The following is a 47941-nucleotide window of genomic DNA, read 5'->3' as shown; positions in this document are numbered from 1 at the left end:
ATGCGGGCATCGGGATTGAGCGAGCGGATGACCTTGCGCGCCAGATCACGCTCCTCTTTTGAAGCGGTCGATATCTTGTTCAGCACGACGACATCGGCGAACTCAATCTGTTCAACCAGAAGATCGACAAGCGTGCGCTCGTCATCTTCACCAAGGGATTCGCCGCGATCACGCAGAAAATCGCTCGATGCATAATCCTTCAGCAGATTGGCGGCATCAACAACTGTCACCATCGTATCGAGCCGGGCGACGTCCGAAAGACTGTTGCCCTTCTCGTCGCGAAACTCGAACGTGGCGGCAACCGGCAGTGGCTCGGCTATGCCGGTCGATTCGATCAGCAGATAATCGAAGCGTCCCTGAGCTGCCAGTTGTGAAACCTCCTTCAGGAGATCATCGCGCAATGTGCAGCAGATGCAGCCATTGGTCATTTCGACCAGCTGTTCATCCGTGCGGGAGAGATTGGCGCCGCCCTCACGAACGAGGGCGGCATCTATATTCACTTCACTCATATCATTGACGATCACCGCGACGCGGCGGTTCTCGCGATTATTGAGCACGTGATTGAGCAGTGTCGTCTTTCCGGCCCCGAGAAAACCGGACAAGACCGTAACGGGCAGTCTCTTTCTCATGACTCCGTTCCTCATCAAACTGGGTAGAATCAATCGTGATGGTGGTGATCGAGGTTGAAGGTCAGCGTGGTGAAATAGCTGAGCTTGTCCGCTTCCTTTGAATCAGACAGCGGCCTGGAATAGCCCGCCCCAACGACATTGAGACCCGCGTTGCGGATATTGATCCTGGCGATGCCTTCCGCGTCGGTTTTCACCGGCGCTGCGTGACTGTCATTGACATAATCCGCCGTGACCTCGACGCCTTCCACTGGCTTTCCGTCAAACAGAACCTGCACGGGAAGCTCGTTGCCCGCCTTCAATATTGTCGGGTCCATCAACGGAACGATTTCGAAAGGCAAACCTTGGGCTTCTGGCTTTTTGCGCAGATGATCCAGAATGGCGACAGCAAATTTCTGACTCTGACTGGACTGTTTTGCGCCCGGCACTTCCGATTTCGGCTTGTTGACCCACTTGCCGTCCGGACCTTCGGCCCAGAAGCCATTGTCGAATGTGCCGCTGACCACGACTGCATCCTTGGGCACGCTCAGCAGGGCATGATCTTCCTGTCGTTTGATCTCGACGGCGACATCCTTGCCCTCTCCATTCTTGGCCGTAACCGTCTTGAGCTTCTGCGGGTCATAGGCCTCATCGCTTGCGCCGTGACCGTAAACAACCGCCTGCGTTCCGTGACGTTCTGCAATCCAGATTCCATGAGCACCCGCGATTGCGGGAGCAAGAAAAGTCAAAACGGCACCAGCCTGAAGCGCCTTCACAAAGCTACGCATTCTCTTCTCCTTAATGTTATATCATAACAGATTTAGTGGTGAAAATAGGCGGCCTGAGCCGCCTTTGAGTGTCGAAATGCAAGTTTCGATCCGCTTCAATCAGGTCGACGCGCACTCATTAGAGCATGTCTCCCGAAAGTGGGCACCGGTTTCGGGATAAAGACATGCTTAAAAACAAACAGATAGAGCATTTCCAATGATTCAATTAAAACAGGAGATGCTCTAGTGCCGGGCTGCCCGTAAGTTAAAGCAGGGTCCAGCCCGGCACCGTTGCGACCGCCGCCAAGTTATGGGCGTGCACCTGGCGAGGGCGCGGTCGCAGCTGTTGGCCCTATTTCGACAGACAGTTCTTCAACGAATCCGCCAGATTGCGAATGAGCTGCGGATAGAGATCCGGACCATCCTTCAGTTCTGCCCCCAGCGGATCGAGAACGCCTGTCCTGGCATCCGTTCCTTCGATAACAGTATTCACCAGCTTCGGTTCGAACTGCGGTTCCGAGAACACGCAGGTTGCGCCAAGTGATTTGATCTTCTCGTGAATTTCCTTGATGCGCGCGGCACCCGGCGCCTTTTCCGGGCTGACCGTTATCGATCCAGCCGCCTTCACACCGAAACGATTTTCGAAATACTGGTAGGCATCATGGAAGACGATAAACGGCTTGTCCTTTACCGGCTCCAGTTCGCTGGCGACTTCCTTGGTTAGCGCGTCAATCTTCTCGCCATAGTCCTTGGCGTTCTTTTCATATTGCGCAGCGTGTTCGGGGTCGCTTTCGCCGAGCGTCTTGGCGATATCCGCCGCCAGAACCTTTCCGTTTTGCGGGTCGAGCCAGAAATGCAGATCATATTCACCGTGACCATGGTGATGGTCATGCCCGCTTTCCGATGCTTCGGCGGCATGATTGTGCCCCTTGTCGGCATCGGCGGCATCCTTCTTGTCATCGTGAGCATGGTCATGACCTTCGGCACCATGGTTGTGACCCTCATGGCCATGGTCATGCGCTTCGAACGGACCACCTTCACGGAACTTCAGCTTGGTCAGGCCGTCCGCTTCACCAAGAGCGACAACCTTTGCGCCATCGCCAAGTGTATCGATGGGCTTGTCGAGGAAGGTTTCCATCGACGGCCCGGCCCAGAAAATCACCTTGGCGTGCTCGATTGCTTCGGCATCGGAGGGTTTCAGGCTGTAGACATGTTCGGAACCCGCACCCTGAACGATCAGTTTCGGCTCGCCCACCCCCTGCATGACTGCGGAAACAATGGAATGGAGCGGTTTGATCGAGACCACGACGCCGTCGCGTTCTGCGGCAAGTGAGACATTTGCCGTACCAGCCAGAAATGCCGAGGCTAGGAGGAGGGAGCGGAGATGTTTCATAGTCTCTCTCTTGTACGATAGGGGAGGGGCACCACATTCTTGTGATATGTTATTTTATTACGTTAGTTGCGTTATGCTATAACGTCTGTCATAAGGTGAGGCAACCCCCATTTTGGAAAAATCACAGCGGCGGTTGCGCAATAGAGCGGCAACGGAAAAAGACGCTGGGAAAAATTTCGAATCGGCGGATGATCCGTGCGTGGGACACGAACATACAGGCATTGAAAGCCCGGAATAAATGAGCAGGAAGACCGCCCTCCCCGCCGAAAAAGCGCGGGAAACATTGATTGAACTGAAAGATGCCGGCGTCTATCGCGACGGGCGCTGGCTCGTGCGCAATGTCGACCTGAGTGTTGAGCGCGGGGAGATCGTCACCCTGATCGGTCCGAATGGCGCGGGCAAGAGCACCGCCGCCAAGATGGCGCTGCGCATCCTGAAGCCAGACGAAGGCAGCGTGATCCACGCGCCGGGCCTGCGCATCGGCTATGTGCCGCAAAAGATCAATATCGACCGCACGTTGCCGCTTTCGGTCGAGCGCCTGATGACCCTGACGGGGCCTCTCGCGCGCAAGGATACCGAGACGGCCTTGGAAGTGGTGGGCATTCCGCATCTGGCCAAGGCGGAAATCGCTAATCTGTCAGGCGGCGAGTTCCAGCGGGCGCTGATGGCGCGCGCACTTGCGCGCAAACCGGACCTCATGGTGCTGGACGAACCGGTGCAGGGCGTCGACTTTTCCGGCGAGGCTGCATTGTACGAACTGATTGCGAAACTGCGCGACGACACAGGCTGCGGCGTGCTGCTGATTTCGCACGACCTGCATCTGGTCATGGCGGCGACCGACCGCGTCATCTGCCTCAACGGGCATGTATGCTGCAGCGGGACGCCGCGCGATGTGACGGCGAGCCCTGAATATATGCGGCTGTTTGGCAGCCGGGCCGTCGGACCGCTTGCCGTTTATGAGCATCATCACGATCACACGCATCTGCCGGACGGGCGCGTGCTTCATGCCGACGGTTCCGTGACGGATCACTGCCACGCCGATGACGGCCATCATCATGACCATGAACACGGGCATGATCATGAACATCATCATCACGAAGGGAGCGCGCCGCGTGCTTGACGATTTCTTCACCCGCGCCATCATCGCCGGTGTCGGGCTTGCGCTCACGACCGGACCGCTCGGCTGCTTCATCGTCTGGCGGCGCATGGCCTATTTCGGCGATACCATGGCGCATTCCGCCCTGCTCGGCGTGGCGCTGGCGCTCATTTTCGACATCAATATGATGATCGGCGTGTTCGCCGTTGCCGTGGCGATTTCAGCCATTCTGCTGCTCTTGCAGCGCCGACACACATTGTCGGCGGATTCGCTGCTCGGCATCCTGTCCCATGCCACGCTGTCGCTTGGCCTCGTCCTCGTTGCCTTCATGACATGGGTGCGCGTCGACCTGCTGTCGTTCCTGTTCGGCGATATTCTGGCTGTCTCGCGAATGGATATCGCCTTCATCTATGGCGGCGGGGTGTTTGTGCTGGCGGTTCTGGCCTGGTTGTGGCGTCCTTTCCTTGCCGCCACCGTCAGCGAGGATATTGCCCGCGCCGAAGGCATGAACCCTGCCCTGTCGCGCATTGTTTTCATGCTGCTTCTGGCCATCGTCATCGCCATTGCGATGAAGATCGTCGGAATTCTATTGATAACCTCGCTGCTGATCATTCCGGCAGCGACGGCACGCCGCTTTTCCTCCACACCCGAACAGATGGCCATTCTGGCCTCACTGATCGGTGCTGCGGGGGTTATCGGCGGACTTTATGGTTCCATTCATTTCGACACGCCATCCGGCCCTTCAATCGTGGTCGCGGCGCTTGCCATTTTCATTTTGAGCCTGCTACCCCTACATAAGAGGGAACAGGCATCACCGAAACGGATCGCTGGACAATGAGCACGCATCACCATCATCACGCCCCGCAGGACCTCACCCGCAATCAGACACTGGTTTTCGACGTTTTGTCCAAAGCGGAAGGCCCACTCAGCGCCTATACGATCCTCGACCAGTTGCGTGACGACGGTTTCCGCGCGCCGTTGCAGGTCTATCGCGCACTGGAAAAGCTGCTCGATTACGGGATGATTCATCGCCTTGAAAGCCTCAACGCCTTCGTTGCCTGCGCGCATCCGCAATGCCATCAGCAGGGTCTGGTGGCTTTCGCGATTTGCGAGAAATGCGGTCAGGTGACGGAATTCTCCGACGCGGCGATCGAGAACCTTGTCAGCGCCTGGAGCCTTCAGAACGGTTTCAAGTCGCGCAAGACGACGCTGGAGCTGCGCGGCCTCTGCGAAGCCTGTGGCGAGCACTGACAAACAGGAACCTGTTCAAGGTAACCATGTCCGCAAAATCCCGGTTTAAAAAGTAACGCATCGGCAATCGAAACCTGCTAGATTAGTCTCAGGGGAATAGCAGGTAAGATTTTGATATGGCACGGGTTAAGCCATCCCATGAACGTCGTAGGGAAGAGAGACAGCGTACAAGGCTGCGCTCCGGAAAGATCGTGGGGCTCGATGGGCGTTTCATCATCGAATGCCAGTTCAGCGATATCGCGCCCCATGGCGCCAAGCTGAGAACTGTCGAAGTCCCGACCCTGCCCGAACGCTTCTGGCTGTTTGACGATTATTACGGACGCGCGCTTCTGGCCCGCGTGGCCTGGCGGGATGGTCGTGAAATGGGTGTGGAGCTTGTATCCGACCCGGCCGTCGCACCGCTCGACGACGAGCGCCTCGCTCAGCTTGCAGGAAAATACTATTCGCTGTGACTGACAGGCTCTGCGTTGGCCTGCTTCTCTGACTGCTTGGCCGGTGCCGTCGGTGTCGGCGTGCCGCGCATGTTCATGGCACGGATTTCTTCCGCTGAAATATAGTTGAACTGCTCGACCAGAAGGTCCTTGATGACCGGCTCGGGGAACCGCGCATTGAGATCGGTGATGATCGAGGCACGAACGTCCTCGAAACTCACCTTCTCAACCTCTTTCGTATCCGAATAGCTGCCATAGAATTTACGGAATATCTCATCGTTGATGAAGAATTCGAGCGGCACGGTCAGCTTCTTGCGAATGTTCGAATCGACCGTGTAGACAAGCTGCGTCACCACATAACCGGCGACGCCGCCGTTCGAGATGATCGGCACGCTCATCACATCTGTCTTGACGTAATCCACGCCGCCAAATCCACTGGTCGCCGCCTGCGCCTCACCCGAAGATGAGACGTTCTGGCGAACCGCCAGGAAAAGCGAGCCGAAAGCGACGGCACAAATCCACAGACCGATGGCAATGATGCGGATCATCGTGCGTGACCGAGCCTCACACTCTGCATGCTGTAGGTGCCGTCCGCTTCCTGCGTTTCCAGCGCACCGCGAATGAGATCAGCCAACTCACCGACGGCCCGCAGATGCAGCTGCAGCGCTTCGCAATTCTTCTCGAGCTTCTGCTTCAGGCTGTCGAGCAGCGGCTGAAGCCGCTTCATCGTCGCCGGTTCGGCAGCACTGGCCGCTTTCTTGATCGCCTTGTTGAAATCATAAAGCCCACGGCTCTTGCGGGAGTTGATTTCCGCCAGATCCGGATTGCCGCCCTCCAGAAGAAGACGCGTTTCAGTATCGATGACATCTTCCAGACGTTGGATTGCCCGCACGACCGGCTTCAATGTGGGGTTCTCGGCCGGTTCCTCTGCCAGCGCCTGACCCGGTTCGCTCGTGACAGTGACGATTTGCGAATCCTCTGGCGGCAGGCTGTTTTCAGAGCTTGTCTCGGTCATTTAGGGGTCCTCAATTATGAAGCATGGCGGACGCTATGGTTGCGGGCCAATCAGCCGCGCGCGCTGTCCGTATCGCTGTTGTTGTCGAGTTGCTTTTGAATGAGCTTGCGTTCGAAGCCATGCACAATGTCCTTCGATACGCCGTTCTGGCCCACACTTTCTCCCAGATTATTGATCACGTCTCCTAACGCTATCGTCGTCGGCGCGTCTGCCCGCCCGTTGCGCGCCGCCTGTTCCTCAAGCAACTTGGCAATGCCGACACCGCCGCCATCCGCCATCTTGTTTGCCATGGCTTCCGCCATCATGGACTTCCAGTATTCACCGGCAATCCCCTTCCCGAAGGTCGCCGTCGTGTCACTGGTGAACATCGACTGCACGAAGGATTGCAGCATGAAGGCCTCGAACTTGCGATAAGCCGGACTGGCCGCATTCTGCGCATCCGGTCGCACGCTGACCCCACCCGCAAGGCTGTCGGAAAAGCTGGCGAAATTATCCCGCGTCAGTCCACCACCGGCGGCGGGTGCCGCCATTGTGGCTGCCCCAGTGGATGCCACCATGGTCCCGGATGCGGACGGCGCTCTCAGCCGTTCCGCCGCCATGCGATAGGCTTGCGGATCGGCGGCACGCGCCACGTCCATCACCAAATCTGACGGCGGGTTGATCGCCATGCATCTCTTCCTTCTTTTAGAGCGCGTTTCGATCTGATTGCATCAGATCGACGCTCTAAGGGCTAATTCTGCCGCGCATCTTGTCCAAAAACCGCTTCGCACTTTTTGGGACGCGTTCTGATCGTCCTTGCGCGCATCTTGTCCAAAAATCGCTTCGCACTTTTTGGGATGCGCTTTGTTACTTGCACCATAATGGGTCAAACTTGACTGAAACTTGTGCGTGCGTTCAGCCTCGATTTTGCGCTCAATCAGGGTTTTGCGAGCGATTTGTCGTTTTCCGGCTAATAAATTCCTCGATCAGGCTGGAAAGTTCGCGCCGTTCGCGATCATTTTCAGCATCCGTCAGCCGCTCTTCCAGCAACCCGACACGTCTTTGTTCCTGCAGAAGTGCTTTGCGCTGTGATTCGAGACGCTGCCCGAGCTGCTGCGATTCGGCGGCATTGGTTCCAAGACGCTTGATGAGCAGCGATGGATCGATATCGAGCGTATCGCCATCATAGCGGCGATTCTGCATGGCGATGAGCGCCTCCCGCTCCTCATCCAGCGCGTCCTTGCGTGCATTGGCTGCGGCAAGAGCCTGTTCCAGCCGGGCGCTTCTGAGTTTTTGCAGTTCAATCAGCTTTTTCAGATTGCGTGGATTCGTCATGGCCACCCCTAAAACAGCTCGCGAAGCTGCGTCGCAGTTTCGTTGGTGAAGAAGCGCAGGAGTTCCGGCAGGATGAAATAGACCACCAGCAGCCCTCCCCCCAGCACGAATGGCATCGATACGAAGTAAACCGGTATGGTCGGCGTCAGCTTGTTCACCAGACCGATGGCGAAGTTGACGAGAATCGCAAAAACGATGAACGGCGCTGCAATACGCAGTGTTGCCAGAAAAGCCGCCGAAAGCGCATCGGTGAAATCGATCATCGCCGCATCGGGGCGGAACTGCCCGTCAACCGGAATGGCCACATAGGAATTGAGCAGCGCCCGGAAGATTTCCAGATGCATATCGGTAATGAAGAACAGGAACAGTGCGCTGAAGGTGACGATGGTGGCAAGTGTCGCCTGCGGTTCGCTTTCGGTGATGGCATCGGCAGGCGAGCCGGAATATCCGACTGAAACCGCCATCGTGCTGGCCATGAATTGCAGCGCCCAGAAATAGATATGCGCCAGAATGCCGATCACCGCGCCGACGAACATTTCGCTCGCCATCAGGCGGAACAGGGTCCACGGCTGCCCGGCATCGACAACGGTAACGATACGCTGCAACACCAGCGGCAGGACCGCGAATGAGCAGGCCAGTGCGATGTAGAGCCTGACCTGCAACGGAATGCGCGCACTCGAAAGCCCCGGCATCAGCATCAGGCACGCGCCAATGCGGCAGAACGCCAGAACGGCGGCCAGAATGATTTCGTTGAGCGGCAGTTGCGCGACAGGCACTCAAGGCCCTTTCATTATATGAAGCAATAACTAATCCCCTCGCCCTTCGAGACGCCAAGCCTCGACAAGCTCGGCATGGCTCCTCAGGATGAGGGGTGTGGACGCTAGAACTCTTTCCTCATCCTGAGGAAGTGCCCTGAGCGCGGGCAGGGCGTCTCCAACCCTCGCTCCCCTCATCCTGAGGAGGTGTCCTGAGCAAAGCGAAGGGAACCGTCTCGAAGGATCAGAGGATCGACGAACGCTGTCCTCTTACGAAATCGCGCCGAGTGACTTCACCTCCACGCCACGTGCGATTTCGACATGGGACAAGACAGGCAGGGTGGCGAACAAGCGCTCGATAATCATGCGAATGTATGGCCGCGCTTCCGGTGACGAAACCAGCACGAAACGTTCGCCATTGTCGAAATGCTTACGAATGACGGTGGAGGCCTCGGTGCCGAACTGTTCCAGCAGGCGCGGATCGATGTCGAATTCGACGATTTCACCTTTGGCGTCACGCTTGAGGCTCTGGTGGAAGACCAGATCCCAGCGATTGCCGAGACGCAGAACATTCAGCACGCCATTGTCGGAAAGATCGCCGCAAATCTGCTGCGCCATGCGCATGCGAACATGTTCCACGATCATTTCCGGGCGGCGAACGAGCGGTGCGATTTCCGCAATGGCTTCAAGGATCAGATGCAGGTTGCGGATGGAAATGCGTTCGGCGAGCAGCAGCTTCAGCACCGCCTGCAGGCCCGAATAGGAAATATGCGTCGGGCAGATATCTTCCAGAAGCTTGCGATATTCAGAGCCGAGACGGTCCAGCAGAATGCGCATATCCTTGTAGGAAAGAAGCTGGGCCAGATTGTTGCGGACGATTTCGCTCAAATGTGTCAGCAGGACTGAGAGATTGTCCACGGTCATATAGCCATCGCGGCGGAGATCGGACGCAAAGGTTTCCGGCACGGAATAGGCGCGCATACCGAAGGCCGGTTCGCGCACTTCCTCACCCGGAATGGATGGGATCGGGCGGTCGCCAAGCACGACAAGCGTTTCACCGACGCGCAGCTCGTGGCTGGCGACTGCCGTGCCGTGAATCTTAATGCGATAGCTTTTCGGCAGAAGCGCGATATCGTCCGTGACCTTGATTTCAGGGATGACGAAACCGTATTCCTGCGCGAACTTGCGGCGCATCTTGTTGACGCGATGCGCCAGCTCCTGCTGCGATGCGATCAGGCGGGCGGAAAGCTGCTTGCCGAGGCAAAGCTCGATCTGGTTGGTTTCGAGCGACGCCTTGACGGAATTGCGCTCCTGCTCTTCCGCTTCGCGCTGCTTCTTGCCGGCCTCGTTGGCTTCCGCCTCGCGCTGGTGCGCTTGTCGACGGGGTACGGCAATACCGATGAAAGCCATTGCGCCACCGAGCATAAAGAACGGGAAGGCTGGCAGGCCCGGCATGATGCCGAGGACGAAGAGCAGCATCGCCGCAACCAGAAGCGCCTTCGGATAGGCACCCAGCTGACCGAAGATCGCCTGATCGGCGGAGCCGCGTGTGCCGCCCTTCGACACCAGAAGACCGGCGGCAAGCGAGACGATCAGGGCCGGAATCTGCGTTACCAGACCATCGCCGACCGACAGCTTGGTGAAGACATCGGCTGCGTGCGCAATATCCATATCGTGGCGCGTAGCGCCGATGATGATACCGCCGAAAATATTGACGGCGGTGATGATGAGACCGGCAATCGCATCGCCACGCACGAATTTCGAAGCACCGTCCATGGAGCCGAAGAAGGAGCTTTCCTCTTCCAGCTCGCGACGGCGGCGCTGCGCTTCCTTTTCATCGATCAGGCCGGACGACAGGTCGGCATCGATGGCCATCTGCTTGCCGGGAATGGCATCGAGGGTGAAGCGCGCACCCACTTCCGCGATACGCGTCGCGCCCTTGGTGATGACGAGGAAGTTGACGATGATGAGAATGCAGAAAACGACCAGACCGATGACGAAGTCGCCGCCCATCACGAATTGCGAGAAACCGTGAATCACGTGTCCTGCGGCGAGATAGCCTTCATTGCCGTGGGTGAGAATCACACGTGTCGTCGCGATATTCAGCGACAATCGCATCATGGTGGCGATCAGCAGCACCGTTGGAAAGGCGGAAAAGTCTAGCGGGCGCTGAATCCAGAGCGCAACCATCAGGATCAGGACCGAGAAGGCGATCGAAAATGCCAGGCCGATATCCAGCACGACAGCCGGAACAGGCAGGAAAAGCACGGTCAGGATGATGATGATGCCAACCGCCAGCCCCATATCGCTGCCGGTCAGAAGTCCGCTTTTCATCAAGGGTTTAGCCGCTGCCTGCTGCACATCCATCTCCTGTTTCGGGACGGACCTTAGCTCGCGAAGCTTGCGCGAAGGCTACGTGCTAGAACCCCTTCTCGATACGAGAATAGGCCAGCAGCGTGAAGGAGTTGATCTGCGCACCGACGAACGGCGCGGTGAGGGCCAGCACGACGAAAATGACGATGATCTTCGGCACGAAGGTCAGCGTCATTTCCTGAATCTGCGTCAGCGCCTGGAAAAGTGCGATGCCGATGCCTGCAAGCATGGCGGCAAGCACCGCCGGACCGCTTGCCATAAGCACGGTCCAGATCGCAGAATTGACGATATCAAGCGCGTCGGCTTCGTTCACCGCATCGGTCCTAGCTGATCTTGACGCCTGCACCGATCATCAGCGTCTTGCCGTCTTCCAGTTCGGCCAACATGCCGTTTGACTGGATGGTAACGGATTTCACGACGCCCGATATGCTGCCATCGGCATTGGTCAGCGTGCGACCGATCCAGCCTTCGGCCTGTGTCAGAGACGTATTGGCGATCAGCGTTTCAAGCTTGCTGTTCATCTGCACGGCCTGCTCGACATTGGAGAAGGTCGCAAGCTGCGAAACATATTGCGTCGCGTCCATGGGCTGCGTCGGATCCTGATTTTGCATCTGGGTCACCAGAAGTTTCAGGAATGAATTGTAATCGACGCTCGCCTTGTTGGCCGCGGAATTGCTGTTGTTCGTCGTGTTGTTATTCGTCGTATTTGTGCCAATCGGCGGTGTCGTGGTCATGGGTTTGCCTCCGCAGATTTCCGGGTCGCAGCCACGGGCAAAACAGGGCTCTCAAGGCCCATTAGTTCGGCCTCGCGTGGATATTGCGCGCGAATTGTCTTGAGCGCCTCGAAAATGCGCCCGTTATGCACCAGCTCGTCGACCAGCTTCAGCGCATTCAGGATTTCCGCATCCTTGAACGTCGAGAACATGCCTTTCAGCATCTGCGCGAAAGTGGAGTGGGCCTGTTCGCGCATGGCCGGTTCGATCAGCATCATCTGCGCGGCGAAATAGAGCTGGCGCAGCGGCGTGGTCGTGTCTTCCGGCTGGAGAACATGGTTTTCCAGAAGAAAGGTCGCATCGTTCAGGAGTTCGAGCGAGACCTTGCGGTCGGCTCTCAGTACGGCACCGTTGATGAAGATTCGTTCGCCCGCGCGCAGCGAAAGGCGAATGGCCGGTTTTCCGTTTGGGGTCATTTCAAAGCCCATCCCGGATCGATTGTGTGATCTCGATCAGCGTGGCGTAATCATTGCTTTCGCCCTGACGGATGCGCTCGATTTCCTTCAGCACGAAAATACCGACGGAAATGATCGCAGCCTTCAGTTCCTTCGGCAGCACATTTTCCTCGGACCCCAGATCATCGATGATCGTGGTCCAGAGCTTTGTCGTGAAATAGGTCGCGTCAATTGCCTCACGCGAGCCGCTGCCATTTGCCTTCGCCGCCTCGAGCATTGCGATGGAACGGTCGAACAATGCCCGCTCCCGTTCCTTGGCGCTCGCCATATCGTCATTCATGACATCTTCGTAGCGCATCTGATACATGGTTTCTCCGTCTATCAGTTCGGACGGGCTCGCATCATGCTGCGTCCGTCCTCATTTCATCTCAACTATCTGAGATAGTTGAGCAGGCTCATATTCTGCAGCTGAACCGTCAGCGAATAGGACGTTTCGATCTGTGTCTTCAGAGCGTTGACGCGTGTCGCCGCTTCATAAGGATCGACTTCTTCCAGATTGAGAACGGACTGGTTCAGGATCTTTTGCTGCGCCACGATGCGCGTGGTTGCAGCTTCGGTGCGCGACTGGGCGAGACCAAGCGTCGTCTGTTCCGAGGTGGTTTCGGTGATCGCCGTCGTCGTCGTCTGCATGGCCTGATGCGTCAGGGCTTCAAAAGCCGAGTTATTGAGGCCGATGGTTGCGAATTCGGCCACCATGACCGCCGACATGATGGTCTTGCGGAAACCGTCAGCATTGGCCGAGATCGATGTATCCGCCGTTTCTGTCGGCGAAATACGGCTCTTGATCACCGTGTCCGATGCATCCGACCAGTTTGCGGCCCAGTTGGCATCGTTGAACTCGTCAGCGAAATCACCTTCCAGAAAGGCCTTCATTTCGTCGCCGGTGATGTTCGCCACCTGCGGATCGTCGATGGCAAAACCGAAATGCGTCTGAAACGCCTGGCGCACCGCTGTCTGCGCGGCGCTGCCTTCGGTATAGTCGGCAACCGGCTTCACATCAGTGTTTACACCGGCAAAGATATATTCGCCGTTATAGCTGGTGTTGAGCAGACCGGTGACGGAGTTGAGAATAGACTTTGCCGACTTCGCAATCGTGGAGGCACTTTCGGCGGTATTGTTGGCGCCCGTCAGGTCGCCCAGAAAGTTCTGCGTGTTCTCGATGATCGTGCCGGCAGCGGTCTGCGTCGCATTCATGCGCTGCTGCACCAGCTTGTTCATGTCTGTAAGCACGCTCAGGCGATCATATTCCTTGCGCAACGATACGGTCTGGCCAGACTTGGAGCCAAGCGACAGACCAACATCGAACACGGTTCCCGTGGTCGCTTCCTGCTGCGCCTTCAACATTTCGGCCTTGTTCTTCGCCACAAGGGCTCGCAGGGCTGACGTTGCGCCATAGGTGGAAATCGATTGCGCTTTCATTGGCCTCACACCGCGTTGAGAAGATCGTCGAGCATTGCGCTGATCGTGGTCAGCACCCGGCTCGATGCCTGATAGGAATGTTCAAGATCGAGAAGCAGCGCCATTTCAGTATCCATATCGACACCATTGGCGTTGGAAAGGGCTGCGTCTGCCTGGCTGGCAATCGTCGCATTATAGGAGAATTCGCTGTTGGCCTTCTGGCGCTTGCCTTCAAGCCAGCTGATCGATGATGAGCTGTAGTCCGTCAGGCTGGAGTTTGTCGCCAGACCCGCCACCGAATTGAAAGTCATCGGCTCGGAGAATGCTTCGTTGAGCGCACGCAGGCGATCGCTGAAACCTGCCCCACCTTCAGTATTGTATTTGTAGTCAGGTCCGTTGGCCCCACCGTCGCGCAGAAGAAGTGAGCTCCCGCCTTCCGACGTAACGAAGGCCGACGACACCTTGATAGTGCCTGCAATGCCTGCCGAGACGCCCGCACCGGGAACATCCGGCGAACCGGCCCAGCTGAACAGGCCCGTCTTGTCCGCGCCAACGCCGGTCTGGTCGCTTTCGGCGAACATCGTCACCAGATTGCGCGCAATCTCATCAAGCTGCATCTGATATTGCGGGGCGATCTGGTCACGCAGCTGCAGCAAGCCGCTCAGGCGACCCGTTCCATAAGGCTGGTCGAATGTCTCGTGGTTGAGCGGAACGCCATCCACCAGTACCGCCTTGCCGGCAATACCCGGCGCCAGCACAGTCGATTGCTCGAAGCTCACCTTGCGCGCCGTGGTCTCAAAGAGTGTCACGCCGTTCTCGGCAAAAATGACCATGTCATTATCGCCGCGCATCATGGTGGTGATGCCGATCTCGCCGGAAAGCTGCTTCAGGATCGAGTCGCGCTGATCCATATAGTCGGAGACATCGCGATTGGCGCGCGTACCGCCGACGATCTCCTGATTGATCTTTTCGAACTTGGCGAGAAGATCATTGATGTTGGCGACGGAATCCGCGATTTCACGGTCCGCATCATTGCGCAGCGACTGAACCTGCTTGGTTCCGGCATTGAGCGCATTGGCAAGCGATTGCGCCGTGGAGACAACACTGTCGCCAAGCGCGCTGTTGGACGGAGAAGCGGCAAAGGTCTGGAGTGCATCACGCAAATCGCCGATCAGTGCCGATGGCGAACCGGAATAATTATCTGCCGAATAAAGCGACGAAAGGCGGTCAAGCCCGCCTGCGAGAATGGAAGAGGAAGAAGCCGTACTGTTGGACTGGATGAACTTGTTGAACAAGGCTTCATCCGCCGACCGGCTGATGCCCACGTAAAGAGAACCGTAGGGCCCCGATACGAGAGAAGCCGTGCGCCGGGAATAATCCGGATCGTTGGCGCCCGCAATATTGCGAGAGACAACGGAGGTCTGCTTGGACGTTGCCGCAAGCGAACTTTTGGCCGTCAGAAGAGCAGAACTAAGCGACATCTTACCCCATCCTACAAGTGCATCCCCGAAAAGCGCGAAGCGGTCTCGCGTCCGGAAATGCGGCTAAAACAAACACCTGGAAAGCCCCTGATAATTCCGCTGATATCGGAACTGCCCCATGTGCGGACCGTGTCTGTTGCCTGAACGGTCCGTATTCTCAATGCTGCAATTCCGGGGAAGACTTTTTCGCCATCCCCGGAATCGTCTCGATTTATCTCTTCAGATTGACCAGCACGTCCATCAGTTCGGAACCGGTCTGGAATACTTTCGAATTGGCCGTATAACTGCGCTGCGCCTCGATCATGTCGGTCAGTTCCTGCGCAATATCGGCGTTGGATTCCTCCAATGTGCCCGACATGACCTTGCCCATGCCGTCGCTCTGCGGGAAACCGAGGCGGACATCGCCCGAGTCCGCGCTCGGCAGGAACACGTTGCCGCTCACAACCGTCATGCGATCAGGGCTTGCCACATTGGCCAGCGGAATACGCGCCAGAACCTTCTGTGTGCCGTTTTCGTAGATGGCGACGACCGAACCGTCATTGGCCACATCCACGCCCTTGACCGCAGATGGTGCCTGACCGTTAATCTGCGCCTGCGAAATGGTGTAGTCACCTGCGCGCTGCGTGGATGCACCCAGATTGAGATTGAGATTCTGACCGCCATAGGGTCCAAGATCAACCGCAACACCACCGGCAGACGTCATGTCGCCTGTTGTCGGATCGAATGTCAGCGTCGTCGGACCACCGACCACTGCATCGTCGGCAGCATTCTTGACCGTGACGCTCCATTCATCCGCACCGGTCTTGGTGAAATAAACGTCGAGCGTGATCTTCTCGCCCTTGTCATTATAGGAAATCAGCGACGTCTTGTGATTGAACTCACCCGCCGCCGGGATCTGATCGGTAGACGGCAAATTGACCGTGAAATTGCCAGACGTGCTGGCCTCCGGCGGAAGTGCTGCACTGTTGACATTGATGATGTTCAAACCGGCCATTGTCAGCGCGCCAGCCGGGTCGTTCGGGCCCGCGCCCAACAGATAATAGCCGGCTGAGTTGACCAGATTACCGTTCTTGTCGGGAACGAAGGAGCCAGCACGGGTCAGGAAGGTCGAGCCGTCCGCCCCCTGCACCACAAAATAGCCGTTGCCGTCGATGGCAAGGTCTGTCGTGGACGATGTGGAGCGGATGCCGCCCTGGTCGGAAATGCCGTAACGAACATCAGTCAGAACGCTGCCGGAATTATACTGTCCGCCAGTGCTGGGCAGAACGAGCGACGAAAACTGGGTTTCCGCACGCTTGTAACCGACGGTGCTCGCATTCGCGATGTTGTCAGCGACCGCCGACAGGCGGTTCGCCTGCGCGTTCATTCCCGAAACACCGGTCCGCATCATACCGTAGAGGCTCATTGGCAGCTCCTGATTAGTTGTAGCAACCAGCTCAAAGTCCGAAACCATCGGGCTGGAATTCGTGAAACCGAGCGACTGAATCGGCACACCGATCCAATCATCCGCGGTAAAGCTAATGGACCACGCTTGCGTGAAACTGTAGCCTCGGGATTTTCTACGCTTTTACTGAGGGGACCGGCACGATTTCAGAAATCCGCAAATGCGCTCGAAATCGCGATACTGGGGATTATGGAGATGCAGCAATATCATTCGATATTGATGCAGTAGCCGAGGAAGCGCTTGGAATCGATCGGATCGAAACCCATCTGCTCACGCAGCTTCTTCCGCAACTTGCTGATATGGCTTTCAACGACGTTTTCTTCGACTTCACTGTCGAAGATGCCGTAGATCGCGCTGAAAATCTGCGCCTTGTTGAGGCGACGACCGCGATTGGCGATCAAATATTCCAGGATGCGGCGCTCGCGACGCGGCAGTGGAAAATCGATGCCATTGATCTGCGGATCACGACCATCGGAGAAAACACGGATCGGGCCGAGCTCAGTGCCGCTGTCGTTGGAAGCAGCTGATGCACCTGCACGGCGGCGGATCGCATTGATGCGCGCAAGGATTTCACGCACATGCACCGGTTTGCGAACAACATCGTCAACCCCGGATTGAAACAGCTCAAGTGTATGTTCAAGCGAGGGGCGATCGTTGACGGCGATGACGGGCGCCTTGCAGCGTTCACGAATCCGGGCTGGAAGGCGATGCTGATCTGCACATTCGCCGATCAGAAAAGCTTCGACAGCCATAATATCCTGTTGTGGAACGCTCTCGACCCATTCGTCGAAATCGGTAGGGGTAAAACCTGTTGTCGTGATGCCTTCGCGACCGAACCAGGAAGAGTATCCTTCAGTCACTATGTCTCTGTCGTCTACGACAACAATCATCGGCCCGCCTTCCGAATCAATATGTTAGCCCAAGCACGATAGGAATAACTGGCAGGAGGAATCAGCAACAATGGCAATTAGTTGCCCGCAATATATTGGGAGGCAATTTAGTACATTCTAATTTAATGGGAATCGCACTGATTGCAATGCGCCTACCTCTTTAGACGTAAGAACCTTAACCAGATGTTAACGGCTCACGAACTTTTACGATTCTTTACAAGGGCTTAAAAATCCGCGTGCTAATTTAGCTTCCACCGGACCCGGCAATCACAGGTTGAATATAGACAAACCGAGTGTATCTGACGTTCTGTTACAACCTGTAAAATTCCAAGGGATCCGTGTTCAGCCAAAGCAGAAGCTTCGCGCCTGTGGCGTCCAGTTTCCGAAGCCGGTGGCGACCATATTCGTCATCACGCGACAGACATAACGCTTCTGGGCGGGGTCGTTGTTCGGGCCTGCGTGATAGCGCGCAACCGCCATCGTCCAGTTGCCTTCGCGCTGTCGAAGCTGCCGCAGAAAACGCGCCGCATAATCAACATTGAGGCTCGGCATCAGCATCGCGGCGACCGACGGAAATTCCTTGCCGTGATAATAATAGTTGATCTGCATGCAACCGAGGTCGACCAGCTTCGCACCTTCGGCCCGCACTTCCTCGAAGCGTCTCACCGCCGCCATTTGCGATGGCATAAATTCGGCACGGCCTTCAATATTCATCGCATAAGGTTGCAGCGAGTTCTTGCGACCGGTTTCCGTGAGGCCGACCGCGTAGAGTATGCCAAGCGGCACATCGTAGCGGGCGGATGCCCGGTGCATTTCACGCTCGCAGATATTTTCGGCGCGGGCCGGGCTGCTATCAGACAACCAGACCGCGGCCGCGGCCATCATTGCGAGAAATGCCGCTCCCGCTGTCCTGAGCGGTTTGCATGTCCGAACGCTCGCGTCCTGCCTGACCGGATTCGCCATTCTGCCTGCCCTCGCCGCCCATAAAACCCGCCTGTGCCTCAGCGCCGTTTCGCCCGTCGAAGCCCTGCTGCATGTTGAAAGCTTGCTGCTGACCCGGTTGCTGGCCCGGTTGCTGGCCACTGGCCTGTTGCTGGCCCGCATTCTGCGATGCCTGTGCCTGCTGCACGGCACCCGCCGCGTTGCGGTCGGCGACAGTCACTGAAATTTTCGCATCGTCTGCAATGCCCGCCGCTTTCAGTGCTTTCTCAATCATCAAGCGGTCAGCGGCGAGCGCTTCCGCCGCATGGGTCTTTTCAGCGACGAGATGCACCTCGATACCTTCCGACGCCACACGGATACGCGCCGTCACCGCTCCAAGCTCAACCGGATCGAGCCTGATCTGCAAGGTCTTGACCGTTCCGAAGCTGCGCTCGGAAACCACCTGAATGTCAGCTATCCGGGCTGCTGCCTGCGATGGCGTGGTGGCTGCCTTGATGTATGCAGGCGCGTTACCCTTTGCGGGTGGCTGCTGCTGGATATCGGTTCTGTCAGGCATTTGACCCGACTGCTGCTGTGCCGACCCCTTATCCGTTTTCAGAAGGCTGGCGAGATCGTCTGGAGCGTTTTCGGCCTGATTGTCGCCGGTAGCCTTCGGTGCGTCCTGATTGATTGCCTGATCCGGTTTGGTGCTGGCCGTCAGGATTGCTGCAGCCTTCGAAGGCACTGTTTCAGGCGTGCGCTTCTTCAGATCGGCCTGCAGCTCGCCCCCCTGCCCCTCGACCTGTTTCGGATCGATGTCTTTAATTAAGGCAGAAAGCGGATCGGGGGCATTTGTGTCGTTTTTTGCAGTATTCGGCGTGGAAAAACTGTGATTTGCCCCTTTCAATTCAGGCGAAGAAGCGTCCAAAGAAAGGAGATTTTGTGGCAGGGCAAACAGAGCGACCGGCTTTGAACCTTCCTCATCCTTCGTATCTGTCTCATCCGAACCCGCATTGGCTTCGCTGTCGCTCTTCTTTTCGACCTTGCCCTGAGGCTTTTCGAGAAGCGAACTGAACAATTTTGCCGGGTCAGCATTATCCTGCGCCTCACCCTCGGCTTTTGCCTGGGAAGGACCTGAATTTCGGGCGAGCGAAGCAAGTCGGCTGGTGGAATTCAGCAAAATATCAATGCTCATTGAACGGTCTTTCCTAGCAAGGCATCGATCTCGGCGAGCTTGCGCCGCGCATCTTCCATCGTTTTCTGCAAGTCGTCTTCCGGCTGGTTCTTGACCGGCTTCATGCTAACCGCCGCCGGGGTCGGCTCAGGTTTTACGACCTCATGCTCCTGCGAATCCGCCACTGCCATTGGCGGCACATCCCGTTCGGTGAGAGCGGGTTTTGCAGGCGGCAAAGCATCTGGAGTGCGTGTAACCACCGTGCCGACCGCTTCAGCGGCCTTCAACAATTTCCGGTCACGCTCCTGCAATTTGTCGGGTGAAATCTGCGACAGTTCACGCAGCGCGCTGCCCGCCGAATCCGAAGCCACATCGCTTGCAGCAGCATAAAGATTGGCGCGGGTAGGGTCGGCCTTCAGCCTGTCAGCAAGTTTCTTCGCCTCTGCCGACATGAAACGCGCCCGCTCCGTCTGGCCATCTACAAGCGCACCGCGCGCGATTTGCAGATAAAGCGAATATTGCATCACCGGATCGGCAGAGCCGATCAGTTTTGCCAGCTCCGCATTGCCGATACGGTCGTTGAGTTTCACCGCAGCATCGACAAATTGCGCCATGAAATCACGCATATAGGGCGAACGCGGAAAGCGCTGGAGATAGTTTCGCGACAGGAGCCTGATCTTGTCGGCATCGCCGAGCTTGGCCGCAATCGGCATCGAACGGCGGATTGCCGCCTCCTCAAACAAGGTGCCCGGCGCATCGAGTCGCACCTGATCAAGCCGCATCAAGGCCGTCGCTGGGTCGAAGGCGGTCATCTGGCTAGCGGTGACAAGCACGATGGATGCCTTCAGTTCCGCTGGAACATCAGGCGAAAGCGGGACCGAGAAAAGTTTCACCACCTCAATCGTCTGGCCGGAAGCATAGGCCAATGCGCCCTTGACCAGCTCCGGCGGCACCGCATCGGTCTTGAGGTCGGCAAGAACCTTGCGCACCGCTTCCGGATTGCCGCCGTTGAAGAGATAGATGATCGCCGCATAGACATTTTCCGGATTGCTCCAGACGTCATTCGACGCTCGGCCCATATCCGCGCTGACAAAGCCCAGAAGCTTGTTCAGCATCACCACCGCCTCCGGTTTTCCGGCGACGACCTGATCCTGCAACATGCGCAGCGAACGCACGAGCTTGTAAGGCTCCAGCACCGGCAGCGCGCGGGTCTCAGCCAGTGTTTGCATTTGCGAAAAAGCCGGGTACGCCGCTCCCATCAGGGACAAGCCTGCAACACATGCCAGCAAGGAGCGCTTGGCGAGCCGCATCATGGGGCAGACTTGAGAAAGATATCAATGCGGCGGTTTTCAGCCGCATTCGGATCGCTGGCGTTCTTGGGCTGGCGGTCAGCATAGCCTTCAACGCGCAGCACACGCTTTTCATCGAGCCCGCCGCGAACCAGCATGTAATAAGCCATCTGCGCCCGCGCCGAAGACAGACGCCAGTTATCATAGGTCGCGCTCTTGAACGGGCGCGCATCCGTATGCCCACTGATGATGACTTCACCCGGCTGGCGGGAAATCACCTGCGCTATACGCTCCAGCATCTGCACCACGCGGGCATCCGGCTTGGCCGAGCCGATGGTGAACATGCCATAATCGATCTTGTCGGTGAGCTGGATCATCACACCGCCATCGACCGGGACGACCGTCACATCCGGCATCGGCTCGGCCTTCTTCGCCTCAACGCCGTCTTTCGCGGCTTCGCCCTCAGCTGCCTTCTTCAGGTCGGCAATAAGCTGCTCCTGCGTTTCTGCAGGCTTTACAGTCTCCTCCGGCTTCGGCTGTGCTGTTTCCAGCTTAGGTGGTGCGGCAGGCGCAGCATCAGGCGGGGTCAGGTCATCGACAGCCTTGCTCGACCAGTAATCCGGGCTGAACGGATCGCGATAGGCTTCACCGCCTTCGGCACCCGTTGCCGGACCGGATTGCGACGTGCCGCCATCGCCCTTGGCCGACTGGTTCTGCAGAACACCGGTTTCATGAGCCAGTTCCGAGAGGACTGCATAGGGTTCGCGGAAAAGCTGGCGCTCTTCCTGGTCGCTTGGCGGCGCAACCGTCGTATCGTTGATGACCTTCGTGCTGTTTTCGATCTTCTGGTCGCTCTCATAGCGAACCTTGCCGTCTTTTTCCTCGACGTCCTGCACGCCTTTGGAGCTTGAATGCCGGTCCATCAGCTTGACGGGGTTGAAATAGCTGGCAACCGCTGCCTTGGTTTCCTCATTGGCGGCATTGATGAGCCACATGACGAGGAAGAAGGCCATCATTGCAGTCATGAAGTCGGCATAGGCAATCTTCCACACGCCACCATGATGGCTGTCATGATCGTCGTGCCCGCCCCGGCGAACAATGATGATCTCACGTTTGGTTTCGGGATCGATGCTCATTGAACCGCAGCCTTCAATTCTTCAAGAAGCGGCGCGATGCGCGTTTCAAGCTTCCGGTCGCCAAAGGAAAAGGAAAGTTCTTCCGCCCCGGTTTCTGAAAACCGGCAACCTGACGGCAGCAGAGCCGCATGATCGCGAAGCGGCACAATCAGTCGCGCCGGACCGGAGATTTCCGGTGCTTCGCCATCGAGCGCCAGCGCCGCAATGCGCCGCGCAAATTCCGCGACCGCCTCACGCTCCATCTTTTCCGCCAGCAAAGGCATCAGGATTTCGGCGATCTGACCGGAAAAGTTTCGTTCAAGCGCGGTCAGCGCTTCGGTCAGACTACCCGCCAAGAGCAAGGCCTGCTCACGCGAAAATGCAGCGCGCAATGTCTCGATCTCGGCCTCATGCTCGCGCAAAAGCCGCGTCTTTTCAGCGTCGTAAAGCGCCTGGGCTTCCCGGTGGCCGTCCTCGCGCCCTGCTTCGAATGCCAGGCGCTTTTCTTCCTCGATGGCGATGATGGCGGCGACTTCGGCCTGCTCGGCAGCGGCGGCTTTCTCAGCCGAGACGGGGCGCTTCGCTCCATCGCCGCCTGCCTGTGGCGGGGGTGTGTCTTTCAGCGGCATCTGCGGCGCAGGCGCAGCAATGATCTCGATCGCCTCATCCTCAATATGATGGGTCGAAAAATCGGGAAGATAACGGCTGAGGGAAAGCGCGCTCATCGTCAGGCCGCCTCAAGCTCCGGCATGGCCGAAGCCTTTACGGCCGATTCCCTCAATGGCTGGGCTTCGCGGCTCGCGGCGGTTTCGTGAATCCACTGCTTGAGAATGGAGGCGACGCGTTCCTCATCCATGTCGATCATCTGCTCCAGACGTAGCTTGGCAGGCATGCGCATGCGCTGGCGAAGATCGCTGAGGCTGGTCTTCATCTGATCGGCATAGGCCTCCGGTCCACCGATGACAGCCTGCACGCCTTCACCAGCCGCCTGACCGCCGACGAAATTCGGCATTGCCACTTCACTCGTCTCGCGGACTGCCACTTCCGTACCGGTTGGCTTGGCATTCTGGTCACGCAGCAGCGGACGCAGACCGAACCAGATCAGGAGACCAACGGCGGCAAGGATTGCAAGCGCATTGACATAAGAGCCGCTCTGGCGAAGCACAGTATCGGTCCACGGCGTGGAGACCGGCTCCATATCGGCACCGGCAGGGTCGAGGAAGTTCACCGCCGTCACATTAATGACGTCACCGCGATCCGCATTGAGACCGGCAGCCGTTGCAACGAGGTCGCGGATCTTGGTGATCTGCTGATCGACGAAATTGGCAGGCGGCGGTGTGGTACCCGCAGTTTCCAGAAGGCGCGCCTGATCGATGACCACGGCAATGGACAGCCGCTTGACGGTATAACCGTCGCTGACGGTGGAGACAGTCTTGCTGTTCATTTCGTAATTGGTCAGTTCCTCGCGGCGGTCGGTCTTTTCCGTCGAGCTTTCGCCGTTGCGGTTCTGGATTTCTTCCTGCGGAATGTTCTGTTCCACACCGGTTGCATTGTCGTTACGATTGTTGCGGGAATCGCCGCTTTCACGGACAACACGTACGGAACGCTCGACGCGGGATTCAGGATCGTAAGTCGTCTCGTTGATCTGGCGGCGGTCCGTATCGAGCACGGCCTGAACGCTCGTCTGGAAATGGCCAATGCCGAGATAGGGCGCAAGCGCCTTGCGGATGCTGTCATCCACATTGCCTGCAACCTGCTGTTCCAGCGAGGCGGTCATGAGGGCTGCGCCATTGGCAGCTTCGCCTGCCGATGCCAGCAGACGGCCGTTGGTGTCGAGAACAGTGACGGCGGAAGCATCAAGCGACGGGACGGCAGCGGCGACCAGTTGGCGGATGGACTGTGCGGATTCGGCAGCAAAGCCGCCTTCGGCGCGGATGACGACCGAGGCGGACGGCTTCTGGTCGCCACGACGGAACGAGCCTTTTTCTGCCATGACTATGTGAACGCGCGCGGCTTTCACACCACGAATGGCCTGGATGGTGCGGGCGATTTCGCCTTCAAGCGCACGCACGCGGGTGATTTCCTGCATGAACGAGGTGAGGCCGAGCGAACCCATATTGTCGAACAGCTCGTAACCGGCATTGTTCGAGGTCGGCAAGCCCTTTTCAGCCAGATACATGCGGGCATTTTCAGCCTTGCCGATGGGCACGAGGATGGACGAGCCGTCAGCCTTCACGTCGAAAGGAATGCCTGCTTCACCGAGCGCAAGGCCCATGCGGTTCACGTCGTCACGCGAAAGGCCGACATAGAGCGTCTCGTAGGATGGGCGGCTCAGATAGATGCTCGTATAGAGGATCGCGCCCATGAGTGCCGCGCCCACCAGTCCGAGCGCGATGAGTTTTCGCGCGCCGAGCTTGCCGAGCGTACCCTTGAGCTGTTCGATCAATTGCTGGAAATTCTGCTGCATCCACACCACCGCCATAATGATGCATGCAAACTAGCCCGCGAAGCTTGCGCGAAAGTGGCGGCTGATGAAGCAAGTGCTTCCGGAAACTGGTATTGAGCGCAAAGAATTGGGGCGCGGAATAAATCCCGCGCCCCGTTTTCCGCCCAAAGACATCCGATCCGATCAGGTCGGTTCGGATGCGAACCCCTGATTTACCTGAGAACTCGCGAGCGCCGGCAACCTGGCGCCCTTGCTGTCTACTCAGATTAGCCGCGGAACAGCGACAGGATGTTCTGGTTCGACGAGTTGGCAATCGACAGAGCCTGAACGCCGAGCTGCTGCTGAACCTGAAGAGCCGACAGACGTGCCGATTCCTTGTTCATGTCAGCGTCAACGAGCTGGCCAACGCCCTTTTCGATCGAGTCCGAAAGGCTCGAAACGAAATCCTTCTGCATGTCGATGCGTGCCTTTGCGGCACCCAATTCAGCAGCAGAAGTTGCCATCGAGCCGAGAGCGGCTTCAATGTCGGTCAGGAGGTTGTCGAATGCCGCGCCTTCGGTCCCAGTCACGTCCGTAGCGTCATAATCCGTAACGCCGGTCAGATCAGCGACATTGATGTCGAGGATCGACTTGGCAGATGCACCGCCGTTCTTGTCGAGAACGCCGGCAGCCGTGCCGGTGCCGGAATCGATAAGGCGCGTCGTGGAGTAATTCACCGAAATCGTGCCGGTCGTTACCTTGCCCGAAGCATCACGGTTGTAAGAGGTGATGACGTTGAGCGAATTGCTTTCAGCTACTGCCGGGGTGGCAGCAGGATCAGCGGTGTCCTTCGACGAATCCGAGGTCAGCAGGTTGGAACCGGCATAGTTGGCGCCGGAAACATTGTCCTTGAGCTGAGCAACATAGGTTGCGATTTCGCTCTGAATCTTGGCGCGATCTTCCGCACCAGAAGTCTTCGCAAGAAGAACCTTCTGCTTGATCTGGTCAACAACTTCGATGGCCTTGTTCATGGCCGTATAAGCTGTGTCAACCTTGCCAGCACCGAGGCCGAGCGAATCCTGCACAACCGAGTTGGCTTTGTTATCCGAACGCATGGTCGTTGCGATGGACCAGTAAGCAGCGTTGTCGGATGCACCGGCAACCTTGAGACCGGTCGAGATACGGTTCTGGGTTGATTCCAGTGCCTTGTTGGTCGAAGAAAGCGTCTGGAGAGCGGTCAGAGCCGACGAATTTGTAAGAATGCTAGCCATAGTTTTTTGCCCCTTGGGAAAAACAATCTGAGGGACAGGCCGGATTTTTATATTACCGGCATGGTGGAGCGGCATCATGCCTGTTGCCGCGTAACGCGCGGAAACCCACCATGAGGATCGTCGTAAGCTCGAAATATTAAGAGATTACTAAATAATCCGCTCAAATTTTAATTGAGGTTTTCTTTTTCATCAAGTGGGTTCCTGACAGATCGACGCGACCCACCGGTCCAAACTTATCCCCACTCCATATGTTCGCCTTATGTTCCACAAGTGTTAACTAATGGAAGGAAGATCATGCTTCGTTTTTCAATTCTGGCTGTTTCGCTCGTCGCCGCTTCAGCTGCATTGGCCGACAATCAGATCACAGTGAACTGGATCAACAATGCGGGCAAGTCCATCAATTATACACAAGGCGCCTGTAATCCCGACGGAAAGTGTACACGACCATCGACAATTGCGAATGGTGCAACCGGCGTCCTCACACACAAGGCAGAAGATGATACTTATCTACGTTCGATGATTGCGAGGTACCGCTATTCCGATAACACCGTTTATAAGTCGTGTCAGTTGACGGTTTATGCTGAAGGGCCAAGCTTCACCAATCCTGCACCTGGATGCAAGGCGTCGGGCTATAGTCGGCATTTCATCAAGTCCGACGGTACCGGCAGCAGCCCCACCTGTACTCTTGTGGCCGAAGAGGTCAATCATGACACCTGCGACTATAAGCTGACAGTCCGCATCAACAACTGAACTTTCGGAACGAGCTGCGGTGTGTCAGCTCGTTCCAGTCTCTACGAAAAGGATCGTATGAGGCTTCCGACCAGAATATTCCAGCCGTCGATCAGCACGAAGAACAGAATCTTGAACGGCAGCGAGATCACCGTCGGCGGCAGCATCATCATACCCATCGACATGGTGAGCGTCGCCACGACGAGGTCGATCACCAGAAATGGCAGCACGATCAGGAAGCCGATTTCAAAACCACGCCGCAGTTCCGAGATCATGAAGGCTGGAACCAGCACGCGGAAATCGACGATACCGTCATCGCCGGTGCGGAACGATGGATCAGCGAGATCTTCAAAGAGCCGCAGGTCCTTGTCACGCACCTGCCCCATCATGAATTCACGGAAAGGCTGCGAAATTTCTTCGAATGCAGCTTCCTGCGTGATTTCGTTGCGCATCAAGGGTTGCACGCCATTGTTCCAGGCCCGGTCGAAGGCGGGCGCCATGACATAGAAGGTCATGAACAGGGCAAGCGAAATCATCACCATGCTGGCCGGCGCGGTCTGGAGACCAAGCCCTGAACGCAGCAGCGAAAACGCGATGGCAAAGCGCGTGAAGCTCGTCACCATAATGAGCAGGCCCGGCGCGATGGAAAGCACCGTCAGGAGCCCGAACAACTGCACGATCTGGCCGCTGGCAGCACCGCCACCCGCTGGCAACAGATTGTCGAGCGTGAGCGGCTGCTGTGCCTGTGCGGAGACGGTGAGAGCAAGCGTCAGGATGAGGCCGAGGCCAAGGAGTTTTTTCATTCTACGACCAGTGCCGAAATAAAGACCCGGTCGACCGCGCCTTCCGAACGCAGGCGCGCGCGTTCTTCCAAATCGGAACGCAGATAGGCAAGCCCTGCCGCGCCCTGCAATTGCATGAGGTTGACACTGCGCAGGAAGCTCAGGAAATCATCGCCAACGCTTGCCGCCACCGCCGCCGGAATTTCATGGCCCGGCTTTGCCACCAGCGAGGCTTCGAGACGCACCCAGGTGTTCTGCGGAATGCCGAGATTGGTGATGATCGGCTGCAGGGGCACGACAGTGCCGATGGAACGCGATTCGAAGTCGCCCTGCTTCGGCTTGTCTTCCTTGCCGGAAGGTTTGGCCGATGCCAGCTGATCGGCGGAAATCATGCCGCCCAGATACCAGCCGCCACCGCCCGCGATGACGGTCAGAACCGCGACAGCCGCCAGCAGCCCCGTCAGGGAGCCTTTCGCCTTACCGTCTTTTTCCGTTGCCGTCGTGTCACTCATGCTCAGCGCCCTAGAACGGAGAAACCTGATCGAGAATCTGCTGGCCGTAAGGCGGCTGCTGAATCTCGCTCAGACGTCCGCGGCCACCATAGGAAATGCGGGCTTCGGCAATCTTGTCGTAGGAAATCGTGTTATTGCCGGAAATATCGCGCGGACGCACGACACCGGCGACATTCAGCACGCGCAGCTCATTGTTGACGCGCACTTCCTGCGACCCGCGGATGATCATGTTTCCATTGGGCAGTGTATCGGTGACGATGGCAGCAACCTGCAGGCGGATATCTTCACTGCGCTCGATGGTGCCCTTACCCTTCGACTTGCTGTCGGAATGGGTGTTGAGCGAAGCATCCATGTCGCCGCCGGCACCGGCACCCGTGCTGCTGCTCGTGGCAAACGAACCACCGGCACCGTAAATGCCCTTCGACACACGCTCGCGATCCGTCTTGTTATCGAGATTGGCGCGATCGTTGATTGAAATGATGACGGTCAGGACATCACCCGGCGTCGCCGCACGCGGATCCTTGAAGAAATTGGTCGAACGCTGGTCCCAGAGCGAATAGGTCGCCTTGCTCGGACGCGCCGGATAGCCGTTGAACTGCGGATTGTTCTGAATACCAAGATGGGCCGCAACCGGGGACAGATCGGGTGCCCGACCGATTTCCTCCGGCTTGGTGGCACAACCGGCCAGAAGAACCAGTACTGCTGCTGTAAGGGTTGCTTTGTTCATGCTGTTTTTCATTGAACCGTATTCCCGGACTGCGCCGCGGCGCGCTGATCCCTGCCCGACTGATCCTTCACAGCCTGCGGTGCAGTCGTCGTGCGCTGCGAACCGACGATGACGCGTGCCAGCTTGGCGGCCTTTTCCGGCGGCATTTCATTGAGGATGATACTGGATACGCGCGGGTTGAGCTTGAGGATCAGGGCTGCCGCCGCTTCGTCGCCAATCAGCGCCATCTGCGCCGCCGCTGCATCAGGCTTCATTTTCGAGATGATGTCGACCAGCGAATCCTGCGCCTTGCTGACAAACTCGTCGCGGCGCTTCAGCCACATTTCATATTCCCGGCGCTTTTCCTCAAGCGCACGCATCCGTTCCTCGACATCGGCCTTCAGCTCGGTCAATTGCTTGGCCTGCAGCGCGTAGCGGGCGTCCGCCGCCTGATCGTCGATATTGCCGCAGAACTTGCGGATTTCATCGAGGTTGCCAAGCGGCGGCGAAGAAGCAAGCTGCTGTGCCGCCGATGCCTCCACCGGTGCTTGAGCTGGCGTCACCGCCTGCTGCGCCAATGCCGGAGCGGAGGCAGCCAGAAGCAGCGCCACTGCCGAACCATACCGGATCATTTTATGAGCCATGGTCATTGCACCACCAGTTCCGCATGAAGCGCGCCGGATGTCTTGATAGCTTGCAATATTGCGATGATGCCGGTCGGCTTCACGCCGATCTGGTTCAGGCCCTTCACCAGATTTTCAAGATTTGCGCCGGTCAGAATGCCAATCTTGGCGTTCTGCTGGTTAACGGCGATATCGGTGTTCGGTTCGACAGCCGTTACACCATCGCTGAACGGCTCTGGCTGAACGACCATCGGGGTTTCTGTTACACGAACCGTCAAGCTGCCATGGCTGATCGCCACTTTGGAGATACGCACCTTCTCGCCGATGACGACAGTTCCTGTCCGTTCGTCAACCACCACACGCGCCACTTCGTCAGTCGTGATCGGCAGGCCTTCAAGCTCTGCGAGGAAACGTGCGGCAGGCACGTTCTTCGGACGCGACAGGCGGATCGTCTTGGCGTCGCGCGCAATAGCGACACCGCGACCATAACGGCGCTTGGCGAAGACATTGATCGTGTCGGCAGCGCGCACGGCAGTGGTGAAATCAGGATCGCGCAGCTCGACGATCATTTCGGTTTCCTTGCCGAAATTACCCGCCACTTCGCGTTCGACCAGCGCGCCATTGGGGATGCGACCGGAAGTCGGCACACCCTGCGTCACGCTTGCGGCTTCACCTTCCGCCGCAAAGCCGGACACGATCATGTTGCCCTGTGCAACGGCATAAATCTGATTGTCGGCACCCATGAGCTGGGTCATGACCAGTGTGCCGCCCTGCAGCGACGTCGCATCGCCGAGCGACGATACCGTCACATCGATGCGCGAACCGGCACCGGCAAAGGCGGGCAGGTTCGCTGTCACGATGACCGCAGCCGTGTTTTTCGAGCGGGTGGAGTTGCGCGGCGCGCTGATGCCGAGATTATCCAGCATGGCGCGCATGGACTGTTCGGTGAACGGCGAATTGCGCAGGCTGTCCCCGGTGCCCTTGAGGCCGATGACAAGACCATAGCCCACAAGCTGGTTTTCACGCACGCCCTGAATGGTGGCGATATCCTTCAGGCGCGCAACCGCGCTTCCCCGGCCAAGTTCGGCATAGGCCATTTTCGACGGATCGCCACCCGAGCCAAGCCAATCGGCATCGGCATCCACTGCGGAACCGAATTCCCGCGCATTCTTCGACGACTCGTCCGCAAATCCTGCAACAGGCTGAAAAACGAGCGCCAGGACGGCGAACAAAGTAGCAATCTGGGCGGCGCAAGTCTTTCTCACTGCATCCCCACCTGAATGCGCCCATTGGCCAGCACCGTACCTGACACGATGATGCCGCTGTCGACGTTACGAACCTTGATGAAATCGCCAGCCGCACCGGATTCGAGCGGTGTGCCCATGGCGGTTATGGTCAGCGTACCGGCGGTAAAGACCAGCGGTGCCGGAACACCGCGTGTAACCAGAGACGGCTCCCCCAATGCGGAAACGAGGATCGGCTTGCCGGGGAGCAGCGTCTTGCGCGCCACCTTGCCTGCCGCCTGATCCGGGGATAGCACATATTGGGTCGCCGCCGGCGCATTGATGAAGAACTGCTTCTCCAGCAATGCCGTATCGCTTACGATCTGGCCGGGATAGACGGTGGCCGAAGGCACCACAAAGGCGATGCGGTCTGCCGCACGTGCGCCAGCCATTGCGGCAAGCAGGAAGCCACCGGCAAGAACCAGCCTTTTCTTTTGAAAGATCGCCTTCACACAGCCCATCGCCATCACCGTCAGCGCAAGTTCTTCGATACGGTTGCCGCCATTTCGTCGGCAGCCTGAATAACCTTGGAGTTCATTTCATAGGCACGCTGCGCCGTGATGAGATCGGTGATTTCCTTCACCGGATCGACATTCGACGCTTCGAGATAGCCCTGCTTGATCGAGCCGTAGCCCGGATCGCCTGGCACGCCGACCAGCGGACCGCCGGATGCTTCCGTCTCGCGATAGAGATTACCGCCGAGCGGCTCCAGACCCGCTTCATTGGTGAAGTTGGCGAGGGTCAGCTGGCCGAGATCGACCTGATTGACCTGATCCTGCAGCTTGGCGAAAACCTGTCCCGTATCGGTGATCGTCACTTCAACGGCGTCTGGCGGAATGGTGATCGCCGGTTCGACAGGATTGCCATCGAGCGTCACAAGCTGGCCATCGGCATTCTTGTTGAACGCGCCAGCGCGCGCATAAAGCGTCTCGCCGGTCGGGCTCTGAATCTGAAACCAGCCCTTGCCGGTCAAAGCCAGATCGAATGGATTGCCGGTCTGGTTGAAACTGCCCTGCATATGGAGATTGCGCACCGCTGCCGTCTGCACGCCAAGGCCAACCAGAGCGCCTTCCGGCACGATGGACTGGTTAGCCTGATTGGGCACGCCTGCCGTACGCTCGGACTGATAAAGAAGATCGGAAAATTCCGCACGCGCGCGCTTGAAGCCCGTTGTGTTGATATTGGCGATGTTGTTGGCAATCACTTCCAGATTGAGCTGCTGGGCGTTCATGCCGGTGGCGGCGATCGTCAGGGCTTTCATGGCTTATTTATCCTTGGCTACCGCAAATCAGATGGGCATACGGCTGATTTCGAGATAGGCCTGCACGATCTTGTCGCGGATCGCGATGGCCGTCTGAAGCGACTGTTCGGCTTCCATGACGGAGCTGACCACATCGCGCACCGGCGCATCGCCCTTGATGCCCTGAATGGACGTCGCTTCAGCCGTCTGCAGCTTCTGGCCGACGGAATCCGTCATCTGCGACAGGACTTCGCCGAACGAGGCACCCGGAGCTGCCGGAACAGCCTGCGGCGCGGAAGTGGAACCCACGCCCTTTTCGGCTACGGTTTCCGAGAGGCGCGACAGGGCATTGCGCGCCGAAATGCTCATGATCGAGTCGTACATTATGTGCTCCTCAAGAGATCGATGGTCATGGAGATCAGCTCACGGGCTTGTTTCACGACCTGCAAATTGGCTTCATAGGAACGATTGGCTTCGCGCATGTCCGCCATTTCGACGACCATGTTGACATTGGGGTAACGGACATAGCCGCGCTCATCCGCTGCGGGATGGCTCGGCTCGTATTGCTCGATAAAGGGCGATGTGTCCTTGCCGACTTCGGCAATGCGAACTTCGGCGGCTCCTGTGCCCTGTTCCAGCTCGGTGCGGAAGGACACCGTCTTGCGGCGATAGGGATCGGCGTCGGCAGTCTCGGCGGTGGACTGCGCATTGGCGATGTTTTCGGAAACGATGCGCAGACGCGTCGATTGGGCCGAAAGGCCCGACGCTGCGATCTTCAATGTGCTTTGCAAGGCATCGGAAGACATAACTACCCCTTCGCGACCGAAAGCATCATGCGATGGAACGCTTTGACGATGCTTGTGTTGAGCGAATATTCGCGGGCGATCTCACCGGCCTTCATCATTTCCTGTTCGACATCGACCGTATTGCCGGAATGGGTCTGCTCGGTGATGTCGTCCGGCCGCAGGCGCGCACCGGCGATCCCGTCGGCCCCGGATTCCAGATGCAGAGGGCTGGTGGCAGCCATGGTAAGCTGAGTCTTGTCCAGCACATCCGCGAAAGGCTGCACGTCCCGCGCCCGGAAATCCGGCGTGTTCGCATTAGCGACATTGCCCGCAACAGTGGCTTGTCTCACCGACAACCACTGCGCCTGCCTTGCAGCCAGATCGAAAAGATGAATGGAGCTCATGGAGTTTCCCGCCTTTACAGTTGATTAACTTAAAGGCCGGAACTTGCGTCAAGCTTGCGGGAGGATAGGGCAGGAGGGCCTTATTGCCTTCCCCCTCACCTCCGCATCTCAATCACATCGCCCGACGATGTCGTGAGCTGCCAGGTGCCTGCACCGCGACCGATTGAAACGAGGTGACTGCCATCGGGCAGCAACGAGCCTTTTTCGACGAACCAGTAGCCGGACGTATCCTCGATCATCGCCATGCCGCCAACGACTTCGCGCAGCGCGAAAACCGGCTTCGGAAACGCCTGCCCATCCCCGCTTCCATCGCCGCCATTGCCCATGCCGGTGCCCGGAAGCCCCTTGCCGTTCGACATGACCGAGCCTGTCATCGTGTTGTCCACATCGGCATTCGGCGCAACCTGCTCCGATGGTCGGAAGGACGGAAAACGACGCACCGTTTTCTGTTCCGAACGGTCCAGCGGATCGATGATCTTGCGCTCGGCCTTCTCGGGCGAACCCAGATCGACGCGCTGAAGATAGGTGACGAAAGGCAGCATCGCACTTCCGGCGGCGAGTGTGATGGCCGCGATCTTGAGGTAGCGATCCACCTTGCTCTGCGGCTTCTTCATGCCTTCCTGTCGTGCAGCGGCCTCGACCTCCGCCGTCAGATCTGCAAGGAGTTTCTCTTCCTTTGTCTTCCGAAAGCCCGTCATCATGCGTGTTGCGCCTGTCTGTCGCCGCGCAGTGCTGCGGCAAGGTCATTATAGGGATCGTCCGATAGGCCGGTCTCCGGCGATTGCTGCAAGGCGTCGTAAATGCGCGGCACAAGATCGACCGCCTGGTCCAGAAGGCCGTCATGGCCTTTCTGGTACGCCCCGATGGCACGCAGGTCACGCGTTTCCTCAAAACGGGCAACCATGCCCCGCAATTGGCTGACCAGCTTGCGTTGTTCCGGCGTCCAATTGTGCTTTGCAAGGCGCGAAACCGAACCCGGAATATCGACCGCCGGAAAGCGTCCCTGCGCTGCAATCGCCCGGTCAAGCACGATGTGGCCGTCCAGCGTGCCGCGGATCGTGTCGGAAACCGGATCATTGTGATCGTCGCCGTCGACCAGTACCGAATAGATGCCGGTGATGCTGCCGCCCGCTTCCGTGATACCGGGCCCTGCGCGCTCCAGAAGACGTGGCAATTGGCTGAAGACGCTTGGCGGATAGCCACGCGAAACCGGCGGTTCCTCAGCGGCAATCGCCACTTCACGCGCTGCATGGGCAAAGCGCGTGACGGAGTCGACGATCAGCAGGACATTCTGGCCGAGATCGCGAAAATATTCGGCAATGGCCGTCGCCGTATTGGGCGCGAGGCGGCGCATCATCGGGCTTTCATCGCCCGTTGCAACCACGGTTATCGTTTTGTCCAGGTGACCTGCCATGGTCTCTTCCAGCATCTCGCGCACTTCGCGTCCGCGCTCGCCGGTCAAAGCCAGCACCACCGTGTCGAAATCCGCCGCACGCGTCATCATCGCAAGCAGCGTCGATTTGCCGACACCCGATCCTGCAAAGATGCCGATACGCTGGCCGAAGCAAAGCGGCGTGAAAATGTCGATGACATTGACGCCTGTACGCAAGCCGCGATCCACCCGCCCGCGGCGCAAGGCAGCCGGTGCAAGGCTCTCGGATGCCATTGGCCGGGTACCGGGCTGCAACGCGCCCTTCCCGTCAACCGCCTCGCCCAGCGCATTGATGACACGTCCGCGCCATTCGAGTGCCGGGCGGATGCGCATCGGCCCTTCCTCGAAAACCGCAGCGCCAAGCGACGGAATGATGCGGTCATCGAAGGGTTTGACCAGCACCTGCGTGTCAGCCACCCGAATGATTTCGGCAAGGCTCTGGCCGCCTTGCGCGTGGATCGCCACCGCATCGCCCAAATGCGCATCACGCGAAAGCCCGCGCACGGCAATCGCCGAGCGTGACACGTCGCTCACCGTTCCGCCGATACCGGTGAGCGGCTTTGGCGCCACCGATTGCTGACGGGCAAAAGCGGCCAGACGGGAGAGCGGCAGATCAGGCGTCATCCGTTTCTGGAGCCCAGGGTCTTGATGGCTTCAGAGACGGTGCTTTCCTGCTGCGACAAGAGATTGTTGACCTGCTCGAAGGCGCGGCTCACGCTGATGAGGCGGGTCATCTCCGTCATGGCATCAACATTCGATCCCTCGATCATGCCCTGCACGACGCCCACGCTGTTGTCGTCGGCCACCGGCTGGGCAGGCTTGTTCGGGATCACGCCGGATGTGCCTGCATAGGTCAGGTCGGCATCGGCCGGGATAGTGTAAAGACCGATGGCACCGATCTGTGCTCCGTTCTGGTAGATTGCGCCGTCGCTTGAAATCTTCGGTGCGCCGCCGCCGGGATTGAGTACGATGGGGGCACCGCCGACATCGAGAACCGGATGGCCGGTGATGGAAACGAGATCGCCCGTCGGCAGCATGTTCATGCGCCCGTCACGCGTATAAATCTGCCCCTGCGGTGTCGAGACCGACATCCAGACATCGCCCTTGACCGCAACATCCAGCGGATTGTCGGTCTTGATCATAGGGCCTGCTTCGGTACGGATGAAGCTCTTGCCCGCCGTAGCGAAACTCACATCGTCGCTGGCCTTGTTCGAAACGATGGTATCGAACTTGGTGCCCTCGCCCCGGAAACCGACCGTTGAGACATTGGCGACATTATGAGCAATGGCATCCATCCGCCGTTCCAGCGTGATGAGCGACGAAAGCCCGACATAAATCGAATTATTCTGCATCGCCTAACGCCCGCCCGGCTTGAAGTTCTGCAAGGTGCTGAGAATATCCATCGAAATGCCGACGGACGAGGTTCCGCCCAGAAGCAGGGACGCAATCGACGCCGGGCTGCTCGCCGTTGGATTGTTCATCTCATACATGGCGGTAAAGCGCGAAATGAGCTTCGATACGTAATCGGGATCGGACATCTTGGTGAAGTCGATCTTGTCCTCGATCATCTTCGCCTGCTTGTCGACATCAGCGTTGGATATGCTGGATGGCCAGCCGAAGGTCGTCTGGATCATCGACACCAGCGCCTTGTCGCCAAGGATTTCGTAGGCATTGGTGATCGTCGGCGCCTTGCGTGCGAAATAGAGTGCCAGCCGCACGCCTTCGTTCTGGCTTCCGGCTTCCGTTTCCAGCGTCTGACGAAGATATTTGTCCACGACGCCTTGTTGGGCCGCCGTGCTCTCGGTCGCCTCCGCACCCTTGCCTGCAAAATCGAAGACCGTCGCAAATTCCTTGTAGCGCTTGTCGGTCAGCTTGTTTGCCATGGCATCGTCGCTTGTGATGCCTTCGGTCAAAATCTTGCGGACAAACGCCTTGGCGAAGGCCATGTCTTCCAGACCGAACGCCTTCATCGCGTAATTATAAAGGCGGCTATCGGCCATGAAATCATCGATGGATTTCACCTTGCCGATATTCTCCTTGTAGTAGGCGGTTTCCCGCTCCACCAATGGTTCCTTCGAAACACGCTGCAACGACCGCGACATATCCGCCGCGATCAGGCGATAACTCGTCATCGTATCGACCATGCGCATGACCCCCTTCCGGTATTTCGATCCTTTATGAAAGACCAAGCTTGTCCGAAGCTGGCTTCCGCCCGTGCCAGTTGGCAAGCTTCGCGCAAGCCGCGATCCATAAGGTGCAATGAACGAACTTGTACGCGGGAGTCTCGAGCTTTGGGCATTATCGTCGGTCTTGTCATCACACTGGGTTGTATGCTGGGCGGCTTTATCGCCATGGGCGGACATGTCAGCGTGCTCATTCAGCCCTGGGAATTCGTCATCATTCTGGGTGCGGCACTCGGGACCTTCTTCATCGCCAACCCTTTCTCGCTCGTGAAAGACACGGGCCGCGCCTGCATGGAAGCATTCAGCAATGCGGTTCCAAAGCAGCGCGACTATCTCGACGTTCTGGGCGTGCTCTACAGCCTGATGCGCGAGCTGCGCGCCAAGTCGCGCAACGAAGTGGAAGTGCATATCGACAACCCGAAGGAATCGTCGATTTTTCAGGCCTATCCGAGCGTATTGAAGAAAGAAGACCTCACCCATTTCATCTGCGACTATTGCCGCCTCATCATCGTGGGCAATGTGCGCTCGCATGAAATCGAGGCGCTGATGGACGAGGAAATCCACACCATCGCCCGCGACAAGCTCAAGCCCTACCACGCCATGGTCAGCATTTCCGAAGCCCTTCCGGCACTCGGCATCGTTGCCGCTGTTCTCGGCGTCATCAAAGCCATGGGCGCGCTGGACCAGTCGCCGGAAGTGCTGGGCCATCTGATCGGTGCCGCCCTTGTCGGCACCTTTGCCGGCATCTTCTTCTCTTACGGCGTGGTCGGCCCGATCGCAGCCAAGATCAAATCGACCCGCGAAAAGAACAATCGCCTCTACATCGTCGTGAAGCAGACGCTTCTCGCCTATATGAACGGCTCCCTGCCGCAGATCGCCGTGGAATATGGCCGCAAGACCATCTCCGCCTATGATCGCCCGACCATCGATGTGGTCGAGCAGGAAACCATGGCGAGCGCGCCGACCCAGCAGGCAGCGTAAGATGACTACCCCCGACACAGCCACATTGGGGCAAAACCGCAAAAGCGATGTTCTGGCCGAGAACCTGCTGCGTGCAGCGGGTCTTTCAGGCGACGACCTGAAGTCGCTTGCCCATGTGTTCAAGGATGCCTCGACCCATTTCTGTGACCGGCTGAAACATGGCTGCGCTGCCGCATTCGACGTTGAAGCAGGCCAGGTGGAAAGCACTGACGATGCTGCCTTTGCCGATATTCTCGACAAGGCTGCGATCATCGCACCTTTGAAGGCCGAGCGTTGGGGCAGCACACTTTATCTCACCGCCGATGCGACGCTCGTTTTCTCCGTGATCGAAGCCATGTATGGCGCACAGGGCCATGTCGGCTCTGTCGATGAGGACCGGCCTTTCGGCATGCTGGAACAGAAGATTTCCGCTCTTCTTGCCGGTCATCTCGCCAGTTCTCTCGATCAGGTTTTTGCCGCAAACGGACAGGCGCTTTTTACCGCCGGTGAATGCACCGACACAGCCGAATTCGACCGTGAGAATTTCGAGCGCTCGCGCCTTTTCGCCTGCCGCATCGATGTTACTGCCGCAGGCAAAACCGGGCAGGTTCATCTGCTGCTGCCGCGCAGCACGCACAAGCCGATGCAGGATGCCGTGGCAGCCTTTTTGCGCCGTCCGATGAACCAGACCGATCCGAGCTGGGCGAAGAAGATGCGGCAGGAAGTCAGCCGTGCCCGCATCGAACTCGAAGCTTTCATCCAGCAGGGGTCGATGACGCTGGACGCCTTGTCGATGCTCGAAATCGGTCAGGTTCTCAAACTGCCTGTCGATGCCATGAAGCAAGTGCGCCTGCGCGCCGGCGATCAGCAGCTTTTCAAGTGCACGCTCGGCAAATCGGGCATTCATTTCACAGTCAAGGTCGGCGACCCGGTCAATCAGGAAGAGGATTTCATCGATGAGCTTGTTGCTGGCTAACGTGCTTTCCACATTGATGGCTCTTGCCTCGCTTGCTGCGCTCATCGTGGTTGGCCGCAAAGCCAACGAGACGATCAAGCTTGGCAAGCTGCTGGCGCTGCGCGTTGCAGCCGCCTCCAACGGTTTGGAGCGCGCCGTCAAGGCGATCCAGAGCGAACGCACCGACCTGACGGACGAAAACAACAAGCTCGAAGCCCGTCTTGCCGAAACGCAGCGCGTGCGCCGCGAAATGGAAGAAGCCATCGAAGAACTGAACAGGCTGCGCAAGGCCCTGACCCGCGACATCCGCCATGCGCGCAACGTCGCTGACAGCTCGCCGCGCACCGAAGACAAGATCGCCACTGCCACCGAACAATCGCTCCCGAAGGAAAAGAACGCGCTGCCGGTTTTCGTGCATCGCGCGGTTCGTAAAGCTACCGTCGAACTTGCGGGGCAGGCATGAGCGCTGACAACAAGGACAAGAACATGCAGCAGGAACTGGACGAAGCCATTGAGGAACTGCGCGAGGAAAAGCCGCGCGGCACGCAGAAGGGCGCATCCAAACCCAATCTCGAACTCATCATGGGCATCCCTGTCGATGTTCAGGTTGTTCTTGGCGGCACGACCATGCCAGTTGCCAATCTGATGAAGCTTGGTCGCGGTGCGGTCATCACCCTCGACAAGCAGATCGGCGATCCGGTCGATATCGTGGTCAATGGCCGCGTCATCGCCCGTGGCGAAGTGATCGTCCTTGAAGACGATTCCTCGCGCTTCGGTGTCAGCCTCACCGAAATCATCGGCAAGTAACGGACGTGACCATGGCCGACAATGAACAGCAAGCCCTCGCGGAAGACCTTGAAGGCGGCGCTACCGGCCTCGTCGATACGCTGACCGGCCCGCAAAAGGCGGCAGCGATCCTCGTTGCCATCGGACGCCCCGCTGCCTCACGTCTTCTGAAGCATTTCAATGCCGAGGACCTGCGCAAGCTTGCCGGTCATGCCCGTACGCTGGAACCGATTTCTCCGCTCGACTTCGAACAGCTGGTCAAGCAGTTCGAGGATTCCTTTGCCGAAGGCGCGCCAGTTTCAGAAGCCGCCCAACGGTTCGAAGGTCTCTTGCGGGAAGCTCTGCCGCAGGAAGAAGTCGATGCAGTTCTGGAAGACCGCGTTCAGCCGCAGCTCGTTCAGGAATCGGTTTGGGTGCAGCTTGGGCGCCTGCCGGTTGATAACCTGCAGGCCTATCTGACCGACCAGCATCCGCAGATCATCGCCTATATCGTGTCGAAGCTGCCATCCGACCTCGCAGCCCGGCTGTTCGTCGTCTTGCCGCCTCAGCTGCGCAATGCCGTCGTGCAGCGCTCGCTTCATATTGGCAATGTGGCACCGGCGGCTGCGGAACTTCTCGAAGACGTGCTGCGGCGCGATCTTCTCGGTCGCAGCGATTCCGGTCCGGTCAAGGCGCATCACGGCCAGATCGCCAACATCTTCAACCAGCTCGACAGAAGCGAGATGGAAGAACTGATGGCGAGCCTGGAAGATCTCAACCGCGACGATCTCAACCGCATCAAGGCCAAGCTCTTCACCTTCGAAGACATCGAGCGCCTGTCGCAGCGCGCGCGCCTGCTGCTCTTCGATGAAGTGCAGACGGAACAGATCGCAACCGCACTTCGTGGAGCAGACACAAGGCTTCAGGAGCTCGTTCTCTCGTCGCTCTCGACCCGTGGTCGCCGCATGGTGGAAACCGAGCTTGGCGCCGAGCAGGGCAACATAACCGCGCAGAACATTGCCGATGCGCGCCGCACGATAGCCCGTATCGCCATCGATCTTTCCGAGCGCGGTATCATCACCCTCGACGCAAGCGAAGCTTCGTCCTGATCCTGTGTGACCCATGGCAGATGATGCTGACAAGGAAAGCAAAACAGAAGAAGCCACCGAGCAGAAGATCCGCGACGCCTTGGAAAAGGGCAATATGCCCTTCTCCCGCGAAACGCCGATCCTCGCCGGTATTGCTTCCTTTCTGATTATCGCGGTCTTTGTCGCAGGGCCTGCCACCACGAAGCTCGCCGTCTTCCTGCGCGAACTAATCGACCGCCCCGAGGACTGGCTCCTCAACAGCGCGGAAGATGCAAGCCGCTTGTTCGGCGTGCTGGCGCTGGCAGTCGGTGCAGCCCTGGTGCCGGTGTTCATCATCATTCCGCTTGCCGGTATTGCAGCCTCCGCATTCCAGAATGCGCCGCGCTTCGTTGGCGAACGCATCCGCCCGCAGGCATCCCGCATATCTCCGCTTAAAGGCTGGCAGCGGATTTTCGGGCGCGCCGGTCAGGTGGAATTCCTCAAATCGCTGGCGAAATTTCTGGCGGCAAGTGTCATCGTCTTTGTCGTCTTCTTCAACGGCAACAGTCTTTTCACAGATGCGGTCGCTTCCGACCCGAGCGCCTTGCCGGAGTTTCTGCGCGAGAACATGGTGCGCCTGCTCGTCGCCAATGTTCTGGCCATTACCGCAATTGCGGCATTCGACCTTGCCTGGTCACGCATTCACTGGCGGCAGGAACTGCGCATGACGCGACAGGAAGTCAAAGACGAACTGAAGCAGTCGGAAGGCGACCCGCTGGTCAAATCGCGCCTGCGTTCGCTTGGCCGCGACCGTGCGCGCCGCCGCATGATCAACACCGTTCCGACGGCAACGCTGATCGTCGCAAATCCGACTCATTTTTCCGTAGCACTGCGCTACAAGCCCGATCAGGATGCAGCCCCGATCGTTGTAGCAAAGGGACAGGATCTCATAGCACTGAAGATAAGAGAGATTGCAGCGCAGCATTCCATCCCGATATTCGAGGACGTTCCGCTGGCGCGCGCGCTCTATAAACAGGTCAATGTCGACCAGATGATCGCGCCCGAATTCTACAAGGCTGTTGCCGAGCTTATCCGGGTGATCAATGCACGGCACGCGATACATTGATGAATAGCCATGATTTTTATATATTTCAGAACAGTGACAGCCTGTTCCCCCAGATCGGCGGTGAAACCATGAAGAGCCTGCAATTCTCGAACGAGCGCGAGGCGATTATTGCCCAGAACCTGGTTGAGGTCGCAACCGATCTTCGTCTGGTCGATCCGGCGGATTACATTGCTTTCATACGCTGCGAGCTTTTTGCCAATATCGCCGATATCGTCAGTTCAGCTACCGAGCTTTATTTCTTTCCCGGCACGCTGGAACTCGGCCATGGCGGCGAATATCTCTGCGACTGGCAGTCGGCTCCAGCCATCGTGCTCGACATGGAATTCCGCAATCAGGGCGTCTATGCCTATTTCCGCCTGACGCTGACCGACAAGACCGCCGGAGTAGAGCTGAACCATATCGCCTTCGAAGATGCGGATGAAGACCCAGCCAAAAATACGGCAAGGCTTGCCAACGCATTCGACGCTGCCCGTCTGCCGCTCAGAAAAAGAGCCTGAAGCATTTCCAGCAAAAGTGCGAAGCGGTTTTGCGCGAGGCAGATGTGGCGAGAAGAATAAACAAACACCGGATGTCTCAGCATCCGGTGTCGTTATAATCAGGTCTTTATACTGCGGCTGAACTACACCAGATGGTGAACTTCCGGCATTTCGATGATGCCGAGCGACAGCGCCGTCGCGACAGCCGACGTGCGGTTGGAACAGTTGAGTTTGATCTTCGCATTCTGGAGATAGGTAACGACGGTCCAGCGCGCGATACTCAGGATTTCCGCAATCTCTCCATCCGTCTTGCCGTTCGCGGCCCAACGCAGGCAATCGACTTCACGCGGGGTGAGAAGGCTTGCGACCGTCGCAACATCCTTGCAGCCGCACAGGGCTGAATGAATGATCCCGGACAGGCTCAGCAGGCGCGGGCGAAGCTTGGCCACAAATTGCTCGCGATCCTCGTCGGGGCTCATCTCGAACATGAACAAGGTGCATCCCACAGCACCTTTCTGGCTCCGGGCTGACACGGCGACGAAGATGTTGCCCAGTCCGTGCTTTTCCGCATCCTGCAGCAGTTCAGCAATGGACGGGCACTCATTGGCATCTTCCTGAAGATCGCGAACTATACCGCTGGCATCATTCTGGAAATAAGGCGCGTCTTCCTGAAAGATCGGATCGATGACGAAATAATTCTTGGTGGAATAACGCGCAGTCCAGGAGGTCGGCACGGTCATCACGACTGTCAGATCGGAAGAAGTGGTTTTCGTGCAGTCACCCATGCGCCCGCGATAGGTATGCATGATGTGGCGGCAACCGATCTCATCGCGAATTCGCGTCAGGAGAGCAAGGGTGTCGCTTTGGAAGGCCGTTCCAAAGAAGGTCTTTTTGAAATTCGGAAAATGAATGAGATCGAGTGTCATTTTTACAATATCCTTGGTACGCAAGTCCGAGGGTTACTTTGTTGCCGTCTTGAAATATCAGCGAATCGTGTCCCTAGAACTTTTCAATCGTTTATAAGTGACATAAAAAATGTAGTCTCTGGCAACCCGCAATTAATGGATTGCAATCCTTTACACACAAGAACAGTGCGTAAATTATGGCCCTCAAGCAAAATTTATTGATTGAGCGAAAAATAAAATTTTCTAAATCGATTTGTAAAAATCAACTGTTCTCTTTTTGAACACTTCGCTGCTCCGTGCCATAGGCACGGTAGAAAAAGTCGATGGCGAGCTCAACGTTTTTACGAATCGTTTCCGCCGATGGCGGCTCCGGCAAAACGCCAAACAGGCGAGGCCGATAGAGGCCAGACAGGAACAAATCAGAGAGCTGATAGGCCATTTTCTCGGGATCGAAAGGCTCCAGTTCGCCATTCTTAATCATATCATCGAGATACTCGGCCATGAGAACGAGGCTGCGCTTCGGTCCGCGCTCGTAGAAGCGGGCTGCAAGCTCGGGCTTGCGCTCGCTGACACCCAGAACAATGCGCTGCGCGCGCACTGCCGTCGGCGAGGTTATCAGCGTGACCAGCGCCACGCCGAAGTCGGTCAACTGCTGGCGCGAATTAAAACCCTTGTCGAGTTTTTCGATCAGTTCACGAAACATTGTATCGCGGTAATGCTCGCATAGTGCGACGAACAGATCTTCCTTGCTGTTGAAGTAAACGTAGATCGTTCCCTTCGACACGCCAGCCTCGCGCGTGATGTCGTTCATGCTGGCTGCGTCAAACCCCATGCGCAGGAACACATCCTGAGCGCCTTCAAGGATTTGGCGGCGTTTTGCAGGGTCCTGACCGGCGCCGAGCCGCGTGCGACCGCATTCCGTTTCGGAGCAGGACGATTTGCTGTTTCCGGGTCGGCCGACACCTTTTTCATCATGCCGGTTCCGGTCATGCATCATCGTATCCGGTGTTCCTTTGGTGTTGCGATCAGGCTTCATTCTTCGAGACTCTTAACTTTTTTCGAACCAAGCGGTTCGATATCCTCTTGATATGCGCATCTTATTGATCTATGTCAACATCGAACCGAACGGTTCAATCCGAAGGATGTGCAGAAAGTTTCCCCTATGTCCGCCCCGAAGTCCGTTGATAAGGCCGATATTCATCCGTTCCCCAACGCCAAGAACTTCGCCTCGGCAACCCAGCCAGCGACAAGTGAGGCGCCTCTGAACGAGAGATCGCAGCCCCATACCGTACCGACCCCGCAGGAAGCCGCCCCAAAGGAAACTGCCAAAGAACCTGCAAAGAAAAAGGGCTTCGGCAAACGTGTCCTTCTTCCCGGCATTCTGACGGTCGCGGTCGCCGGAGGCCTCTGGTTTGCCTATGACTGGTGGACAGTCGGACGTTTCATGGTTTCAACCGACGACGCTTATGTGCAGGGCGATATTGCGTCCATCGCGCCGAAGGTTACGGGCTATATCGAAAACATCCCGGTGGTCGCGAACCAGCAGGTCAAGGCTGGCGACGTCATCTTCCAGCTTGACGCGGGTGATTACCAGATCGCGCTCGATGAAGCAGAAGCCAAGCTCGCAACCCAGAAGCAGACCCTCATCCGCATCAAGGCTGAGACCGATGCTGCGCAGGCCATTCTTCTGCAGGCCAATGCCGACAAGCAGGCCGCAACAGCAGTCCTGACCAATGCGCAAAACACGATTGCACGCGTGCAGAAGCTGCACGAAACGCGTTTCGTCGCGCAGGCTGATCTCGATACGGCGCAGTCCTCACTGGACCAGGCACGCGCCAAGGTCGCTGGCGGCGATGCGCAGGTCGCTTCCGCCAAGGCCAATATCGAAGTGCTCAACGCTCAATATAGCGAAGCCGACAGCACGATGAAATCGCTGGAACTTGCCCGCGATAAAGCCGCGCGCGATCTTTCCTTCACGTCGCTGCGCGCGCCGTTCGACGGTGTGATCGGTAATCTTGCTGGCAAGAAGGGTGATCTCGTTTCGCCGGGCCAGAAAATCGCGGCACTTGTTCCGGTCAATGAGCTTTATATCGACGCGAACTTCAAGGAAACGCAGCTCGCAAAGATCAGGACCGGTGAAACCGCGCATATCTATGTCGATGCAATCGACGGCACGAAATTCGACGGCAAGGTCGCGTCCATCGCCCCGGCCTCGGGTGCAGTGTTCTCGCTGCTGCCTCCGGAAAATGCAACCGGCAACTTCACCAAGATCGTGCAGCGCGTTCCTGTTCGCATCATGATCCCGAAGGAAGCGCTCGAATCCGGCAAGATTCGCGCGGGCCTGAGTGTCGTGGTTGATATCGATACGCGTACGGCACCCGACGAAAAAGCCGACTGATCGAAATCGGCAGATCCTATTGAAGTAACACATGGCGGCGCGGCGAAACGGATTTCGCGCCGCCTTTCTCTTCCATTCCGGAGTGCGCCGTCATGGCCGCAGATACGACAATGGGGCCAGTAGCCCCGGCGGATGACCGCATCGACCCGAAGAAGGCCGTAGCCTTTCTGGCCATGGTGTTCGGCATGTTCATGGCGATCCTGGACATCCAGATCGTCTCGGCATCGCTTGCTGAAATTCAGGCGGGTCTGAGTGCCAGTTCCGACGAAATATCCTGGGTTCAGACATCCTACCTGATTGCCGAAGTCATCATGATTCCGCTGTCGGGCTTCCTCGGACGCCTGATGTCGACGCGCGTTCTCTTCACCCTTTCGGCGGCAGGCTTTACCCTCGCAAGTATGCTCTGTGCGACAGCGACGAACATCGAGCAGATGATCGTCTACCGCGCCATTCAGGGCTTCATCGGCGGCGGCATGATCCCCAGCGTGTTCGCGGCTGCCTTCACCATCTTCCCGCCTTCCAAGCGCTCGATCGTCTCGCCGATGATTGGCCTTGTGGCAACGCTTGCGCCTACCATCGGCCCCACGGTAGGCGGCTATCTGAGCCACGCCTTCTCCTGGCACTGGCTGTTTCTGGTCAATGTCGGTCCTGGCATTCTGGTCACCATCGCCGCATGGAACCTCATCGACTTCGACGAAGGCGACAGTTCGCTCCTCAGTAAGTTCGACTGGTGGGGCCTAGCCGGCATGGCAGCTTTCCTCGGCTCGATGGAATATGTGCTTGAAGAAGGCCCGCGTAACGACTGGCTGCAGGATGAAGCCATCTTCATTCTGACCGGCGTCATGATCATCGGTGGTATTCTCTTCTTCTTCCGGGCCTTCACGGCTGAAGAACCCATTGTGGACTTGCGCGCCTTCAAGAACATCAACTTTGCCTTTGGCTCACTGTTTTCGTTCGTGATGGGCGTCGGCCTCTATGGTCTTACCTATCTTTATCCACTCTATCTCAGCAGCATACGCGGCTACGATGCCCTGATGATTGGGGAAGCGCTGTTCGTCAGCGGCCTTGCCATGTTCTTCACCGCGCCATTGGCAGGCTTCCTGTCAAACCGCATGGACCCGCGTCTGATGATGATGATCGGCTTCCTCGGCTTTGCGGCAGGCACATGGATGGTGACCGGCCTCACCGCAGACTGGGATTTCTACGAACTGCTGCTACCGCAGATCCTGCGTGGTTGTTCGCTGATGCTTTGCATGGTGCCGATCAACAATCTGGCGCTCGGCACGCTTCCGCCTGCCCTGCTGAAAAATGCGTCGGGTCTTTTCAACCTGACCCGTAATCTGGGTGGCGCTGTTGGCCTTGCCGTGATCAACACGATTCTGACCCGTCGCGGTGACATGCACTATGAGCGTCTGGCGGAGCATGTTCGCTGGGGCAATGCCGAAGCGGAGAAAATGATCGCCAGTCTGACAGCCAAATACAATGCGGCTGGCATGGACGGCGCAACAATCGCCATTGCCAAGCTTTCCGGCATTGTGCGCCAGCAGGCTACCCTGCTCTCCTTCATCGATGTGTTCTTCATTCTCACAATGATGTTCTGCTCGCTTGCTGTCTGCGCCGTGATGCTGCGCAAACCGAAGCAGGTCGCCGGTGGTGGTGGAGGGCATTAAACCTTCCACCTCACAACTTCATACGAAACCCGCAAGGGTTCATTCAACTTTCGGAAGTTTTCGTTTATCCCCGATATCCGACATTGATGCCGCGCTGGGACAAACCCTTGTCGCGCAGGGAAAAGCCTCTCGCAGAATTGTGACAGCGGTGAATTTGCTGTCACATTTCCTGTCATAAAAATGCTGCTCCCGCTAACGGATGAATTGCTAAGTCCCTGAAAACGTGTTTCACTTTCCACCGCTGACAGTTTGTGACAATCCATAAACTGTCATCCAACCGTCATGTAGGGCGGGTATCGGGAATGCGCGAGCACCGGAATCGACCGGGGGCGTTCGCCGGACCTTAAACAGGGGAGTCAAACAATGCTTGCTTACACAGCGCGTCTGCTGTCGCTTTCGACGGCAATCGCCGTTGCCGGGGTTTCCATCGCCGCTGCTGAACCGTCAGCCGAACTGATCGCCGCTGCCAAGGCAGAAGGCGAACTGACCACCATCGCACTCCCGCATGACTGGTGCGGCTATGGCGAAATCATCAAGAGCTTCAAGGACAAGTACGGCCTCAAGGTCAACGAACTGAACCCGGACGCCGGTTCGGGCGATGAAATCGAAGCCATCAAGGCCAACAAGGACAACAAGGGCCCGCAGGCTCCTGACGTCATCGACGTCGGCTTCGCCTTCGGCGCATCGGCCAAGAAGGACGGCCTCATCCAGCCTTACAAGGTTGCAACATGGGACGAAATTCCGGACAGCGCCAAGGATGCTGAAGGCTACTGGTACGGCGATTATTACGGCGTTCTGGCCTTCGAAGTGAACAAGGACATCGTCAAGGACATCCCGCAGGATTGGGAAGACCTTCTCAAGAGCGACTATGCCAACTCTGTTGCGCTTGCAGGCGATCCGCGCGTTTCCGCACAGGCCATCCTCGGCGTTCATGCCGCCGGTATCGCCCGTGGCGGTGAACCGGGCGAAGCTGCAGGCAAGAAGGGCCTTGAATTCTACAAGGAACTGAATGCCAACGGCAACTTCGTTCCGGTCATCGGCAAGGCTGCCTCGCTGGCACAGGGTTCGACCCCGATCGTCGTCCGTTGGGACTATAACGCTCTCGCCGATCGCGACACGCTCAAGGGCAACCCGGAAATCGAAACCGTCATTCCGAAGTCGGGCGTCATCGCTGGCGTGTATGTTCAGGCAATCAGCGCCTACGCACCGCATCCGAACGCTGCGAAGCTGTGGATGGAACACATCTATTCGGATGAAGGCCAGCTCGGCTATCTGAAGGGCTACTGCCACCCGATCCGCTTCAA

At 57.7% G+C, this 47941-nt stretch carries 55 protein-coding genes (2 of these 55 cut by a window edge); 15 read left to right on the top strand and 40 right to left on the bottom strand.

The window, feature by feature from the left end; all coding sequences use genetic code 11:
* The 3 genes from zigA to znuA form a co-directional block, all read right to left on the bottom strand.
* Positions 1-629 carry the 5' portion of a zinc metallochaperone GTPase ZigA gene (gene zigA / locus OHI65_RS05340; RefSeq protein WP_125301721.1) on the bottom strand. Its footprint begins 577 nt before the window's first position, so the window shows 629 of its 1206 coding nt (coding positions 1-629); its start codon is at positions 627-629; its stop codon lies off the left edge, out of view.
* Positions 630-658: 29 nt separating this feature from the next.
* Positions 659-1393: a DUF4198 domain-containing protein gene (locus OHI65_RS05335; protein ID WP_125301724.1), complete on the bottom strand. Its 735-nt coding sequence runs from the start codon at positions 1391-1393 to the stop codon at positions 659-661.
* Positions 1394-1724: 331 nt separating this feature from the next.
* On the bottom strand, positions 1725-2765 hold the full coding sequence (znuA, locus tag OHI65_RS05330; RefSeq protein WP_125301726.1) for a zinc ABC transporter substrate-binding protein ZnuA: 1041 nt from the start codon (positions 2763-2765) through the stop codon (positions 1725-1727).
* A gap of 238 nt (positions 2766-3003) precedes the next feature.
* On the opposite strand from znuA, the gene OHI65_RS05325 reads away from it, so the two are divergent.
* The 4 genes from OHI65_RS05325 to OHI65_RS05310 all read left to right on the top strand — a co-directional run bounded on the left by OHI65_RS05325 (position 3004) and on the right by OHI65_RS05310 (position 5564).
* Positions 3004-3885, top strand: a complete 882-nt coding sequence (locus OHI65_RS05325; protein WP_125301729.1) for a metal ABC transporter ATP-binding protein — start codon at positions 3004-3006, stop codon at positions 3883-3885.
* Positions 3839-4699, top strand: a complete 861-nt coding sequence (gene znuB, locus OHI65_RS05320; RefSeq protein ID WP_040128583.1) for a zinc ABC transporter permease subunit ZnuB — start codon at positions 3839-3841, stop codon at positions 4697-4699. The genes OHI65_RS05325 and znuB overlap by 47 nt, the downstream gene beginning before the upstream one ends.
* A complete protein-coding gene (locus OHI65_RS05315; protein WP_010660758.1) occupies positions 4696-5112 on the top strand; it encodes a Fur family transcriptional regulator in 417 nt (138 codons plus the stop codon). The genes znuB and OHI65_RS05315 overlap by 4 nt, the downstream gene beginning before the upstream one ends.
* A 116-nt stretch (positions 5113-5228) precedes the next feature.
* Positions 5229-5564 (top strand): PilZ domain-containing protein, encoded by a 336-nt coding sequence (locus tag OHI65_RS05310; RefSeq protein ID WP_010660757.1) that lies wholly within the window; start codon positions 5229-5231, stop codon positions 5562-5564.
* On the opposite strand, the gene OHI65_RS05305 is transcribed toward OHI65_RS05310, so the two are convergent.
* The 21 genes from OHI65_RS05305 to OHI65_RS05205 form a co-directional block, all read right to left on the bottom strand.
* Positions 5552-6091: a hypothetical protein gene (locus OHI65_RS05305; RefSeq protein WP_010660756.1), complete on the bottom strand. Its 540-nt coding sequence runs from the start codon at positions 6089-6091 to the stop codon at positions 5552-5554. The genes OHI65_RS05310 and OHI65_RS05305 overlap by 13 nt on opposite strands.
* Positions 6088-6558 (bottom strand): hypothetical protein, encoded by a 471-nt coding sequence (locus tag OHI65_RS05300; RefSeq protein ID WP_010660755.1) that lies wholly within the window; start codon positions 6556-6558, stop codon positions 6088-6090. The genes OHI65_RS05305 and OHI65_RS05300 overlap by 4 nt, the downstream gene beginning before the upstream one ends.
* 50 nt (positions 6559-6608) lie before the next feature.
* Entirely contained in the window at positions 6609-7226 is a 618-nt protein-coding gene (locus OHI65_RS05295; protein ID WP_125301731.1) for a rod-binding protein, read from the bottom strand.
* Positions 7227-7470: 244 nt separating this feature from the next.
* The gene (locus OHI65_RS05290; RefSeq protein ID WP_125301734.1) at positions 7471-7872 is read right to left on the bottom strand and encodes a hypothetical protein; all 402 of its coding nucleotides are present in this window, start codon (positions 7870-7872) and stop codon (positions 7471-7473) included.
* Positions 7873-7880: 8 nt separating this feature from the next.
* Positions 7881-8648, bottom strand: coding sequence for a flagellar biosynthetic protein FliR (gene fliR, locus OHI65_RS05285; protein ID WP_012093494.1), 768 nt, complete (start codon positions 8646-8648; stop codon positions 7881-7883).
* Positions 8649-8897: 249 nt separating this feature from the next.
* Entirely contained in the window at positions 8898-10994 is a 2097-nt protein-coding gene (gene flhA, locus OHI65_RS05280) for a flagellar biosynthesis protein FlhA (RefSeq protein WP_264358532.1), read from the bottom strand.
* A 52-nt stretch (positions 10995-11046) separates the two neighbouring features.
* Positions 11047-11313, bottom strand: a complete 267-nt coding sequence (fliQ, locus tag OHI65_RS05275; RefSeq protein WP_006469393.1) for a flagellar biosynthesis protein FliQ — start codon at positions 11311-11313, stop codon at positions 11047-11049.
* 10 nt (positions 11314-11323) lie between these two features.
* Positions 11324-11734: a flagellar hook assembly protein FlgD gene (gene flgD, locus OHI65_RS05270; RefSeq protein WP_010660750.1), complete on the bottom strand. Its 411-nt coding sequence runs from the start codon at positions 11732-11734 to the stop codon at positions 11324-11326.
* Positions 11731-12189 (bottom strand): flagellar biosynthesis repressor FlbT, encoded by a 459-nt coding sequence (flbT, locus tag OHI65_RS05265; protein ID WP_012093496.1) that lies wholly within the window; start codon positions 12187-12189, stop codon positions 11731-11733. Before flbT ends, flgD begins: the two co-directional genes overlap by 4 nt.
* Position 12190: 1 nt before the next feature.
* Positions 12191-12535, bottom strand: a complete 345-nt coding sequence (gene flaF, locus OHI65_RS05260; protein ID WP_010660748.1) for a flagellar biosynthesis regulator FlaF — start codon at positions 12533-12535, stop codon at positions 12191-12193.
* Between the two features lie 65 nt (positions 12536-12600).
* Positions 12601-13647 carry a flagellar hook-associated family protein gene (locus OHI65_RS05255; protein WP_125301740.1) on the bottom strand — a complete coding sequence of 349 codons (1047 nt, stop codon included), beginning with the start codon at positions 13645-13647 and terminating at the stop codon, positions 12601-12603.
* Positions 13648-13652: 5 nt separating this feature from the next.
* Positions 13653-15107, bottom strand: a complete 1455-nt coding sequence (flgK, locus tag OHI65_RS05250; protein ID WP_094515880.1) for a flagellar hook-associated protein FlgK — start codon at positions 15105-15107, stop codon at positions 13653-13655.
* A gap of 211 nt (positions 15108-15318) precedes the next feature.
* A complete protein-coding gene (locus OHI65_RS05245) occupies positions 15319-16512 on the bottom strand; it encodes a flagellar hook protein FlgE (protein ID WP_040128577.1) in 1194 nt (397 codons plus the stop codon).
* 245 nt (positions 16513-16757) lie between these two features.
* A complete protein-coding gene (gene ftcR / locus OHI65_RS05240; RefSeq protein ID WP_010660744.1) occupies positions 16758-17441 on the bottom strand; it encodes a flagellar transcriptional regulator FtcR in 684 nt (227 codons plus the stop codon).
* A 342-nt stretch (positions 17442-17783) separates the two neighbouring features.
* The gene (locus OHI65_RS05235; protein WP_012093501.1) at positions 17784-18326 is read right to left on the bottom strand and encodes a transglycosylase SLT domain-containing protein; all 543 of its coding nucleotides are present in this window, start codon (positions 18324-18326) and stop codon (positions 17784-17786) included.
* Positions 18295-19557, bottom strand: a complete 1263-nt coding sequence (locus OHI65_RS05230) for a flagellar hook-length control protein FliK (protein ID WP_125301743.1) — start codon at positions 19555-19557, stop codon at positions 18295-18297. Before OHI65_RS05230 ends, OHI65_RS05235 begins: the two co-directional genes overlap by 32 nt.
* On the bottom strand, positions 19554-20849 hold the full coding sequence (locus OHI65_RS05225) for a chemotaxis protein (protein ID WP_125301746.1): 1296 nt from the start codon (positions 20847-20849) through the stop codon (positions 19554-19556). Before OHI65_RS05225 ends, OHI65_RS05230 begins: the two co-directional genes overlap by 4 nt.
* Positions 20846-21961: a flagellar motor protein MotB gene (locus tag OHI65_RS05220; protein WP_125301749.1), complete on the bottom strand. Its 1116-nt coding sequence runs from the start codon at positions 21959-21961 to the stop codon at positions 20846-20848. Before OHI65_RS05220 ends, OHI65_RS05225 begins: the two co-directional genes overlap by 4 nt.
* Entirely contained in the window at positions 21958-22665 is a 708-nt protein-coding gene (locus OHI65_RS05215; protein ID WP_012093505.1) for a hypothetical protein, read from the bottom strand. Before OHI65_RS05215 ends, OHI65_RS05220 begins: the two co-directional genes overlap by 4 nt.
* 2 nt (positions 22666-22667) lie before the next feature.
* Positions 22668-24422: a flagellar basal-body MS-ring/collar protein FliF gene (gene fliF / locus OHI65_RS05210; protein ID WP_040128575.1), complete on the bottom strand. Its 1755-nt coding sequence runs from the start codon at positions 24420-24422 to the stop codon at positions 22668-22670.
* A 230-nt stretch (positions 24423-24652) separates the two neighbouring features.
* Entirely contained in the window at positions 24653-25636 is a 984-nt protein-coding gene (locus OHI65_RS05205; RefSeq protein ID WP_125301751.1) for a flagellin, read from the bottom strand.
* Between the two features lie 294 nt (positions 25637-25930).
* Between OHI65_RS05205 and OHI65_RS05200 the strand changes: the two genes are divergently transcribed.
* Positions 25931-26386 (top strand): hypothetical protein, encoded by a 456-nt coding sequence (locus OHI65_RS05200; RefSeq protein WP_040128573.1) that lies wholly within the window; start codon positions 25931-25933, stop codon positions 26384-26386.
* A gap of 41 nt (positions 26387-26427) precedes the next feature.
* Here the strand turns inward: OHI65_RS05200 and fliP are convergent, their stop codons facing one another.
* The 14 genes from fliP to OHI65_RS05130 all read right to left on the bottom strand — a co-directional run bounded on the left by fliP (position 26428) and on the right by OHI65_RS05130 (position 36276).
* Complete coding sequence (fliP, locus tag OHI65_RS05195; protein WP_125301754.1) at positions 26428-27168, bottom strand: flagellar type III secretion system pore protein FliP; 741 nt, start codon at positions 27166-27168, stop codon at positions 26428-26430.
* The gene (locus OHI65_RS05190) at positions 27165-27659 is read right to left on the bottom strand and encodes a flagellar basal body-associated FliL family protein (protein WP_125301758.1); all 495 of its coding nucleotides are present in this window, start codon (positions 27657-27659) and stop codon (positions 27165-27167) included. The genes fliP and OHI65_RS05190 overlap by 4 nt, the downstream gene beginning before the upstream one ends.
* Before the next feature lie 10 nt (positions 27660-27669).
* Positions 27670-28398 carry a flagellar basal body L-ring protein FlgH gene (flgH, locus tag OHI65_RS05185; RefSeq protein WP_094515875.1) on the bottom strand — a complete coding sequence of 243 codons (729 nt, stop codon included), beginning with the start codon at positions 28396-28398 and terminating at the stop codon, positions 27670-27672.
* Entirely contained in the window at positions 28395-29015 is a 621-nt protein-coding gene (locus OHI65_RS05180) for a MotE family protein (RefSeq protein ID WP_012093511.1), read from the bottom strand. The genes flgH and OHI65_RS05180 overlap by 4 nt, the downstream gene beginning before the upstream one ends.
* Entirely contained in the window at positions 29012-30253 is a 1242-nt protein-coding gene (locus OHI65_RS05175; protein WP_012093512.1) for a flagellar basal body P-ring protein FlgI, read from the bottom strand. Before OHI65_RS05175 ends, OHI65_RS05180 begins: the two co-directional genes overlap by 4 nt.
* A complete protein-coding gene (flgA, locus tag OHI65_RS05170; RefSeq protein ID WP_125301834.1) occupies positions 30250-30732 on the bottom strand; it encodes a flagellar basal body P-ring formation chaperone FlgA in 483 nt (160 codons plus the stop codon). Before flgA ends, OHI65_RS05175 begins: the two co-directional genes overlap by 4 nt.
* An 11-nt stretch (positions 30733-30743) precedes the next feature.
* Positions 30744-31532: a flagellar basal-body rod protein FlgG gene (flgG, locus tag OHI65_RS05165; protein ID WP_010660730.1), complete on the bottom strand. Its 789-nt coding sequence runs from the start codon at positions 31530-31532 to the stop codon at positions 30744-30746.
* 27 nt (positions 31533-31559) lie between these two features.
* Positions 31560-31895: a flagellar hook-basal body complex protein FliE gene (locus OHI65_RS05160; RefSeq protein WP_010660729.1), complete on the bottom strand. Its 336-nt coding sequence runs from the start codon at positions 31893-31895 to the stop codon at positions 31560-31562.
* The gene (gene flgC, locus OHI65_RS05155) at positions 31895-32317 is read right to left on the bottom strand and encodes a flagellar basal body rod protein FlgC (RefSeq protein ID WP_012093515.1); all 423 of its coding nucleotides are present in this window, start codon (positions 32315-32317) and stop codon (positions 31895-31897) included. Before flgC ends, OHI65_RS05160 begins: the two co-directional genes overlap by 1 nt.
* Before the next feature lie 2 nt (positions 32318-32319).
* Positions 32320-32700, bottom strand: a complete 381-nt coding sequence (gene flgB / locus OHI65_RS05150) for a flagellar basal body rod protein FlgB (RefSeq protein ID WP_010660727.1) — start codon at positions 32698-32700, stop codon at positions 32320-32322.
* A gap of 95 nt (positions 32701-32795) precedes the next feature.
* The gene (locus OHI65_RS05145; protein WP_012093517.1) at positions 32796-33401 is read right to left on the bottom strand and encodes a hypothetical protein; all 606 of its coding nucleotides are present in this window, start codon (positions 33399-33401) and stop codon (positions 32796-32798) included.
* Positions 33398-34756 carry a flagellar protein export ATPase FliI gene (gene fliI / locus OHI65_RS05140; protein WP_012093518.1) on the bottom strand — a complete coding sequence of 453 codons (1359 nt, stop codon included), beginning with the start codon at positions 34754-34756 and terminating at the stop codon, positions 33398-33400. Before fliI ends, OHI65_RS05145 begins: the two co-directional genes overlap by 4 nt.
* Complete coding sequence (flgF, locus tag OHI65_RS05135) at positions 34753-35484, bottom strand: flagellar basal-body rod protein FlgF (RefSeq protein WP_012093519.1); 732 nt, start codon at positions 35482-35484, stop codon at positions 34753-34755. Before flgF ends, fliI begins: the two co-directional genes overlap by 4 nt.
* Before the next feature lie 3 nt (positions 35485-35487).
* Complete coding sequence (locus OHI65_RS05130) at positions 35488-36276, bottom strand: DUF1217 domain-containing protein (protein WP_125301837.1); 789 nt, start codon at positions 36274-36276, stop codon at positions 35488-35490.
* Between the two features lie 147 nt (positions 36277-36423).
* Here OHI65_RS05130 and motA point away from each other — a divergent pair, with 147 nt between their 5' ends.
* The 7 genes from motA (at position 36424) to OHI65_RS05095 (ending at position 41685) form a co-directional block, all read left to right on the top strand.
* On the top strand, positions 36424-37296 hold the full coding sequence (gene motA, locus OHI65_RS05125; RefSeq protein WP_010660722.1) for a flagellar motor stator protein MotA: 873 nt from the start codon (positions 36424-36426) through the stop codon (positions 37294-37296).
* A gap of 1 nt (position 37297) precedes the next feature.
* Positions 37298-38251, top strand: coding sequence for a FliM/FliN family flagellar motor switch protein (locus OHI65_RS05120; protein ID WP_012093521.1), 954 nt, complete (start codon positions 37298-37300; stop codon positions 38249-38251).
* Complete coding sequence (locus OHI65_RS05115; RefSeq protein WP_012093522.1) at positions 38232-38693, top strand: BAB2_0123 family type IV secretion system effector; 462 nt, start codon at positions 38232-38234, stop codon at positions 38691-38693. The genes OHI65_RS05120 and OHI65_RS05115 overlap by 20 nt, the downstream gene beginning before the upstream one ends.
* Entirely contained in the window at positions 38690-39037 is a 348-nt protein-coding gene (fliN, locus tag OHI65_RS05110; RefSeq protein ID WP_012093523.1) for a flagellar motor switch protein FliN, read from the top strand. Before OHI65_RS05115 ends, fliN begins: the two co-directional genes overlap by 4 nt.
* An 11-nt stretch (positions 39038-39048) precedes the next feature.
* Positions 39049-40104, top strand: a complete 1056-nt coding sequence (locus OHI65_RS05105) for a flagellar motor switch protein FliG (protein WP_010660718.1) — start codon at positions 39049-39051, stop codon at positions 40102-40104.
* Positions 40105-40117: 13 nt separating this feature from the next.
* On the top strand, positions 40118-41188 hold the full coding sequence (gene flhB / locus OHI65_RS05100) for a flagellar biosynthesis protein FlhB (RefSeq protein ID WP_010660717.1): 1071 nt from the start codon (positions 40118-40120) through the stop codon (positions 41186-41188).
* Between the two features lie 68 nt (positions 41189-41256).
* Positions 41257-41685, top strand: coding sequence for a hypothetical protein (locus OHI65_RS05095; RefSeq protein ID WP_012093524.1), 429 nt, complete (start codon positions 41257-41259; stop codon positions 41683-41685).
* A gap of 122 nt (positions 41686-41807) precedes the next feature.
* Here OHI65_RS05095 and OHI65_RS05090 read toward each other — a convergent pair whose 3' ends face one another.
* Positions 41808-42590, bottom strand: coding sequence for a helix-turn-helix transcriptional regulator (locus tag OHI65_RS05090; protein ID WP_010660715.1), 783 nt, complete (start codon positions 42588-42590; stop codon positions 41808-41810).
* 241 nt (positions 42591-42831) lie between these two features.
* Positions 42832-43605, bottom strand: a complete 774-nt coding sequence (locus OHI65_RS05085; protein ID WP_029929827.1) for a TetR/AcrR family transcriptional regulator — start codon at positions 43603-43605, stop codon at positions 42832-42834.
* 126 nt (positions 43606-43731) lie between these two features.
* On the opposite strand from OHI65_RS05085, the gene OHI65_RS05080 reads away from it, so the two are divergent.
* The 3 genes from OHI65_RS05080 to OHI65_RS05070 form a co-directional block, all read left to right on the top strand.
* Entirely contained in the window at positions 43732-44967 is a 1236-nt protein-coding gene (locus OHI65_RS05080; RefSeq protein ID WP_012093526.1) for an HlyD family secretion protein, read from the top strand.
* A 92-nt stretch (positions 44968-45059) separates the two neighbouring features.
* A complete protein-coding gene (locus tag OHI65_RS05075; RefSeq protein WP_125301764.1) occupies positions 45060-46637 on the top strand; it encodes a DHA2 family efflux MFS transporter permease subunit in 1578 nt (525 codons plus the stop codon).
* Positions 46638-47000: 363 nt separating this feature from the next.
* Positions 47001-47941, top strand: the 5' portion of a protein-coding gene (locus OHI65_RS05070; RefSeq protein WP_010660711.1) for an ABC transporter substrate-binding protein. Its footprint extends 163 nt past the window's final position; only the first 941 of its 1104 coding nucleotides appear in the window; the start codon lies at positions 47001-47003; its stop codon lies off the right edge, out of view.

The organism is Brucella sp. MAB-22 (genome assembly GCF_025908475.1).
GTDB classification, from domain to species: Bacteria; Pseudomonadota; Alphaproteobacteria; order Rhizobiales; family Rhizobiaceae; genus Brucella; species Brucella anthropi.
This window is presented reverse-complemented; position numbering and strand designations above follow the sequence as displayed.

Coding starts and splice junctions, on each gene's coding strand:
- fliN (WP_012093523.1), top strand. CDS start 38,690: ATGAGCGCTGACAACAAGGACAAGAACATGCAGCAGGAACTGGACGAA.
- flgB (WP_010660727.1), bottom strand. CDS start 32,700: ATGAGCTCCATTCATCTTTTCGATCTGGCTGCAAGGCAGGCGCAGTGG.
- fliF (WP_040128575.1), bottom strand. CDS start 24,422: ATGGCGGTGGTGTGGATGCAGCAGAATTTCCAGCAATTGATCGAACAG.
- flgH (WP_094515875.1), bottom strand. CDS start 28,398: ATGAAAAACAGCATGAACAAAGCAACCCTTACAGCAGCAGTACTGGTT.
- flgC (WP_012093515.1), bottom strand. CDS start 32,317: ATGTCTTCCGATGCCTTGCAAAGCACATTGAAGATCGCAGCGTCGGGC.
- fliI (WP_012093518.1), bottom strand. CDS start 34,756: ATGACGCCTGATCTGCCGCTCTCCCGTCTGGCCGCTTTTGCCCGTCAG.
- OHI65_RS05225 (WP_125301746.1), bottom strand. CDS start 20,849: ATGATGCGGCTCGCCAAGCGCTCCTTGCTGGCATGTGTTGCAGGCTTG.
- znuA (WP_125301726.1), bottom strand. CDS start 2,765: ATGAAACATCTCCGCTCCCTCCTCCTAGCCTCGGCATTTCTGGCTGGT.
- OHI65_RS05145 (WP_012093517.1), bottom strand. CDS start 33,401: ATGATGACGGGCTTTCGGAAGACAAAGGAAGAGAAACTCCTTGCAGAT.
- flgA (WP_125301834.1), bottom strand. CDS start 30,732: ATGGGCTGTGTGAAGGCGATCTTTCAAAAGAAAAGGCTGGTTCTTGCC.
- OHI65_RS05325 (WP_125301729.1), top strand. CDS start 3,004: ATGAGCAGGAAGACCGCCCTCCCCGCCGAAAAAGCGCGGGAAACATTG.
- OHI65_RS05095 (WP_012093524.1), top strand. CDS start 41,257: ATGAAGAGCCTGCAATTCTCGAACGAGCGCGAGGCGATTATTGCCCAG.
- OHI65_RS05315 (WP_010660758.1), top strand. CDS start 4,696: ATGAGCACGCATCACCATCATCACGCCCCGCAGGACCTCACCCGCAAT.
- flhB (WP_010660717.1), top strand. CDS start 40,118: ATGGCAGATGATGCTGACAAGGAAAGCAAAACAGAAGAAGCCACCGAG.
- OHI65_RS05200 (WP_040128573.1), top strand. CDS start 25,931: ATGCTTCGTTTTTCAATTCTGGCTGTTTCGCTCGTCGCCGCTTCAGCT.
- OHI65_RS05130 (WP_125301837.1), bottom strand. CDS start 36,276: ATGGTCGATACGATGACGAGTTATCGCCTGATCGCGGCGGATATGTCG.
- ftcR (WP_010660744.1), bottom strand. CDS start 17,441: ATGATTGTTGTCGTAGACGACAGAGACATAGTGACTGAAGGATACTCT.
- OHI65_RS05255 (WP_125301740.1), bottom strand. CDS start 13,647: ATGAAAGCGCAATCGATTTCCACCTATGGCGCAACGTCAGCCCTGCGA.
- OHI65_RS05120 (WP_012093521.1), top strand. CDS start 37,298: ATGACTACCCCCGACACAGCCACATTGGGGCAAAACCGCAAAAGCGAT.
- flgG (WP_010660730.1), bottom strand. CDS start 31,532: ATGAAAGCCCTGACGATCGCCGCCACCGGCATGAACGCCCAGCAGCTC.
- OHI65_RS05090 (WP_010660715.1), bottom strand. CDS start 42,590: ATGACACTCGATCTCATTCATTTTCCGAATTTCAAAAAGACCTTCTTT.
- znuB (WP_040128583.1), top strand. CDS start 3,839: ATGATCATGAACATCATCATCACGAAGGGAGCGCGCCGCGTGCTTGAC.
- OHI65_RS05295 (WP_125301731.1), bottom strand. CDS start 7,226: ATGGCGATCAACCCGCCGTCAGATTTGGTGATGGACGTGGCGCGTGCC.
- OHI65_RS05230 (WP_125301743.1), bottom strand. CDS start 19,557: ATGAGCATTGATATTTTGCTGAATTCCACCAGCCGACTTGCTTCGCTC.
- flgF (WP_012093519.1), bottom strand. CDS start 35,484: ATGCAGAATAATTCGATTTATGTCGGGCTTTCGTCGCTCATCACGCTG.
- OHI65_RS05215 (WP_012093505.1), bottom strand. CDS start 22,665: ATGAGCGCGCTTTCCCTCAGCCGTTATCTTCCCGATTTTTCGACCCAT.
- OHI65_RS05085 (WP_029929827.1), bottom strand. CDS start 43,605: ATGAAGCCTGATCGCAACACCAAAGGAACACCGGATACGATGATGCAT.
- flgK (WP_094515880.1), bottom strand. CDS start 15,107: ATGTCGCTTAGTTCTGCTCTTCTGACGGCCAAAAGTTCGCTTGCGGCA.
- OHI65_RS05080 (WP_012093526.1), top strand. CDS start 43,732: ATGTCCGCCCCGAAGTCCGTTGATAAGGCCGATATTCATCCGTTCCCC.
- OHI65_RS05290 (WP_125301734.1), bottom strand. CDS start 7,872: ATGACGAATCCACGCAATCTGAAAAAGCTGATTGAACTGCAAAAACTC.
- OHI65_RS05205 (WP_125301751.1), bottom strand. CDS start 25,636: ATGGCTAGCATTCTTACAAATTCGTCGGCTCTGACCGCTCTCCAGACG.
- OHI65_RS05310 (WP_010660757.1), top strand. CDS start 5,229: ATGGCACGGGTTAAGCCATCCCATGAACGTCGTAGGGAAGAGAGACAG.
- OHI65_RS05180 (WP_012093511.1), bottom strand. CDS start 29,015: ATGACCATGGCTCATAAAATGATCCGGTATGGTTCGGCAGTGGCGCTG.
- OHI65_RS05115 (WP_012093522.1), top strand. CDS start 38,232: ATGAGCTTGTTGCTGGCTAACGTGCTTTCCACATTGATGGCTCTTGCC.
- fliP (WP_125301754.1), bottom strand. CDS start 27,168: ATGAAAAAACTCCTTGGCCTCGGCCTCATCCTGACGCTTGCTCTCACC.
- flaF (WP_010660748.1), bottom strand. CDS start 12,535: ATGTATCAGATGCGCTACGAAGATGTCATGAATGACGATATGGCGAGC.
- OHI65_RS05245 (WP_040128577.1), bottom strand. CDS start 16,512: ATGAGCCTCTACGGTATGATGCGGACCGGTGTTTCGGGAATGAACGCG.
- flhA (WP_264358532.1), bottom strand. CDS start 10,994: ATGGATGTGCAGCAGGCAGCGGCTAAACCCTTGATGAAAAGCGGACTT.
- OHI65_RS05220 (WP_125301749.1), bottom strand. CDS start 21,961: ATGAGCATCGATCCCGAAACCAAACGTGAGATCATCATTGTTCGCCGG.
- flbT (WP_012093496.1), bottom strand. CDS start 12,189: ATGACCCCAAACGGAAAACCGGCCATTCGCCTTTCGCTGCGCGCGGGC.
- OHI65_RS05235 (WP_012093501.1), bottom strand. CDS start 18,326: ATGATGGCCGCGGCCGCGGTCTGGTTGTCTGATAGCAGCCCGGCCCGC.
- OHI65_RS05160 (WP_010660729.1), bottom strand. CDS start 31,895: ATGTACGACTCGATCATGAGCATTTCGGCGCGCAATGCCCTGTCGCGC.
- OHI65_RS05105 (WP_010660718.1), top strand. CDS start 39,049: ATGGCCGACAATGAACAGCAAGCCCTCGCGGAAGACCTTGAAGGCGGC.
- OHI65_RS05190 (WP_125301758.1), bottom strand. CDS start 27,659: ATGAGTGACACGACGGCAACGGAAAAAGACGGTAAGGCGAAAGGCTCC.
- OHI65_RS05075 (WP_125301764.1), top strand. CDS start 45,060: ATGGCCGCAGATACGACAATGGGGCCAGTAGCCCCGGCGGATGACCGC.
- OHI65_RS05300 (WP_010660755.1), bottom strand. CDS start 6,558: ATGACCGAGACAAGCTCTGAAAACAGCCTGCCGCCAGAGGATTCGCAA.
- flgD (WP_010660750.1), bottom strand. CDS start 11,734: ATGACCACGACACCGCCGATTGGCACAAATACGACGAATAACAACACG.
- OHI65_RS05335 (WP_125301724.1), bottom strand. CDS start 1,393: ATGCGTAGCTTTGTGAAGGCGCTTCAGGCTGGTGCCGTTTTGACTTTT.
- OHI65_RS05305 (WP_010660756.1), bottom strand. CDS start 6,091: ATGATCCGCATCATTGCCATCGGTCTGTGGATTTGTGCCGTCGCTTTC.